Genomic DNA, 54,895 nt, shown 5'->3' on the forward strand with positions numbered 1-54,895 from the left:
GCGATCAAGGACAACCTCTGCACCAAGGGCATCCGCACGACCTGCTCCAGCCGCATGCTGGAGACCTTCGTGCCCCCCTACGAATCCACGGTGACCGACCGGCTCTGGCGGGCCGGGGCGGTGCTGCTGGGCAAGACCAATCTCGACGAGTTCGCCATGGGCAGCTCCACCGAGACCTCGGCCTTCGGCGCCAGCCGCAACCCCTGGAACCCGGATCGGGTGCCCGGCGGCAGCTCCGGCGGCAGCGCGGCTGCGGTGGCCGCTGGTGAGTGCATCGGTGCCCTGGGCTCCGACACCGGGGGGTCGATCCGCCAGCCCGCCAGCTTCTGCGGCGTGGTGGGCCTCAAGCCCACCTACGGCCGGGTCAGCCGCTGGGGCCTGGTGGCCTTCGCCTCGTCCCTCGACCAGGTGGGCCCGTTCAGCAGCACCGTGGCCGATGCCGCCGAGTTGCTGCAGGTCATCGCCGGGGAGGACCCCCGCGATGCCACCTGCCTGCGGGCGCCGGTGCCCGACTATGCCGCCGACCTGGAGACGCCCATCGCCGGGCTGCGGGTGGGCCTGATCCGCGAGTGCTTCGACCAGGAGGGCCTGGACCCTGCTGTCAAGGCGTCGGTGCTGGCGGCCGCCGCCCAGCTGGAGGCCCTGGGCTGTGAGCTGGTGGACGTGAGCTGCCCCCGGTTCAACGACGGCATCGCCACCTATTACGTGATCGCCCCCTCGGAGGCCTCCGCCAACCTGGCCCGCTACGACGGCGTCAAGTACGGCTTCCGGGCCGCTCCCGGGGAGCCCGGCAGCGACGGCCTGGCGGCGATGACGGCCCGCAGCCGGGCCGAGGGCTTCGGCGAGGAGGTGCAGCGCCGCATCCTGATCGGCACCTACGCCCTCTCCGCCGGCTACGTGGATGCCTATTACCGCAAGGCCCAGCAGGTGCGCACCCTGATCCGCCGCGATTTCGACCGCTCCTTCGAGACCGTCGACGTGCTGCTGACCCCCACCTCGCCCACCACCGCCTTCCCCAGTGGTGCCCACGCGGGCGATCCCCTGGCCATGTACCTGGCCGATCTGCTCACCATCCCCGCCAACCTGGCCGGTTTGCCGGCCATCAGCGTGCCCTGCGGCTTCGACGCCCAGGGCCTGCCGATCGGCCTGCAGCTGATCACCGGCGTGCTGGAGGAGCCGAAGCTGCTGCGGGTGGCCCACCAGTACGAACAGGCAGCCCGGGTGATGGACGCCCGGCCCAAGGCGGCCCTGGTGGCCTGAGCCCTCAGGGCAGCTCCAGCCGGTTGAGCCGCTCCAGCGGACACCGCAGGATGATCCGGGCACGCAGGAGCGTCTCCCCCAGCAGGCGTCGCCTCACGGTCCAGGGGTGAAGCGCCCGCAGCTGCTGCAGGACGCGCGCCTGGATCACCTGACGATCCGACAGCGTGCCGATCACCCCGCGCTCCCCCTGCGGGCAGGGTTTCTGAAGGATCGCGCAGGCCTCCCCCCAGAAGGCGTTCTCCGGGTAGGCATAGCTGGTGTCCCAGTGGGTTTCGATCACGTCGAGTCCGGCCTGCCTGGCCAGTGCCGCCATGCCGTCCGGGTAGAACCGCCAGCAGTCGAGCGGAAAACGGTGCACCGGGCCGGCCGAAGGCGCGATCACCATGGCCAGGCCGCCAAAGCGCAGGACCCGGGCGATCTCCCCCATCGTCCGCCAGGGCTGGTCGATGTGCTCCAGCGCCTGCCCGGAGACCACCACATCCACGGACCCATCGGCCAGTGCACTCCAGTGGTACGGATCCTCCGGCACGATGTCGACATTGGGAGCAGCTTCACGATCCAGGCCCAGGTAGGTCCATCCGGGGGTCTGGAACAGGGAGCGGTAGCTGGCCGCCTCGCCGGCCACGGCGGCGCTGCCCACATCGAGGACGACCAGGGGCAGGTGGCGGTGCCCATCGAGATAGCCCTCGCGGAAGGCCTGCATCTTGTCGAAGGAGGAGCGATGCATCAGCCCACTGCTCCCACGTGCAGCACCACCGGTGGTGAGAGGTGATGCTTGGTCAGAATCGCCAGGGCTGGGTAAAAATGCAGGCTGGCGGTGTTGCGACCAACAGTCTCGCTTTCATGGCTGAAGTCCTGCTTCCAGAACCATCCATTCAAGTCGTCCACCAGGGTCTTCAGATATTCTGCAAAGCTGCTGGATACGCCAGGACCACCATTGTACTCGTCCTTCCAGTAGGAGGAGCAGAGATCTTCACAGGCGTAGATTCCGCCGTCCTTGAGGTGGGGAAAGAGTGTCAGGAACGTCGTCCGCTGATGGGCATGGACATGGCTGCCATCGTCGATGACGATGTCAAAGGGGCCGTGCCTCAGGGCCACCTGTTCCAGAAAGGCTGCATCATCCTGACTGCCGATTTCCACACGAATCCCGGGACTGGAGTGGCGGCGGTTGTGTTCCAGGATATCGACGCCGATGATGGAGCAGGAATGGCCGAAGTACCGTCTCCAGAGCTGCAGTGATCCGCCGGAGCCAATGCCGATCTCCAGAACCGTGATCGACCGGCCACGCCAGTGGCGGAAATGCTGATCGTAGATCCGGTAATAATGTTGCCACTTAAAGAGTCTTGGCCCTCGGTGAGTGGCCACCAGCCGTTCTAGGGGTGAACGGGCTTTCAGCCATGCACGCAGACGCTGCCAACCAGATAGTTCTCGCTCAAGGACACCAATGTGCTTCATCATTTGCCATGGAATCGGCCATCATTAGAGCATAGGAATCAACTGATTCAGTCCTGCTCAAGCGATGTCGAGCCCACGCTTTTCTCCCCATCACGCTTCCTGGAGGGTCCCTGGTCGGCATCGTCCATCTGAACGCGGCTCCTGAGGGCTGTCTGTCACATGGGCCCCCAATTCGGTGAGTCGGATCCGCTTCGCCGCTCCTCTCCCGCTCCCGCTCCCGCACCCACACCCCGAACGTCATCAGCCTCGACATCCCCGGGGTGGCTGGGGCCCGAAGACCCAGCCCGGTGGCCTTCAGACCCGCGATCGGCTGCGGCGGGCCAGGAGCACGGCCTCCACCGCGGCAAGGGAGGTCTCGAGGTCATGGGCCAGGGCAGCGACCCTGGCGGCGGCACCCATCCTTGCGCGCACAGGGGCGTCGAGCAGCCGCTGCAGGCGATCCGCCAGAACGGCTTCGGCAGCGGCCGGGACGAGGAATCCCGACTGTCCGTCCTTGATCAGTTCACTGGCCCCATTGCGGCGGGTGGTGATCACCGGCAGCCCGCTGGCCATGGCTTCGATCGTCACCAGGCTGCAGGCGTCCCAGCGGCTGGGATGCACCAGGGCATCCGCCGCTGCGTGCAGCAGGGGGATGTCCTGGCCGGGCCCCAGGAACAGCACCCGGCCGTCGAGGCCGGCCCGACGCACCCGCTGCCGCCAGGTTGCGTCAGGTTCGCCTCCGGCGATGGCGAGCCGGGCCCGGGAGCCGGCGGGGAGGCGGGCGAGGGCCGCGATCGCCGTATCCGCCCCCTTGAGGAGCAGGTTGTGGGCGACGAGCAGGAACAGGGGTTCATCGCCCACCCCCAGGTGCCTGCGGGCGCTGAGCCGACGCCGCTGGCGGGCTTCGGGATGGAACACCTGCGTGTCAACGCCGTTGTGGATCACCTGGATCCGGTGAGCCGGCAGCGGCTGCAGATCCAGCAGCAGGTCCCGCACCAGCGCCGACATGGCGATGATGGAGCCGGCCTGGCGGCATTGGTGGCGTTCGAGGGAGGCCATGGCCCGATGCCGCCCCAACACCTTTGGAGAAACGCGAGCCTTCAGTCGGTGACATGGGTCGCCCGCAGCGATCACGGCGCGTTCACTGATCCGCTCCGAGCCCGTCGCCGGCTGGAAGACGTCGGCCTGGGGGGCGACGCCGCTGTCGTGCACCAGATCCGGGCCCAGGCGACCGAGGCAGGCCGCCACAGCCCGGGCCCGGGCCCACGGATCGCCGGGGTCCCTGAGCCGGTGGGCCTCGGCGGGGAGGGTGACAGGGCCAGCCTCGAACCCGACCAGATGGACGTCATGGCCCCGCCGCCCAAGATGGGCGGCGAACTGGCCGACCCAGCGGGCCAGACCGCCGGACTCCGGATCGATCCGGGGGGCCGTCAGGGCGATCCTCAGCGGGGCCGGGTCACCAGCCAAGTCCATGGACCTGGCGCAACCTGTGCATCAGCGGCAGGAGGTAGGACTCCGGCGTGACCTGGCCCCCGGTTTCCCTCGCGACTTCCGGGGCGGTGTGCAGCAGCCTGGAGACGTACCAGGCGTGGAACACCCCACCCGCGAGGGTCGGGACGCGCGGATGACCCACGGCGAAGTCGGAGGCGAAGGTGATGGGATGGCGCACGATGTCGTAACCGGCCGCCAGGACCCTGATCGTGGCTTCCTCCCCGGTGTCGGTGGTCTCCCCGCGGCACTTCCGGAGCACCACGAGTTGCTCGAAATCCGAGCGCAGAAAACCCATGAAATGGGGGTGGATGTACCAACCATGGGGATTGCCGGCATGGTTGTCGACGAAGGTGGCCCCGGCCAGCCGGGTGTTGCCGTCGAGTCGGTCGACCGTGCCCTCGAGCCATCCTGGCGCGACCGGATGGGCATCGGAGTCGATCAGGACGATCCGTTCGTGGCGGGCGGCACGGATGCCTCTGGCCGCTGCCTCGGCGTGGCCGTGGCCCCGCACGCGCCACTGGCCGAATCGGAACAGGCGCACATCGGGCTGGCTCCGCAGCCATTGGCGGGTTCCGTCGACACTGCCCCGGTCGATGACGATGATTTCGTAGTCGCGCTGACCCGCGAACTGCCGGACCTTTTCGACCAGGAGCCGCGTGAAGAACAGCCCATCCCTGGTCACCGTGACGATGCTGACGGGAGGGAGGGCCATGGAGCCATTCTGGCAGCGGGGATGGCAGCGTCTCCGAGGCCCCCTGCGGGTGGCGTGACCCCATGAGCGACAACGTCAGGATCAGCGTCCTTCTGCCCGTTCGTGACGCCGAAGCGCATCTCGTCGCAGCCCTGGAGAGCCTGATTCATCAGAGCGAGCGCCGGATCGAGATCATCGCCATCGACGATGGTTCCAGGGACGCCACCCCTCGCCTCCTTGCCGGGATGGCGGACCGGGATCCACGCCTCACCGTCGTCCGGCAGCCGCGCGACGGGCTGGTCGCCGCCCTCAACCGGGGCCTCGCCCTCGCCCGGGCTCCCCTGGTCGCCCGGATGGATGGGGACGACATCGCCCATCCGCAGCGGCTGGAGCGCCAGGCCGCTTTCCTCGCGGCCCACCCCGATGTGGCGGTCGTCGGCAGCGCCATCCGGGTGGTCGATCGCCGTGGCCAGTGGCTTCGGGATCAGGCTTACCCCACCGAGCCGGCGGCCGTGGCCCGGGCCCTCCAGGTGGCCAACTGTCTGGCCCATCCCTCCGTGATGCTGCGCAGGGAGGCGGTCCTGGCGGCAGGTGGGTACCGCGGGGCCTTCGTGATGGCCGAAGACTTCGATCTCTGGCTGCGGCTTTCGGAGCACCATTCCCTGGCCAATCTCCCCACCCCCCTGCTCGATTACCGGGACCACCCCGCCCAGGCCAGCTGGTGCCACATCGAGCAGCGGATCCTCTCCGAGCTGGCGGCCCTGGCCTGTGCCCGGGAGCGCCGGGCGGGGCGCCCCGATCCGGCTCCCCGGACCGTGGTGAGCAGTGACCACCTGCGTGCGATGGGGATGGACGGCCCCAGCGTCGCCAGGGAAACGGCGCTCCGGGCGATCGGCGCCGTCCGTGAGGCCATGGCCTCTGGACACCGGGAGGCCGGAGCTGCCGCACTTCAGCTCTGTTGGCGCCAGAGGGGCCTGCCCTGGCGCCTGGGGCTCCGCCGTCTGGAGGTCACCGGCCGCTTCCGCTGCTGGACGCAGCGGGGTTCGTCTCCATGAGCCTGGCTTCAATCCAGGGATTGGCCGGCCGCCACCATCTCCCGGGCCACCTCCGCCCAGTCCCGGTGGCGATACCCCCGCGCCACGACCGCCTCCTGCGCCCGTCGTTCGGCGGGGTTCTCGATCCACTGGGCGATCGCCTCGGCCCACGCCATGGGATCGTCCGGTGGAAGCAGCCGGGCCAGCCCCGCCGCCGCTTCCGGCACCGCCCCGGCTCCGGAGGCCAGGACCGCCTTGCCACGGGCGAGGGCTTCGACCACCGGCAGGCCGAAGCCCTCGTAGGCCGACGGATAGAGACAGAACTCTGCCTTCGCGTGCAGGGTCTCCAGCGCCTCGTCGGGCAGGCAGGGGAAATGCAGCACCGTGCCGCCGAGGGATCCGGCATCCCCCAGCCGGCGGAGCACGTCCTCCACCATCCACCCCGGCCGTCCCACGAAGACCAGCCGAAAGCCGCTGCGCTGGGGCACCCCTCGGTGCAGCAGATCCTGCCAGGCGTCCAGCAGCAGGGCGTGCCCCTTGCGCGGTTCGATGGTGCTGATGAAAAGGGCGTAGCGGGCGTCGCTGAGCCCAGCCGGGAGCCGTGCGCCATCGCCGGAGGGTTTCGGGGGGCGGTCGCAGCCCAGCGGCACCACCCGCAGGGCCGGTGCAGGCAAACCCTCGGTCCGGCTGAAGCGCTCCAGATCCCCGGCGATGCAGCTGGAGTTGACGAGAATGGTGTCGGCGCTGACCAGCATGGAGCGCCAGTGCTTCCGGAAGGTGTCGATGACTCCATCCAGGAAGAACTGGGGGTGGGTCAGGGGGATGAGGTCGTAGCAGAGCACCGTCAGCCGGAATCCGGCTCTGCGTTTGAGGGTGTGGAAGCCACCGGAGTGCTTCTGGTCCCAGTCCGAACTCACGGAGATCAGCCGATCGTCCGGCCCCATGGCGACGGTCCCGCCGAGGGCAAGATCGACGGGAACGATGGCGCGTCTTTCACCGCGCCCGTTCTGGAAGACGAGGGCTCCGGGGTGGAACCGGTACAGCAGCCGCTGGGCCCTGTCCCAGCGTGCCGCTGCGCCGGCGGAGCGGCTCATCAGACGCCGCCGTTCCATGGCCAGGAAGATCTGGTACCTCCGCGGCAGGAAACGGCGCGCTCCCCGGAGGGATCCGTGGGCGGGATCGAGGGCGTCGTCCCAGTGACTCAGCCGTGCATACCAGCCCTCCCGGAGGGAGCGAAAACAGCGCCTGTCCGGGTCGAACACCACCGGCTGGGCACCCTTCTGATCGACGGCCCAGCGCACCACCTCCCTTTCGACGCGCACCATGCCGACGGCCGGGCCGCTCCATCGGGCCAGGGACGACATGTCGATGAACAGGCGTGCCACAGAACAAACGTCCCAGAGAACAACATCCCACGGAACAAACGTCCCAAAGTGGGCTCGCCATGCTTCGCTACCGAAGCGCTGGTGAATCAGCCATCGCCCCTGATGGTACTGACCCGATTCTTCCCCATGGGCAGGAGTTCTGTGATACGCGCAACCCTGCCGGATGGAGTGTCCGGCCGGATGTGGATAGCGGGTCGTCGGTAATGACGTTGTTGAGGATTGGTGTTGATGCCAGACCGCTGTGTGCACCGTTCACGGGGGTTTCCAATTACACCCTGAACCTGCTCCATGCCCTGTTGCTCCATCAACCTTCCATCCACCTCTACGGCTACCATTCCTACCGGTGGAATCCGGTCGATGAGGCGTTCCTGCGCCATCACAGCGTTGGCGCTGAAGGGGCTGCCACCGGTTCCTCGCCGATCGCAGCCGGTCTGCGGAGTGTCAAGGGTCTCCCGCTGATCAGGGGTGTGGCCCGCCTGATGCAGGGCATGGCGTTCGGGGCGCGTCCCGGCGGCCGCAACCTGTCCCTGTTCCACGCCTTTCAGTACGTGGCGCCGCGCCCCAGCGTCCTTCCCACCATTCCGGTGGTCTACGACCTGTCCTTCCTGCGCCATCCCGCCTGGCACCCGGTCTCACGACTGCTGGCCCTTCTGCCCCTGGCCGATCAGTGCCGGAGGGCACCGGTGGTGCATACGATTTCAGCCTTCAGCGCCGCCGAGATCCAGTCCCTGCTCGGGGTGGACAGCCGCCGTATCCACATCATCCCCCCCGGGGTGGGTGAAGCCTTCCTCACGGAGGGCCCTCTCCAGCCCTCCAGCCTGGCGGCCTTTGATCTGCGCGCGGATGGCTTCTTTCTCACCGTCGGCACCCTGGAGCCCCGCAAGAATCTCCGCACCCTGATCCAGGCTTACGCCAGGCTGCCAGAGTCCCTTCGTCGCCGCTGGCCCCTCTGCGTGGCCGGCCCTGAGGGCTGGGGCGACATGGCACTGCCTCCGGAGGCGGCCGGGTTGGTGGAGGGCGGCATGCTGCGCTTCCTGGGTTATCTCGCCGTCGACGTTCTGCGGGATCTCTACTGCGCCGCCCGGGTGGTGCTGTATCCCTCCCTGTACGAAGGGTTCGGGATCCCGGTGATCGAGGCGATGGCCTGCGGTGCGCCCGTGGTCTGCAGCAATGCCGCGGCCATCCCGGAAGCCGGCGGGGCTCTGGCCACCTACATCTCCCCCCTTGATGTGGACGCCTGGACCCAGGCCCTGGTGCAGGTGACCGATGCTTCGGTGTCCATGGACCCGGCCCAGCGGGAGCAGCGCCGCGCCCATGCCCTCGGTTTCCGCTGGAGTCTGGGGGCCGAGCGGGCGGTCGGGCTCTACCAGGCGGCCCTGGCGGCGCTGCGATGAAAGCTCCCCTCCTGAGGGTGCCGGCGGTGCCCCTGCCGCTGCTGCCTGTCCTGCTGCTGCCCGTGCTGGTGGCGATCGGGATGGTGGTCGGCTATCTGCACGATCCCGGAGCGCTGTGGCGGGATCCCTACCACGACCGGAACTCCCACCTCTCCTTCGGCCTGGGGCTGGCCCTGGCGCTGCGATCCGGCGACCTGGGCGGCCTGCTCCATGACCTGGCGCTGCCCTCGGTCTGGCCACCCCTGCATGGGCTTCTCCTGGGCGGCCTGCTGGCGGTGCTCGGACCGGACCACCGGTTCGCTGTGCTGCCGAGCATCGCTGGGTGGTTGCTGGCGGTGCTGGGCCTCTGGCCCCTCTGCCGCGCCGTGGGAAAGGATCCCGTTGCCGGCGACGCCGCGGGGGGGATCGCCGTGGCCCTGGCGGTGGGCAGTCCCGCCTTTCGCCTGCTGGGGTCCGACGTGATGCTGGAGGGGCTCGGCGCCGGGCTCACCGTGTGGGTGCTCTGGGCCTGCCTGCGGCGACGCTGGACCCTGCTGGCGCTCCTGCTCTCCCTTCTCTTCCTCGAGAAGTACAACTACTGGGCCATGGTGCTGGTGGCGATCGCCGCCGCCACCGTGCCCAGCGGCTGGCCGGCCGCCCTCTGGCGAGCCCTGGAGGCGCTGCCCTGGAGGCGCCCGCTCGGGGATCCGTGTCTGCTTTCCGGTGTCGCGCTGGCCACGGCGTCAGCCCTGCTGCCCCTGGATCCCCCCCGGGTGCTGGCCTGGGGTCCTTTGCGGGTCACCCTCCTCCCCTCCAGCCTGATCGCGATCGCGATGGGATTCCTCGTGCTCGCCGCGGCCAGGGCCTGGAGGGATCGAGGCCCCGGGGTCGATCTGGCGATCGGTCATGCCGGAAGGGTCCTGTGGCTCGGCCATGGGCTGCCGGTGGCTTTCTGGATGATGGTGCCGGGCAAGTTGGCGGCCCTGCTCTGGTTTCTGGGTCCGGCCAACCGCAACCCGGCGCTGGCGATGGGATGGACCGAGCGGCTCAGCTTGCAGTGGCAGGGGTTCGCCCAGGCCTTCCATGGGGGGCCGGCCGTGGCACTGCCGGTTCTTCTGCTGGCGGTGTGGGGAGCCCGCCGTTCTTCCCTGCTGGCCTGGTTCGCGGGGGTGGGAATGGCGGCCCTGCTCCTCCATCCCCAGCAGCAGATGCGATTCCAGGCGACGGTGTTGCCAGCGGTCTGGGCCTTGGCCGGCCTCGGGGCTGGAGCGCTGGTTCAGGGGATGGGGGCCCGCTGGTTGCGGCGCACCCCGCTGCTCGCCCTGCTCCTGGGCATGGCCCTGCTGGCGTCCCCAGACCCGGCCCACACCCATGGGGCAGCGATCCGGCGTCCGGACGCGCCTCGGGACCTCAGCCTGGCCGCCGCATGGGCCGACGTTGATCCGGATCCTGGCGGCGTCCTCGCCCTGACCTCGATCGGCCGCACCCAACTGGTGGAGTGGACCGTCAGGGAGTCCTGCCGGTGCCGGGTGCCGATCCTGCAGCCCAGCCTGGTCACCCTGCCGGACCGCGCCTCGGTGCTGGCCGCGATGGAGAGGACCCTGGCCGAGACTCCCGCCCGGTCCCTGCTCACCGTTCACCTGGCGGCCCCCTATCCCTTGCCAGGCCTGCTGACGAGGGACCCGGACGCGCTGGGCGCGGCGCTGGAGGGGGCCCTGGCACGCCAGAATCGCTTCGTCGGCGTCCGTTCCCTGCCACCCTCCGACCAGGGCGCCCGGGTGGAGATCTGGTCGATGGTCCCGGGAGCTCCCGTGCCGGCCCGTCCCCGCGGTCGTTTCCTGGCCGAATCGGTCACGGCCGGGCAGGGAATCCTCGCCGCCGCCCTGCTGCTGCTGCCCCGGACCAGGGGTGACGAGGAGGCCTGAGTTCGCCTGGCTCCGCCCAGCTGGAGAGCCTGCCGATCGGCCCACGGCGGTGCAGGATCTCTCTGTCGAGGCGGAAGTTGATGTGCGTGATGTCTTTGGCCTGCTCCTGTGCGGGGGGACATTGCCGGACAGACAGACAGACGTTCAGCGATACCATGCGGATGACGTTCTGTCTGCACAAGCGTGATGGGCAGTGGAACGTCGCCCATCAGCATCTCTGCAGACCCGTCGATGGAGACTGATGCAGTCCCCAATTCCCATGGAGCCACGGATGAACCGCCTCCTGGCCATTCTGCTGCTGGTCATTGCCACCACCCCTGCCCTCCGGGCTGATCAGGACAATGTTCGCTGCCTGAGATCCACCGGAGTGCAGCCTCCCCTGAGAATCCAGTTCGGCCTTCAATCTGAGAGCGATTCCAGCGCCTACGTTCTCTACCAGGGCCATCAGGCTCCCATCCCCTTGAAACTGTTGAAGGTGACGGAGCTCAGACGTGGCGAAGGGGGAAGGCCGTCGGAGTTCGAAACCCAGTGGATCGAAGTGACAGCCCAGGCGACGGCAGGACGTTACCTCTACACCAACGAAGGAGCACTGATCGATGATTTTCAGTACATCCGCGGGGATGGAAGGATCGTCAGGTTCGTCGATGATGCCGATGTCCTGGACGTCGGCCGCTGCACCTGGGCACCGCTCTAGGCCGTTGTGGCGGCACATTCGCCACGGATCTGCCGCACCGTACCGCCAACGTCGCCCTGTGGCCTGACTAGAGAGGAACATGGATAATCTCCCCAGTCAGCAGAACAGAGTTTGGCTCGCTTCGGTCTCGGCCGTTGTGCTGGTGGTGGCCGGATTTGCCGTCCTCAACAGTCAGCACCAGCAGCGGCTTCAGGCCGAGTCCCGGGTCCAGGCCGCCCAGGATCAGGCCAACCGGGAGTCGATGCAACGGATGGAGGGCGAACTGGCCCTCCAGAACGAGCTGGAGTCAGCCTCCCAGCGGGAGGCCGCCCTGCAGCAGCAGCTCAGGCAGATGGATGCGGAGGCAAGCCAGCTCCAGGCGGCCGACGGCCAGCAGGCCAGGCGCCAGCAGGCGGAACGGGAGCTTCAGGAGCTCCGGACCCAGCGCGCCAGGCTCGAGAAGCAGGTCGACTGCGAGCGGATTCAGCTGACGGTGAACCAGCTCGCAGCCAAGGGCGACACCGACCAGGCCCTCAAGCTCCAGACCCTCTGGGCCACGCCCTGCCCCAATCTCCAGGCGGTCAGATAGCTGGCTGACGCCACCCCCATCGGCGACCCGGCTCCCAGCAGCAACCGGCGACGCTGGCTGCCCGTGATCCTCGGCATCGCCCTGGCCGGAGCGGGCGGGATCACCCTCTGGCAGGCATGGCGGCCAAAGCCACTGGCGGCCGGGTTTGCCAGCAGCAACGGCCGAATCGAAGCCGTTGAAATCGATGTGACCGCCAAGTTGGCGGGTCGGCTCACGCAGGTGCTCGGTGACGAGGGGGACTTCGTGGTGCGCGGCCAGGTGCTGGCCCGCATGGACACCGATGTGCTCAACGCCCAGTTGCGCGAGGCCCAGGCGGATCTGCGCAAGGCCACCAACGCCGTTGAAACGGCCGAGAGCACCGTGGCGCAGCGGCGCAGTGAACACACGGCTGCCGAAGCCGTGGTGGTGCAGCGCAGCGCCCAACGCAAGGACGCCCTTCAGCACCGCCGCCGCCAGGAGCAGCTGTTTGTGAAAGGGGCCGTTTCGGCGGAGGATCTCGATGATGCCCGCGCCGCCTTCTTCGGCGCTGATGCGGTCGTGGCCTCGGCCCGGGCGACGGCGACCGCCAGCCGCGCCGCCATCACCACGGCCGGCTCCCAGGTGATCGAGGCGCAGTCGTCGGTGGCGGCTGCCCGGGCCCGGATCGAGGGGATCCGATCGAACATCGCCGACAGCCAGCTCAAAGCCCCCAGGGATGGGCGGGTGCAGTACCGCGTCGCCCAGCCCGGTGAGGTGCTGCCGGCCGGCGGCAAGGTGCTCAACCTGGTCGACCTTTCCGACGTTTCGATGACCTTCTTCCTGCCCACCGACCAGGCCGGCCGGGTGCGGCTCGGGGCCGACGTGCACCTGGTGCTGGACGCTGCCCCCCGGCTGGTGATCCCGGCGCGGGTCACCTTCGTGGCGGATGTGGCCCAGTTCACCCCTAAGACCGTCGAAACGGCGGTGGAGCGCCAGAAGCTGATGTTCCGGATCAAGGCCCGCATCGATCCCGCCCTGCTCAAACGCCACATCCGCAGCGTCAAGACCGGCCTGCCGGGCATGGCCTATGTGCGGCTGGATCCCCAGGCCCCCTGGCCAGCGGCCCTGTCTGTGACGGTGCCGGAGTGACCCCCCCGGTTGTCCAGCTCTCCGACGTGCGTCTGCGCTTCGGCTCCACCTGGGCCCTGGCCGGCGTCAGCCTGGAGGTGGACGGCGGCGGCATCACCGGCCTGGTGGGCCCCGACGGGGTGGGCAAATCCAGCCTGCTGGCCCTGGTGGCCGGCACCCGGGCGCTGCAGCAGGGACGGCTGCGGGTGCTTGGTGGCGACATGGCCAGCCCCCGCCACCGCCGCCAGGTGTGCCCCCGCATCGCCTACATGCCCCAGGGCCTGGGCAACAACCTCTCCCCCACCCTCACGGTGCTGGAGAACGTCGATTTCTTTGCCCGCCTGTTCGGCCAGGACCGCGACGAACGTCGCCGCCGCATCGGGGGCCTGCTGGAGCGCACCGGCCTCGGGGCCTTCCGCCATCGGCCCGCCCGCCAGCTCTCCGGTGGGATGAAGCAGAAGCTTGGTCTCTGCTGCGCCCTGATTCACGATCCCGATCTGCTGATCCTCGATGAACCCACCACCGGCGTTGATCCCCTCTCGCGCCGGCAGTTCTGGGACCTGATCGCCAGCATCCGCGCCGACCACCCCCGCATGAGTGTGCTGGCGGCCACCGCCTCGATGGACGAGGCCGCCAGCTTCGACCGGCTTGTGGCGATAGACGGCGGTCGCGTGCTCAGCAGCGGCACTCCGGCGGAGCTGCTGCAGCGCACCGGTGCCGACACACCGGAGGCCGCCTTCATCGCCTTGCTGCCGGAGGCCCGGCGACTGGAGCACCACCCGGTCGTGGTCCCACCGCGTCCGCCTGGGGATGGCCAGGTGGCGATCGAAGCCACCGACCTCTGCAAACGGTTCGGTTCGTTCCTGGCGGTGGATCGGGTCAGCCTGCGCATTGAACGGGGCGAGATCTTCGGTTTCCTCGGCTCCAACGGCTGCGGCAAGACGACCACCATGAAGGTGTTGGCGGGCCTGCTGCCGGCCACCTCCGGCCAGGTGCTCCTCTTCCAGCGGCCCCTTGACGCGGCCGACCTCGCCACCCGGCGCCGGGTGGGCTACATGTCGCAGGCGTTCTCGCTGTATGCCGAGCTGACGGTGCGCCAGAACCTGGTGCTGCACGCCCGGCTGTTCCAGGTGCCGGAGGCGGAGATCGCCGACCGCGCCGCCAGCCTGATGGGGCAGTTCGGTCTTGAGGATCTCGGCAACGCCCTGCCCGATGCCCTGCCCCTGGGCGTGCGGCAGCGGCTGTCGCTGGCGGTGGCGCTGGTGCACCGTCCCGAGCTACTGATCCTGGATGAGCCCACTTCGGGGGTGGATCCGATCGCGCGTGACAGCTTCTGGCAACAGCTGATCGATCTGTCGCGCACCGATCGGGTCACGATCTTTCTCTCCACCCACTTCATCAATGAGGCCCAGCGCTGTGATCGCCTTTCCCTGATGCATGCCGGCCGTGTGCTGGTCAGCGACACGCCCGCCGGCCTGATGGCTCGGCGCCATCAGGACAGCCTGGAGGCGGCCTTCATTGGCTATCTCGAAGAAGCGAGCGCCGCCGGCGCCATCGCCCCCCGGTCGGGCGCCATCCTGTCGGCCCCGATCGCTGCCCCCGTCGCTGCGGACGCTTCCCCGTCTCCCCAGCCGGAGCGCCTGGGCTTCAGCCTGCAGCGGCTGGGAAGCTACACCCGGCGCGAGGCGCTGGAGCTGGGCCGTGACCCGATCCGCATCACCACCGCGGTGCTGGGAAGCCTGTTCCTGATGGTGGTGATGGCCTTCGGCATGAGCATGGATGTGGAGAACTTGCCCTACGCGGTGCTCGACCGTGACGGCACCACCACGAGCCGGGACTACGTTCTCAACCTGGCCGGTTCGCGCTACTTCATCGAACATCCGCCGCTGGACGGCTACGACGCCCTGGATCGGCGCATGCGCTCCGGCGAGCTGAGCGTGGCGATAGAACTGCCACCGGGCCTGGGCCGTGATCGTGATCGCGGTGATCCGACGGCGATCGGCGCCTGGATCGACGGTTCGATGCCGATGCGGGCCGAGACGGTACGGGCCTATGTGCAGGGACTGCATGCCCAATGGCTGGCAGTCCAGGCCGGGCTTGATCAGGGCGGAGCCGGACCGGTATCGCCGGCCAGCATCGAGACCCGCTACCGCTACAACCCCGACATCAGCAGCCTGGTGGCGATGGTGCCGGCGATGATCCCGATCCTGCTGCTGCTGATCCCGGCGATCCTGGCGGCGCTCTCGGTGGTGCGCGAGAAGGAGCTGGGCACAATCGTCAACTTCTATGCCACCCCCGTCACCCGGCTGGAGTTCCTGCTGGGCAAGCAACTGCCCTACGTGGCTCTGGCGATGGTGAACTACGGGCTGCTCACCCTGCTGGCGGTGGCCCTGTTCAGGGTGCCCCTCACCGGCAGTGTCCTGGCCCAGGCCACCGGAGCCCTGCTCTACGTGATGTGTGCCACCGGCCTGGGGCTGCTGATCTCCACCCTGGTCCGCACCCAGATCGCCGCCCTGTTCGGCACCGCCGTGCTGACGATCCTGCCGGCCACCTCCTTCTGCGGCCTGCTCGATCCGGTGTCGTCCCTGCAAGGCCCCGGCGCGGTGATCGGGGCGATCTACCCCACCGCCCATGACCTCACCATCTCCACCGGCACCTTCTCCAAGGCGCTGGGTTTTGCTGATCTGCTCGGCCCCTTCGCTGCCCTGCTGCTGGCGGTGCCTGTGCTGCTGGGCCTGTCGGTCCTGTTCCTCAGGAAACAGGAGACCTGAGCCATGCGTGCCACCCATGTGCTGCATCTGGGCGTCAAGGAACTGTGGAGCCTGGGCCGCGATCCGATCATGCTGCTGCTGATCATTTTCGTGTTCTCGGTGTCGGTCTACACGGGGGCCACGGTGCTGCCCGAATCGCTGCACACGGCCCCGATCGCGATCGTCGACGAAGACCGCTCACCCCTGTCGCGGCGCATCATCGCCGCCTTCGTGCCCCCCTACTTTCAGGCGCCGAAGCTGATCGCCCAGTCACGGATGGATGGGCGCATGGATGCGGGGCTCGACACCTTCGCGCTGGTGATCCCCTCCGGCTTACAGCGCGATGTGCTGGCAGGCCGCTCACCGGCCGTCCAGCTCAACGTGGACGCGACCCGCGTCAGCCAGGCCCTCACCGGCAGTGGCTACGTGCAGGCGATCACCGTCGCGGAGGTGCAGACCTTCGTGCAGCACGACCAACCCAGTCCTTTGCCGCCGGTGGAGCTGGTGGTGCGGATGCGCTTCAACCCCGCGCTCACCAAGACCTGGTTCGGAGCGGTGAACAAGGTGATCGACAACGTCACCCTGCTCTCGATCGTGCTCACCGGTGCCGCCCTGATCCGGGAGCGCGAACGGGGCACGATCGAGCATCTGCTGGTGATGCCGGTGACGCCGTTCGAGATCATGGCCAGCAAGGTGTGGTCGATGGGGCTGGTGGTGCTGGGGGCCGGGATGCTCTCCCTGGTGTTCGTGGTTCAGGTGGCTCTGGCGGTGCCGCTGGCGGGGTCCCTGTCCCTGTTCGCGGCCGGCACGGCGCTCTACCTCTTCGCCGCCACCTCGCTGGGCATCTTCCTGGGTACCTTCGCCCGGTCGATGGCCCAGTTCGGTCTGTTGCTGATGATGGTGCTGCTGCCGCTGCAGATGCTCTCCGGCGGTGTCACCCCGCGTGAAAGCATGCCCGAGCTGGTCCGCACCGTGATGCTGGCGGCACCCAACACCCATTTCGTGATGCTCGCCCAGGGCATTCTCTTCCGTGGCGCCGGATTCGCGGTGGTCTGGCCCCAGTTCCTGGCCCTGGCGCTGATCGCCATGGTGTTCTTCGGGGTGGCCCACGCCCGCTTCCGCAGCGCCATCACGGCGATGGCCTGAACCACCAGATCTGGTGGTGCCCGGTAGGCTGGCCCCATCCTGTGGTGGCGCAGCCCTCCGACGCCGTGGCCTTCGTTCCGCTCCATAACCACAGCGACTACAGCCTGCTGGATGGCGCCTCCCAGCTGCCGGCGATGGTGCAGAGAGCGGTGGAGCTCGGCATGCCGGCCCTGGCCCTCACCGACCACGGGGTGATGTACGGCGCCATCGAGCTGCTCAAGCTCTGCACCAAGGCGGGCATCAAGCCGATCATCGGCAACGAGATGTACGTCATCAACGGCTCGATCGAGGATCCCCAGCCGAAGAAGGAGCGCCGCTACCACCTGGTGGTGCTGGCCAAGAATGCGGTCGGTTATCGCAACCTGGTCAAGCTCACGAGCATCAGCCACCTGCGCGGCATGCGCGGCCGCGGGATCTTCGCCCGGGCCTGCATCGACAAAGCCCTGCTGCGGCAGTACAGCGAAGGGCTGATGGTGGCCACCGCCTGCCTGGGCGGCGAGATCCCCCAGGCGATCCTGCGCGGCCGCCCGGAGGTGGCCCGCGAGGTGGCGAGCTGGTACCGGGAGGTGTTCGGCGACGACTTCTACCTGGAGATCCAGGACCACGGCGGCCTCGAGGACCGCATCGTCAACGTCGAGATGGCCCGGATCAGCGCCGAGCTGGGCATTCCCCTGATCGCCACCAACGACGCCCATTACCTCTCCAGCAACGACGTCGAGGCCCACGACGCCCTGCTGTGCGTGCTCACCGGCAAGCTGATCAGCGACGAGAAGCGCCTGCGCTACACGGGCACCGAATACATCAAGATCGAGGCGGAGATGGCCCGGCTCTTCGCCGACCACCTCGAGCCGGAGGTGATCGCCGAAGCCATCGCCAACACCGCCCGGGTGGCCGAGAAGGTGGAGGACTACGACATCCTGGGGCGCTACCAGATGCCCCGCTTCCCGATTCCCGAGGGCCACACCCCGGTGAGCTACCTCAGCGAAGTGGCCCATCAGGGCCTGCGGGCCCGCCTGAAGCTCACAGGCGCCGATCCGATCGAGGCGGGCTACGGCGAGCGGCTGGCCTTCGAGCTCCAGGTGATGGAGCAGATGGGCTTTCCCACCTACTTCCTGGTCGTCTGGGACTACATCCGCTTCGCCCGGGAGCAGGGAATCCCGGTGGGACCGGGCCGCGGGTCGGCCGCCGGTTCCCTGGTGGCCTATTCCCTCGGCATCACCAACATCGATCCGGTGGAGCACGGCCTGCTGTTCGAGCGCTTCCTCAACCCGGAACGCAAATCGATGCCGGACATCGACACCGATTTCTGCATCGAGCGCCGCGGCGAGGTGATCGATTACGTCACCCGCCGCTACGGCGAGGACAAGGTGGCCCAGATCATCACCTTCAACCGCATGACCTCCAAGGCGGTGCTCAAGGATGTGGCCCGGGTGCTCGACATCCCCTACGGCGAGGCCGACCGGCTGGCCAAGCTGATTCCCGTGGCGCGGGGCAAACCGGCCAAGCTCGCCGAGATGATCGGGCCCGAGTCACCGGTGCCGGAATTCCGCGAGAAGTACGAGAACGACCCCAAGGTGCGCCACTGGGTCGACCTGGCCCGCCGCATCGAAGGCACCAACAAGACCTTCGGCGTCCATGCCGCCGGGGTGGTGATCGCCGCCGAACCCCTCGACGAACTGGTGCCCCTGCAGCGCAACAACGACGGCCAGGTGATCACCCAGTACTTCATGGAGGACGTCGAGGCGATGGGCCTGCTGAAGATGGACTTCCTGGGCCTGAAGAACCTCACCATGATCGAGAAGACGATTGAACTGGTGGCCCAGGCCGAGGGGGAACGGCTCGATCCCGATGCCCTGCCGGCCAACGATCCGGGCACCTACGCCCTGCTGGCCCGGGGGGATCTGGAGGGCATCTTCCAGCTCGAATCCAGCGGCATGCGCCAGATCGTCCGCGACCTCAAGCCCTCCTCCCTGGAGGACATCTCCTCGATCCTGGCCCTGTACCGGCCGGGGCCCCTTGATGCGGGCCTGATCCCCAAGTTCATCAACCGCAAGCATGGCCGCGAAGCCATCGATGTGGCCCACGCCAAGCTGGAGCCGATCCTCAAGGAGACCTACGGGATCATGGTCTACCAGGAGCAGATCATGCGGATCGCCCAGGATCTGGCGGGCTATTCCCTTGGCGAAGCCGATCTGCTGCGGCGGGCCATGGGCAAGAAGAAGGTGTCGGAGATGCAGAAGCACCGCCACCAGTTCGTCAGCGGCGCCACCGAACGGGGCGTGGATGCCGCCATTGGCGAGGCGCTGTTCGATCAGATGGTGCTGTTCGCCGAGTACTGCTTCAACAAGAGCCACTCCACCGCCTACGGCGCCGTCACCTACCAGACCGCCTTCCTCAAGGCGCACCATCCGGTGGCCTACATGGCGGCCCTGCTCACGGTGAATGCCGGCACCACCGACAAGGTGCAGCGCTACATCGCCAACTGCCAGGCCATGGGCATCGAGGTGATGCCGCCGGACGTCAATGCCTCCGGGATCGATTTCACCCCCGTGGGCAAGAAGATCCTCTTCGGCCTCTCCGCCATCCGCAACCTCGGTGATGGCGCCATCCGCCAGCTGATCGAGGCCCGCGCCAGCGGCGGCCCCTTCCTCCACCTCGCCGATCTCTGCGACCGGATTCCCGGCCAGCAGCTCAACCGCCGGGCGATCGAGTCCCTGATCCACGGCGGTGCCCTCGATGGCCTGGAGCCTAAGGCCAACCGCGCCCAGCTGATGGCCGACCTTGATCTGGTGCTCGACTGGGCCAGCTCCCGCGCTCGTGACCGGGCCAGCGGCCAGGGCAACCTGTTCGATCTCTTCGGCGGCGGTGGTGCCGCGGGGGCATCGGAGGGCGCCGCGGCCGTGGAGGCCCCCGCGCCGCCCAGGGCCGCTCCGGTGCCCGACTACCCCCCCACCGAGAAACTGAAGCTGGAGAAGGAGCTGCTGGGCTTCTACATCTCCGACCACCCCCTGCGCCAGCTGGCCTCCCAGGTGCGACTGCTGACGCCGATCGGCCTGGCCAATCTCGAGGAGATGGCCGACAAGGCCAAAGTGAGCGTGGTGGTGATGGTGAGCGAAATCCGCCAGGTGACCACCCGCAAGGGCGATCGCATGGCCGTGCTGCAGCTGGAGGACCTCACCGGCTCCTGCGAGGCGGTGGTCTTCCCCAAGAGCTACGCCCGTCTTGCCGACCACCTGATGGTGGATGCCCGCCTGCTGCTCTGGGCCGGCGTCGACCGCCGCGACGATCGGGTGCAGCTGCTCGTGGACGACTGCCGCAGCATCGAGGACCTGCAGCTGGTGATGGTGGAGCTGGCCCCCGAGCAGGCCGGCGACATCGCCGTCCAGCACCGCCTGCGCGAATGCCTCACCCGCCACCGCCCCGGCCAGGAGGAGGCGGGGGTGAAGGTGCCGGTGGTGGCGCTGGTGAAGCACCAGGATGAAACGCGCTTCGTGCGCCTGGGGGGCCAGTTCTGCGTCGCCGATGCGCCGGCGGCCGTGCAGACGCTCGCCTCGGCCGACTTCAGGGCCTGGCTGCGCTCACCCCTGGGGGCTGCCTGAGCCGGAGCCCGAGGCGCCCTGGCGCATCGCCCGCACCGAGGCCCGCACCCGGCCGATGTTGACGCCGATCTGCTCGAGCCCCAGCAGGCTGCCCGGGGCGTCCTCCCAGCTGGCGGAGAGCACCCCGTAACTGAGGCCCAGCAGGCCGAGCAGGAAGAAGGCCCCGGACCCCACCAGGGTGAGGCCGGGAGGGATGTCGAGCACGCCGCGGCTGACCAGCAGATAGCTGGCCACAAACACCCCCATGCCCAGTGCCGTGGGGGTGCCGGTGGCGATGGCGATGCGTCGCACCATGCGGTTGGCCACCGCCTCGGGAATCACCTGCTGCCGTGGTGTCTTGGCCGGCGGCCCACTGGCAGCGGGCGCCGCGAAGGATTTCGGCTTCGGCCGACGGGCCATGGGACCTGCCTCAGCCGCGGATGCCGAGCTTCTTGATCAGTTCGGCGTAGCGGGTCTCGCTCTGGGCGCGGAGGTAGCCGAGCAGGCGCTTGCGGCGGCCGATCATCTTGAGCAGCCCCTGGCGGGAGGAGAAGTCGTGGATGTTCTTCTGCAGGTGGCCACTGAGTTGCTGGATCCGCTCGCTCAACATCGCGACCTGCACTTCCACCGAGCCGGTGTCAGTGCCGTGGGCCTGATGGGAATTGATCAGTTCCTGTTTCTGGGTGGTGGTGAGCGGCATGGGCGGATCGGGGCCCGAACGGTGCAAACCAACACCTTAACGTGCGGCCCGTTGGCCCTACCCCGGAGCCGCCTGATTCAGGCCACGGCGCGGGAGAGCCAGCGCAGACTTTCGCGGATCCAGTCGTCGGCGCCGGCGGAGGCATCGAGGCCCGCGGCGACGGCCCGCAGGGCCCGGTGGATTTCCAGGGGCTCATAGCCGAGGGCCACCAGGGTGAACTGCACCTCCTCACGGCAGGGGGCCGACGGGGCGCCATCGAGGGCCCCACCGGGCTCCCCGTCGTCCTCGAGGGAATCCACCAGGCCGTTGAAGCGCTCCTGAAGGCGCGCTCGCAGCTCCACCGCCAGCCGTTCGGCCGTGCGCTTGCCCACCCCCGGAGCCAGGCAGAGGCTGCGCAGGTCGGCGTGGACGATGGCGCGCACGAGTTCCGGCACCTCCAGCGCCCCCAGCAGGCCCAGGCCCATCTGGGGGCCCACGCCGCTCACGGCCACCAGCTCGCGGAAGAGGTCCCGCTCGCGGCGATCGGGGAAGCCGTAGAGGGTCCAGCCGTCGTCGCGGATGCTGTGGTGGATGTGCAGGCCCAGTTCACTGCCCTCCTCCGGCAGGCGGCGCCACTGCCGCAGGGTGAGCTGCACCTCGTAGCCCACCCCCTGGCAGATCAGCAACGCCCCGCAACGGTGAGCCTGCTGCCACGGTTCGGCCAGTCGCCCCTGCAGCCAGCCGATCATGGTGAGACGTGCGTCAGCCCCCATGCTGCCCCTCCTGCCAAGCCCCCCGGGTCGCGCCCCGTCGCTGCCGGCCCCGGTGCCGGCGCTGCTGCTGTCAGGGCTATTGACCCTGCTGCTGCTGCTGGGGGGCTGCGGCAGGGTCGGCCAGCCGCCCAGAAGCGTGCTGCTCGACGCCCTTTCCCTGCAGATCCAGCTCACCCAGGGGGCCATCGCCCGGGCCCTCGATCTCCAGGCGGATGGCCTGCCCGAGGTGAGCCGGGTGCGGGTTGATGGGCAGGAGCCGATCGCGATCGGGGACGACCGCGGCCTGCATCTCATGGGTCGCTTCGACTGGCGGCTGCCGGGGGATGCCATCCGGGTCGACAGCCCTTTCGATCTCTACCTGCAGCCGGGTCCCAGGGGGGAGAGCTGGAGGCTGGCCCGCCCCAGCGGCAGCAGCGATGGCAGCAGTCAGAACTGGATCACCGACCCCCTGCCCCTGCCTCGTCGCTCACGGGGCTGAGGGGGCTTCTTCGGGGAGGCGCAGCCAGCGAGCCACCCGCGGCAGGGTGAGGCCCTGCACCAGCAGGTTGATCACCACGACGCAGAAGACGATGCCGCCGGCGTTCTGCACCAGTGACGGCACCGTGGCCGGGTCGATGCCGCGCACCTTCGGGATGGCGTCGACCATCTCGAAGCTCAGGGCGAGGGGGACGGCCCCCCGCAGACCGCACCAGGACACCAGGAGCGAATCGCGCCAGGGGAAGGGAGAGAAGCGTTGCAGCAGCAGCACGCTCACCGGCCTTGCCACCAGCATCATGGCGAGGGCGACGACGATGCCTTCCGGCAGCGCCGGCAGAAGTTCCAGCGGATGGACGCTCAGACCGAAGATCAAAAAGACGGTGATTTCGGTCATGTTGTTGAACGGCAGCAGGGTCTGCTGCAGGGCCTCCGGTGTGATCCTTTCGTTGCTGTAGGTATGGTTGCGCAGCATCAGGCCCGCCACGTAGGCACTGATGAAGCCCGACCCGCCCATCAGCTCGGCCACGCCGTAGGAGATCAGGCCGATGGCGATGCCCAGGATCAGCAACTGGCTGCTTTCCCGCACCAGCCGGTTGAGGCTGAAGCGTCCCAGGTAGCTCACGCAGACCCCGATCAACAGGCCGGAGCCGATCTTCTGCAGGAAGGTCTGCAGCTGTTCCATCAACACCTGCTGACCGCCGCCGGACCCATCCAGGGTCGTCAGGCCGATCACCAGTCCCAGAAACAGGATGCCGGTGGGATCGTTGACGGAGGATTCGAACTGAACCAGGGCCGCAAGTCGCCGTGGGATCGCCCGCTCCACCAGTTGCAGCACATTCATCGTGGCCCCGGCGTCGGTCGACCCCAGACAGGCGGCGATCAGCATCGCCACGGCGACCGGCATCTGCCGGAAACCGAGTTCGATGCCGCCCGCATCAGGGGAGGCCACAAACCAGATGCTGAGTCCCAGCATCAGGCTGGAGAGGATCACGCCTCCCACCGCCAGGATGATGCCGTATTCGAGGAAGCCGCGAATCGAGCGGATATCGGTTTCCAGTCCGGCGTTGAACAGCAGGATCGACAGACTCAGAACCTGCAGTCGCAGAATCGTGTCATGGCTGAACAGGGTGACGGAGGGGTTGATCAGCAGGCCGAACAGCAGAACGCCGAGGATCGCCGGAACACCGATCTTCAGCGAAAAGCGACTGATGGCCAGCGTGCCGAGAAAGATGCCGCCGATGGTCAGCATCATCAGCGGCAGGGGGACGATGCCGGGCGCGATCGGCGGCCTGATCAACGTCGTCTCCGCTCCCTGACTGAAGCCCGCCACCACCGTGGCCAGCCAGGAATGGAGCCCAACGGGGAATGGCGGGGACAGCAGAGGAACCCAATCCGGCGGGGTCATCGTACGGGCGGCTTCCGCGCCGATGGCATCGATCCGGCCTTTCCCGGAGGCTTCCCCAGGGAGATCAATGTGGCCACCAGGATCAGGCCCGCCCCGACCGCGGTGGGGACATCAATGGGTTCCCCGAAGATCCACCAGCCCCAGAGGGCGGCGAATCCCACCTGCACGTAGCTGATCGCTGTCGCCCGGGCCGCCGGCAGCTGGGTGAGGGCCCGGGTGAGCCCCACCTGGCCCAGCTGGGTGAACACCCCCACCGCCACCAGCCAGAGCAGTTCGCTCGGCGTGGGCAGCACCGGATCCAGCAGCACCGCCGGCAGGCTGAGGGGCACCGCGACGAGCGGAAAGTAGAGGATGATCACGGCCGGATGCTCGCTCTCCGCCAGGCGCCGCACGCTCACGTACGCCACGGCCGTGAGCAGGGCACCGGCCACCGCCACCAGCACCCAGAGCGCCGGCAGGGGGGCGCTGGCCATGGGCCGGGCCACCAGCAGCACCCCCAGCCAGCCCAGCCCCATGGCCGCCAGCACGCGCCGCCCCAGCCGTTCGCCGAGCAGCAGCCAGGCCAGCAGCGCCGTGAAGGTGGGGTAGAGGTACTGGAGCACCGTGGCGGCGGCCAGGGGCAGGTGCACCACGGCCGCATAGACGCAGAACAGGGCGGCACTGCCCACCAGACCCCGCAGCACCAGCAGCCCCCGACGCTGCCCCCAGGGATCCACGCCGATCCGGCGAACCATCGCGTAGCTCAGGGCCAGGCTCACCAGGGCCCGGGCCAGCACCACTTCGGCCAGGGGGAGGCGTTCGCCCACCTGCTTGACCCCGACCACCATCAGGCTGAAGGCGAGGGCGCTCAGCACCATCCAGGCCCCGGCCGGGAGGGCACCACCACCGGCGACGGGGTTGATTCGGTTCACCCGGCGATCTCCATCGGTGGTGGCAGGCCCCAGAATGGCCCCACTCCGACCACCACCGCTGGGGGTCGAGGCCACCGTTTCTCCAGTCCTGCCCCCTCGAACCTGCTCTCTTGAGCCTGTCCTCTTGAGCCTCCACCCTTGAGCCTTCCCCGTCTCCACCCCCGCACGATCGAGGCCGTCAAGGAACGGGCCGACATCGTCGATGTGGTGGGGGAGCACGTGGTGCTCAAGAAGAAGGGCCGGGAATTCGTCGGGATCTGCCCATTCCACGACGACAAGTCGCCGTCGATGACGGTGTCGCCGGCCAAGCAGTTCTATTACTGCTTCTCCTGCGGGGCCGGCGGCAACGCCATCAAGTTCCTGATGGAGCTGCAGCGCACCAGCTTCAGCGAGGTGGTGCTGGATCTGGCGCGCAAATACCAGCTGCCGGTCGAAACGCTGGATGGCCCCCAGCAGGAGCGGTTGCGCCAACAGCTCTCCCGCCGCGACCGGCTGCACCGGGTGCTGGCCCTGGCAGCGGGCTGGTTCCAGGGCCAGCTGCGCGCGCCGGAGGGGGCGGCGGCCCTCGCCTACCTGCGCCAGAAGCGTGGCCTCAGCGAGACCACCCTCGAAGCCTTCCAGCTGGGCTATGCCCCGGCCGGCTGGGATGGGCTGCTGCAGCACCTCCAGCAGGTGGAGGGCCTGGGCCCCGACCTGCTGGAGGCGGCCGGCCTGGTGGTGGCCCGCAAGGGGGGCGGCGGCTTCTACGACCGCTTCCGCGACCGGGTGATGGTGCCGATCCGCGACCGCCAGGGCCGGGTGATCGGCTTCGGCGGCCGGGGGCTGGACGGGGCCGAGCCGAAGTACCTCAACTCCCCGGAAACGGAGGTGTTCGAGAAGGGCAAGCACCTGTTCGGGCTGGATCGGGCCGCCGATGCCATCCGCCGCGACGACCGGGCCGTGGTGGTGGAGGGCTACTTCGATGTGATCGCCCTGCACGCCGCCGGCATCACCAATGCGGTGGCGGCCCTCGGCACGGCCCTCAGCTCCAGCCAGATCACCCAGCTGTGCCGCTGCTGCGACAGCCGGCGCCTGATCCTCAACTTCGACAGTGACGGGGCGGGCATCCGCGCCGCCCAGCGGGCCATCGGCGAGGTGGAGCAGCTGGCGCTGCAGGGCCAGCTGGAGCTGCGGGTGCTGCACCTGCCCGCCGGCAAGGACCCCGATGAGTTCCTGCAGCAGCACGGCGCTGGCGAGTACCGCTCCCTGCTGGATCAGGCGCCGCTCTGGCTCGACTGGCAGATCGAGCAGGTGCTCGAAGGAAAGGATCTGGCCCGGGCCGACCAGTTCCAGCAGGCCGTCTCCGGACTGGTGCAACTGCTGGGCAAGCTGCCCCAGTCGGCCGTGCGCAGCCACTACCTGCAGCAGGTGGCCGAGCGCCTCTCGGGCGGCCAGGCCCGGCTGGCCATCCAGCTGGAGGAGGACCTGCGCCAGCAGGTCAAGGGCCAGCGCTGGCACGGCCGCTCGGCCAAATGGGAGCATCCCGGGGAGGTGGGCCACCGGGAGCGGGCCGAGGCGGAGATCCTGCGCCTCTATCTGCACTGCCCCGCCTGGCGCGGCGTCATCCGCGCCGAGCTGCGCCGCCGGGAGCTTGACGACTTCGCCCTCCAGCACCACCGCCAGCTCTGGGCTGCGATCGGCGAGCTGGAGGAGGACAACCTGGGGGCCGGCCGGCTCGAGGCCATCAACCGGGGCACTGACCCCGGCCTGGATCTGGCCGACCTCGATCTGCCCCGCTTGCTGGGCGACCGGCTGCTGGTGGAGCAGAGCGCCCTGCTCAGCCGCCTCACCCCCCTGCTGGAGCCCAGCGAGGTGCAGCGGCTGGCCCTGGCCCACCCGCCGCTGCAGCTGCGGGGGGCCACGGCGTCGCTGGAGCGCCAGCGGGTGTTGCGCCGCTGCCGCCACCTGCTCGATGCCTGGTCGAGCCAGCGCCTCCAGACCCTTGAGCAGTGCATCGCCCGGCTGCTGGAGGAGGAGCGCGATGCCCCCCCATCGGCGCCTGCCCCCCCGGCCATCGGTGCCGGCCTCGACATGGAGACCCGTATCCATGACCTTTTCGACGCGCTCAACGGCGACGCCCTGCGCTTTCAGGAGGCCTACTACGCCGAGCGCCGCTACCTCAATCAGCTGGATGACGGCCGCCGTGCCGGCTACGAGGAGACCCTCACGGCCCCGGCCGCCTGAGGCCGGGACCCGCTCGCCGCCATCCGTTCTGCCTACAGTTTCGGTGGAGGTGAGGACCGATGGCGATGGCTTCATACCCGGCCTTTCCCGTCCCCGCCGATGAGGACCAGCGGCTCCGCGACCTGGAGCGCTACGGGCTCTTCGAGGCCGACAGCGACGAGCATTTCGACCGAATCCTGGATCTCACCGCCGCCATCTTCCGGACGCCCATCGTGGCCCTGTCCCTGGTGGAGGCCGACCGGCAGTGGTTCCTGGCCAGGCGGGGCCTCGACGTGCGCGAGACCCCCCGCGAAATGGCCCTCTGCGCCCACGCCATCGTCCACGACGACGTGATGGTGGTGCCCGATGCCCGCGCCGACGAACGCTTCCGCAGCAACCCCCTGGTCTTCGCCGATCCCCACATCCGTTTCTATGCCGGTGCACCGCTGCAGACGCCGGAGGGTCACAACCTCGGCACCCTCTGCGTCATCGACCGGGAGCCCCGCGACCTCAGCGCCGAGCAGCGCGCTGTGCTGCACCGCCTGGCCCAGCTGGCCATGCGGGAGCTGGAACTGCGGCGCCTCGCCCACCTCTGCCCGGTCACCGGCCTGCCCACCCGCCACACCTTCCTGACCATCGGCGAGCGGGAGTTCGGGCGTGCCCGCCGCGATCACCATCCCCTGTCGCTGCTGCTCTTCGATGTCGACAATCTGCGGCTGATCAACAACCGCTGGGGCCATGCCGCCGGCGACCGGGTGTTGGCCGATCTGGTGCAGCTGGCCCGCACCTTCCTGCAGGAGCAGGACTTCGCCGCCCGCGTCGGGGATGGGGAGTTCGCCCTGCTGCTGGTGGGCATTGACGCGGATCAGGCCATGGCCCTCGCCGAGGCCCTCCGCACCGCCGTCACCCACCTGCCCGGCGTGCACACCCACTCCGACTTCCGCCTGCACATCAGTGGCGGCCTCACCACCCTGGCCGCCCAGGATCACGCCTTCCCCGACCTGATCCTCCGGGCCGAGAAGGCCCTCGAGCTGGCCAAGGGCAATGGCCGCGACCAGGTCGCCAGCCTCTACGCGGGCCCCTGAGGGCCTCAGGCCCGCACCACCGGCACATCGCTCAGACGGGTGGTGGCGGCCCGGGACAGGCGCGAGCGGCGCATCGTCCACCGGGGCCGCAGGCCGCAGGCGGCCCACTGCACGGTGCCGCTGCCGTAGCGGCGGTTGAGGCCGTCGACGGCGGCCATCAGGGCCTCGCGCCGCCGCTGCTGCTCCGGCGGCAGCGGCACCAGCAGGTGGTGCTGCAGCAGCCCCACCGGCTGCAGATCCTGCAGCAGCACCCCCGCCTTCTGCAGCGGCTTGTGGGGCCGGAACAGCCGCTCGGCCAGGGGCAGGGCGGCGGCGAGCAGCACGGCGGTGTCGTTGCTGGGCAGCGGCAGGGCGATGGTGGCGGCATTGGCGTAGAAGCGGGTGCCGTTGAAGGGGCTGCTGCGCACGAACACCGTGACGCTGCCCGCCCGCTGCCCCTGGCGGCGCAGCTTCTCGCAGGCCCGGCTGAGGTACGTGGCGATCGCCTGGCGCAGGCCCTCGAGGCTGGTGACCGGCTCGCTGAAGCTGCGGCTGACGCAGGTTTCCTGCTTCGCCGGCGGCACCGCCACCAGGGGCAGGCAGCTGTGGCCGCGCAGCTCCTGCTGCAGACGCACCCCCACGACGCCGCAGCGATGCCGCAGCTCGCCGCTCGGCCTGTCGCGCAGGGCCCGGGCGTTGGCGATGCCCCGCAGCCGGCACCAGCGGGACAGCTTGCGGCCGATGCCCCAGACGTCCTCGATGGCGATGGCCTCCAGCCAGGGGCCCGGATCCCCCGCCTGGCCCAGATCGAACACGCCGCCATGGGAGGGGTCGCGTTTGGCGATGCGATTGGCGATCTTGGCCAGCACCTTGGTGGGGGCGATGCCCACCGCCACCGGCAGGCCCAACTGGCGGTGCACCTGGCGGCGCAGGTCCCGCCCCCAGGCGGTGAGGTCGCCATCGCCGGGCGGGCGGTGCAGGCGACCGAAGGCCTCGTCGATGGAATAGACCTCCAGCTCCTCCACCCAGGCTTCGAGGCTGGCCATCAGCCGCTGGCTCATGTCGGCGTAGAGGCCGTAGTTGGAACTGCGCACCACCACGCCGCGGCGTTGCAGGTCGTGGCGCACCTGGAACCAGGGGGTGCCCATGGGAATGCCCATGGCGCGGGCCTCGGCGCTGCGGGAGACGATGCAGCCGTCGTTGTTGGAGAGCACCACCAGGGGCTTGCCGATCACGGCGGGATCGAGGGCCGCCTCACAGGAGGCGTAGAAGTTGTTGCCGTCGATCAGGACTACGGCCTGGGCCATCGGCCTCCCGGCAGCGAACGGATCACGTGCAGGGCCACGCCCCAGAGGCGGTCGTCGTCGCTGCCGCCGAGGGCCAGGGGCGGGTAGGCGGGGTTGGCCGCCTCCAGCCACCAGCGCGGCCCCCGGCGCACCAGGCGCTTGAGGGTGAACCCCCCCTCCAGCAGGGCCACCACGATGCGGCCGGAGCGGGGCCTGGCCTGCCGGTCCACGACGAGCAGGTCGCCGTGGCGGATGCCGGCGCCGACCATCGAGTCGCCGCAGACGCGCAGCAGCAGAGTGTGCTCGGGGTGGAGGTTCAGCTGGGTGTTGAGGTCGATCCCCGGGCCGGGATCGGGGGGGCGCTGGTCGGGGTGGAGAGGATCGGGGTGGCGAGGATCGGGCACGGCCCCCGGGCGGCAGGCCTCACTCTAGTACAGATGTACTGGTCAGTCTCCGTCCTCGAGCAGCAGCTGCTGGAAGGCGGTGTAGAGCTCCCGTTCGGTGTCGTCGGCCGGGGGGCGTCGGTTGGCCCCGGTCCGGGGGGGAGGGGTGCGACGCCGGGTGGTGGCTCCGGAGGAGGCGCCAGCGCTGTTCGGGTCACCGCTCGGGTCGCCGGCCGGGCCCGGGCGGGGGCTGCCGGCGGCGGGAGGTGTCTCCAGCTGCCGCAGGCGCTCCAGCAGATGGGGGGGCACGCTGCCGTCGGCGCTGACGTTCATCAGGGCGCGGAACAGCTTCTGGGGGTCCTGCTCGGTTTCCACCGGATGGCGACGCTCGAGCGCCGATGACCCGGGGGCCGGAGCGCCGGCGGCCGGGGTGGGAGGCGGCGGGGCAGGCAGCGGGCGGGGCAGCTGGCGGCCGAGGGCCTCCAGCCGCTCGCGGCTGCGGGCATCGAAGCTCATCGGGGCGGGCTCAGCTGCAGTTCAGTGTGTCGCGGGTGAGGCGGCCACTGACGGGATTGGTGCCGCTGGCGGCGGCACACAGGCTGGTGAGGGCATCACCGCGCAGGGGCACGTTGGTGAAGTCGGCGCCGTCGATGAGCACCCCACGGAACTTGGTGTTGAAGGCGAAGGCGTCGTCAAGGCGGGCGTTGCGCAGGTCGGTGCCCTCGAACACGGCCGAATCCAGGGTGGCGTCCCGCAGGTCGCTGCCGCTGAGGTCGGCGTCCTGGAGCTTGGCGCCGAACAGGCTGGCGCCGCGCAGGTCCGCCCCCGAGAGATCGGCGTCGCGCAGGTTGGTGAGGTTGAAGGTGACGCCGCGCAGGTCGGCGCCATGGAAATCGGCTCCGATCAGCACCTGTTTGGCATAGTCCATCGCCGCCGCCACCGGCACGGGGCGGGCCAGCAGCAGCAGTCCATCCAGAAGCAGGGCCAGCAGCAGGGCCAGGAGAAGGGTCGGGAGCCGCGGCAGGGAGAGCGGACGCGTCATCGACGATGAAGCGGAGAACGCCAGCCTAGGGAAGGGCACCACGCCGCTCCATGGAACGGGGAGGGCTGCCGATGGGGAGAGGGCGACTAGCGTGATAGAGGACCACATCCGCGGCCCGTTCGATCTCCGCATCCATTAATGACCAGGGACTTTCAGCCCAGGGGCTACCGGCGATCAGGGGCCGGCCGCAGGCTCCACACCACGGGACAGCGATGGTGAACCACGTCGCCGAGGCAGGGGAGCCAGGGGCCGGAGCGATCGAGGGCCTGCTGCAGAGGATCGAGCGGCCGGCGGCCCTGGCCGATGCACAGGGGGTGATCCTGGCGGCGAACGGGGCCTTCTGCCGGCGTTCGGGGCTGGAGCTGGCGACGCTGCGCCAGCGGTCCCTGCAGGAGCTGTCTGCCGCCGACGTGGCGCCGCTCCTGGACGGGACCGTGGCGACGCTGCGCAGTGATCTGGTCGGTGTGCCGCAGACCGAAGCGGTGATTCCCCTGTCGCTCACCCGCCTGCCCGCAACTGCCGGACCGGGGGCTGTCTGGTGCCTGCTGGAGCTGCTCGACCAGCGGGTGAACCTGGCGGATCTGGATGGCCTGGTCACGGACCGCTATGCGGACGGTGCCGTGCTGATGCATCTGCAGGTGCTGCAGCTCGATCTGGTGCGCGGCCGACTGGGCATCGCCGCCTGCGAGGCCCTGATCGAGGAGATCGCCCACCGCCTGGAGGCGGCCCTGCCGGCCGGCGGATTCTTCTCCCGCAAGGGGGTGACCGCCTGTTGGCCCTGGTGCCGGGAGCGATGGGCATCGACGCGGTGCGCGACATGGCCGGCGGGCTGCTGGCCAGCCTGGAGAGCCCCACCACGGTGCTGGAGCACGTGATCGAGCCGTCGCTGAACGTGGGCATCAGCCGCGCTCCCGACGACGGCAGCGAGTTCCCGCTGCTGCTGGATGCCGCCACCCGGGCGCTGGAGGAAACCCACCGCCAGCCCTTCCCCAGCTGCTGCATCGCGGCGCCGGTGGAGCGGTCGGTCCAGCTGCAGGAGTTGCTGGCCCGACCGCTGGCCCTGGCGATCGAGCAGGAGCAGCTGGAGCTGGCCTTCCAGCCGATCATCGAGCTGGAATCCGGCCGGGTGATCGCCGCCGAGGTGCTCTGCCGCTGGGATGATCCGGTGCTGGGCCGCCAGTCCCCCGCCGACTTCATCGACGTGGCCGAAGCCACGGCCCAGATCTCCTCCCTGGGGCGCTGGGTGATGGAGCGGGCGTTCGAGGCCCTGCACCGCTGGGACCTGGCCGGGCTGCAGCTCGGCAGGATCTGCGTGAACGTCTCGCCGCTGCAGGTGCAGGATCCGACCTGGAGCAGCGACCTGCTGATGGCCCTGGAACGCCACCAGCTGACCCCCGACCGCATCGTCCTGGAGCTCACCGAAGGCAGCATTCTGGAGATGTCCACCCATGTCGCCGACCAGCTGCGTGATCTGAGGCGGCAGGGGTTTGCGCTGGCCATGGATGATTTCGGCACCGGCTATTCCGGCCTGCAGCGGCTCACCGAGCTGCCCTTCAGCGAGGTGAAGATCGACCGGAGCCTCATCTCCGCGATCGATTACGACCAGCTGCAGCAGGCCATGCTCAGCGCAGTGATCCGGCTCAGTGACGCCACCGGGATCATGGTGGTGGTGGAGGGAGTGGAGCGCTCCCGGCAGCGCCAGATGCTGCTCACCCTCGGCTGTCGCCACGGCCAGGGCTATCAGCTCTCGGCCCCGCTCTCCGAACGGGAGCTGGAGGCCCTGCTCCAGAGCCAGATCACGCCGGAGGCCTGAGGGGATCTCCCGGATGGCGTGGAGCGTTCTCCTGCAGCTGTCCCTCGATGGGGGGAGTGGCCCGGCCGTCGCGGGCCTCTCACGCGCGATCCAACTGTCGGTGGCCCCGGTGTTTCTGTTCACGGGCGTGACGGGGTTGCTGAGCCTGTTCACCTCCCGGCTGGCCCGGATCATCGATCGCACCCGCGTCATTCAGGAGGCCCTGGCCACCAGCCTCGGGAAGGGGGAGGGCGACCGCATCGAGGCGGAGCGGCTGGAGCAGGTGCTGGCGGTCCAGCGGCGCCGCACCTTCCTGATCAACCGGGCGATCCTGGCGGTCACCATCACCGCCCTGCTGGTGGCCGCCGTGGTGGCGGTGCTGTTCATCAGCGCTGTGGCGGCCCTCGATGTCACCGCCATCGTGGTGCCCCTGTTCGTCGGAGCCATGGGGGCCATGATTGTGGGTCTGCTCCTGTTTCTGCTGGAGGTGCAGCTGGCCATCAGTCAGAACCCGCGCCGTTATTACTGAGTTCCGGGGCCGCCGGCCCGCGGCCGCCCGCGGCTGTGGCGGCCGCGGGGAACACTGGAGAAGACGATCAGCGCCTGTGGCAGCCAGCCCTGTCAAGCCCCCTGGCCCCGCGAGGCCCCGCAGCCCCGCCCAGCGCCAGGGAGCCTGGGCCGAGCAGCGGGTGCTGCGGCTGCTGCGGCTGCGCGGCTGGGAGCTGCTGGAGCGCAACTGGCGCTGCCGCTGGGGCGAACTCGACCTCATCGTGCAGAAGCCGGGACGCCTGCTGCTGGTGGAGGTGAAAGGGCGCCGCCGCGATGGCATGGACGGCGGAGGAACGGCAGCCCTGCGCCGGCGGAAGCGCCAACGGCTGGCGCGGGCCTGGGACTGCTGGTTGGCGGCCCATCCGCGCTGGGAGCGGACGCCGGTGGAGCAGGTGGCGGCCCTGGTGCCGCTGCCGCCCTCCCGGGCGCCGGTGCGCTGGATCCGGCTGGGCGACTGATCGATCCTCCGATGCAGCACTACTGCACAGGGAAGGCGGCTCAGGGCTGGCCGGGGGCTGGGGCGGTCGTGGCTGGTGTGGCCGCCGGGCTCGGCGTCATCGTGTAGTACACGGTGCAGCGGTAGCGGGTGTTGTCCAGGCCCACCTCCAGGTCCTCGCAGACGGTGCGGGTGACCGTGGCGCCCTTGGGCACCTGGCTCCTGGCTTGCTGGCGGGTCGCCTGGCGGTCGAAGATCGATTCGGCGGTGACACTTCCGGCCCGGGCGGGACCCGCCGGCAGGGCCACGACGGCGGCCAGCGCACCGGCCAGCACACCGGCCAGAAGGCTGGCGCTGAGCAAGGGCCCCGCCAACAGGGTGCCGCCCAGCCTGCCGTCGCTCAGTCGGAAACCACGGGCCATGGCGGGGAAGGGGAAACGCTGCTCCACCTTTAGCCAGGCCTGGCGGCGCTGCAATCTGGGGAGACCTGCCGGCGCCTCCATGACCTTCAGCGGCCACCGGGCCCGCAAGCGCTTCGGGCAGCACTGGCTCACCGATCCCCGGATCCTCGATCGCATCGTGGTGGCCGCCGACCTGCGGGGCGACGACCACGTGCTGGAAGTCGGCCCGGGCCGGGGCGCCCTGACCGAACGGCTGCTGGCGTCGCCGGCGGCCTCGCTGCTGGCGGTGGAACTGGACCGGGACCTGGTGGCGGGGCTGCGGCAGCGGTTCGGGGTCGACGGGCGCTTCACCCTGATCGAGGGGGATGTGCTGGAGCTGGCGCTGCCCTTCCCCGACCGTCCCGCTCCGACCAAGGTGGTCGCCAACATCCCCTACAACATCACCGGACCACTGCTGGAGCTGCTGGTGGGGCGCCTGGGCCGGCCGGCCCCCTGCCGCTTCGAGAAGCTGGTGCTGCTGGTGCAGCAGGAGGTGGGCCAGCGGATCCGGGCCCGACCGGGCTCCAGCGCCTTTTCGGCCCTCAGCGTGCGCCTGCAGCTGCTGGCCCGCTGCAGCAGCGTCTGCCCGGTGCCGCCCCGCTGCTTCTCTCCGCCGCCGAAGGTCACCTCGGAGGTGATCGTGATCGAGCCCGTCCCGCCGGAGTCCCTGCCGCCGCTGGCCCAGGCCCTGGCGGTGGAGCGGCTGCTGACGCGCTGCTTCGCCGGCCGGCGCAAGATGCTGCGCACCACCCTGGCGGGCCTGCTGCCGGCGCCGGACCTGCTGGAGGTGGCCGCCGCCGCCGGCGTCGATCTGCAGCAGCGGCCCCAGGAGCTTGGCCCCGACCGCTGGCTGGCGCTCGCCACCGGCTTGAATCGGGCATCGAGCGCCGATCCCGGCGGAGCGTGATCCCGATGGCTGATGTGACGGTGCGGGCCCCCGCCAAGATCAACCTGCACCTGGAGGTGCTGGGTCTGCGGCCGGACGGCTACCACGAGCTGGCGATGGTGATGCAGAGCATCGACCTGGCCGACACCCTGGTGCTGCGCTCCACCGCCGACGCCACGATCCGGCTGCGCAGCGACAGTCCGGAGCTGCCCAGCGATGGCACCAACCTGATCGTCAGGGCAGCGGAGCTGCTGCGCTCCCGGGTGGGCCTGCCGGAACTGGGTGTGGACATCACGCTGCACAAGCGCATTCCCATCGGCGCCGGCCTGGCGGGGGGCTCGAGCGATGGGGCCGCCGCCCTGGTGGGTCTCGATGCCCTCTGGGGCCTGTCCCTGGGCACGGCGCGGCTGCACGGGCTGGCGGCCGCGCTGGGATCCGACATGCCGTTTTGCCTGGAGGGCGGCACCCAGCTCTGCTTCGGCCGCGGTGAGCGGCTCGAGCCCGTGACGGCCGCCGGGGCGCCTGGCCAGGCGGTGTTGCTGATCAAGCATCCGGAGGCCAGCGTCTCCACCCCCTGGGCCTACGGCCGCTGCCGGGACCTGCGCGGTGATTTCTATCTCGACGCCGAGGAGGACTTCGAGCAGCGGCGCCAGGCCCTGCGCCGGGGCCCCCTGGTGGCGGCCCTGGCCGGCCAGGGGCCGCTGCCCCACCTGCGCAACGACCTGCAGGCGGTGGTGGAGCCGGAGGTGGAGAGCATCCGCGCCGGCCTCGACCTGCTGCGCCGCGGTCCGGGGGTCCTGGCCGTCGCGATGAGCGGGTCCGGGCCGAGTCTCTTCGCGCTCCACCCGGACCTGGCCACGGCTGAGGCGGCCCGGGCCGCCCTGGCGGAGCCGCTGGCAGCGCTGGGCTTCGTCGCCTGGTGCTGCCGCTGCGGCGGATCCGGTGTCAGCCTGGTGACGGATGGATCCGCGCCATGACCGACGAACGCCCCGCCCCGCCGCCGCGCAAGGGACCCCTCAGTTTCCTCTCCGGAGCCCTCACCAGCGGTCTGCTGGCCTGGCTGAGCCTGGGGGTGAGCCAGCGGGTGGTGGGCTGGTACGTGACCCATCCGCCCCACTTCGACTCGGCCTTCGCCCAGAGCATCGCCACCGCCATGAAGACCCTGATGGTGGGCATGTGCTTCCTGGCCACCTTCACCTTTGCCTTCATCGGCCTGGGGCTGTTCCTGGTGTTCATCCGCAGCCTTTGGCCGGCCAAGGCGGAATCCCCTTCCTAAGCTTCGGCCGACCTGCCCCTTTCCCCGATGACACCCCACGATCTGGGTCTGCTGGTGGTCCTGCTGCTGCCGGGCATGCTCCTGTCGGTCCTGCTGCTCAGCACCTTCGCCGCCGGCGGCTGAGATAGGTTGGCCGCGCACAGGCCCCTGCTCCGTGGCTGAAACTCTTCTGTTCAACGCCCTGCGCGAAGCCATCGACGAGGAGATGGCCCGCGACCCCCATGTCTGTGTCATGGGAGAGGACGTGGGCCATTACGGCGGCTCCTACAAGGTCACCAAGGACTTGTTCGAGAAGTACGGCGAACTGCGGGTGCTGGACACCCCCATCGCCGAGAACAGCTTCACCGGCATGGCCGTCGGCGCCGCCATGACCGGCCTGCGGCCGATCGTGGAAGGCATGAACATGGGCTTTCTGCTGCTGGCCTTCAACCAGATCTCCAACAACATGGGGATGCTGCGTTACACCAGCGGCGGCAACTACACGATCCCGGCGGTGGTGCGCGGACCCGGCGGTGTCGGCCGCCAGCTCGGTGCCGAGCACAGCCAGCGCCTCGAGGCCTACTTCCATGCCGTGCCGGGCATCAAGATCGTGGCGGTGAGCACCCCCACCAATGCCAAGGGCCTGATGAAGGCCGCCATCCGCGACAACAATCCGGTGCTCTTCTTCGAGCACGTTCTTCTCTACAACCTCAGCGAGGAGATCCCCGAGGGCGATTACATCTGTGCTCTCGACCAGGCCGAGGTCGTCCGTGAAGGCAAGGACGTCACGATGCTCACCTATTCGCGCATGCGCCACCACTGCCTCAAGGCGGTGGAGCAGCTGGAGGCGGAAGGGGTCGATGTCGAGCTGATCGACCTGATCAGCCTCAAACCCTTCGACATGGAGACCATCGCCCGCTCGATCCGCAAGACCCACAAGGTGGTGGTGGTGGAGGAGTGCATGAAGACCGGCGGCATCGGTGCCGAACTGATCGCCCTGATCACCGAGCACTGCTTCGACGACCTCGATGCCCGGCCGGTGCGCCTCTCCTCCCAGGACATCCCCACCCCCTACAACGGCAATCTGGAGAACCTCACGATCATCCAGCCCCACCAGATCGTCGCCGCGGCGCACGATCTGAAGGCGGGTCGACGCTGAGATGGGACGCCAACAGGGCTGGTTCGCCCTCATCCTCGCCCTCACCATCGCCTCCGGGGCCCTGCTGGCCAACTACGGCCTGCAGCTCGGCCTCGATCTCCGCGGCGGCAGCCAGCTCACCCTCCAGGTGATGCCAGCCGGCGCCATCACCCGGGTCGATGCCGAGCAGCTGGAGGCCGTCAAGGACGTGCTCGAGCGCCGCATCAACGGCCTGGGCGTGGCCGAGTCCACCCTCCAGGCCGTGGGCAGCGACCAGCTGGTGCTGCAGCTTCCGGGCGAGCAGGATCCCAGCCAGGCGGCCCGGGTGCTCGGCAGCACGGCCCTGCTCGAGTTCCGGGCCCAGAAGCCCGGCACCGAGGAGGAGATGCGCGGCCTCCTGGGCCTCAAGCGCCAGGCAGAGTCGGTGCTGCGGTCCAAGCGGCCCCCCTCCGCCAGCGACGACCCCACCGCAACGGCTCCGCCGGCGCCGGCCTCCCTTTCGTCGGAGGATCTGGCCAAGGCGCTCACCTCCCTCGGGATCCAGGTTCCCGCCGGCAGCAGCGAGGTCGACCAGCTGGAGCTGCTCCTCCGGGAGACCAACCGCCGCATCCTTGCCCTCTACGGGCCCCCGCTGATCACCGGCAAGGACCTCACCAGCGCCGGCCGCCAGCAGCAGGCCACCGGAACCGGCTGGGAGGTGACCCTGGGCTTCAATCGTGAAGGGGGCGAGAAGTTCGCCGCCCTCACGCAATCGATCGCCGGCACCAACCGGGTGCTCGGCATTGTTCTCGATGGCCGCTCGATCAGCGAGGCCAGCGTCGGTGAGCAGTTCAAGGTGGCCGGCATCACCGGCGGCTCCGCGTCGATCACCGGCAACTTCAGCGCCGAGGAGGCCCGCGACCTGGAGGTCCAGCTGCGGGGGGGCTCCTTGCCGCTGCCGGTGAAGATCGTCGAGGTGCGCACCGTCGGCCCGTCCCTGGGGGCTGAGAACATCCGTTCCAGCCTGGTGGCGGGCCTCTCGGGCCTGGCCCTGGTGGCCGTCTTCATGGTGGTCGTCTACCGACTGCCCGGGATGGTGGCGGTGGTCGCCCTCAGCCTCTATGCCCTGTTCAACCTGGCCATCTACGCCCTGTTGCCGGTCACCCTCACCCTTCCCGGGATCGCTGGCTTCATTCTCTCGGTGGGCATCGCCGTCGATGCCAACGTTCTGATCTTCGAGCGGATCAAGGAGGAGCTCCGGGCCGGCAACACCCTGATCCGCTCCATCGACACAGGCTTCTCCTTGGCCTTCTCCTCGATCGTCGACGGCCACGTCACCGGCCTGATCAGCTGTGCCGCCCTGTTCTTCCTGGGGACCGGTCTGGTCAAGGGCTTCGCCGTCACCCTGGCGATCGGCCTGCTGCTCAGCCTGTTCACCGCCCTCACCTGCACCCGCACCCTGCTGCGGCTGCTGATGAGCTACCCCGCCCTGCGGCGCCCCACCTACTTCCTTCCCGCCCGCCAGCTGCCTCCCGTCCGCTCCGGTGCGGCCCCGGCAGGGGCGGCCTGAATGACCGCCATGACCTCCGTCCCCTCCCCTCGCTTCCGCATCAACCGCCACCGGCGGCTGGCCTGGCTGGGCTCGGGGCTAGCCTGCGGCCTCAGCCTGCTGGGGCTGGCTCTCTGCTGGCTGAACCCGGCCATCGGCGCCCCCCTGCGGCCCGGCCTTGATTTCACCGGCGGCACCCAGGTGCAGGTGGAGCGGGACTGCGCCCCCTGCAGGCCTGTCACCCCCGAGCAGGTGCGCCAGGGACTGGCCAACCTCACCCTGCCCGCCCCGGAAGGGGAGCGCCCCCCCAGCCTGGGCAGCGCTTCGGTTCAGGTGCTCGACGGCGGCCGCTCCCTGCTGCTGCGCCTGCCCGCTCTCGAGGCCGAGCAGAGCACGGCGCTGGTCGATGACCTGGCCACCCGGTACGGCCCGCTGCGCTCGACCGGCACCTCGGTGAACACGATCGGACCAACCCTCGGCTCGCGGCTCCTGCGGGGCAGCCTGATTTCCCTGCTGGTCAGCTTCGTGGGAATCTCCGTGTTCATCTCTTTCCGCTACAGCGGCATCTTTGCTGTGCTGGCCCTGCTGTGCCTGGCCCACGACGTGCTGATCACCTGTGGGCTCTTCGCCTGGCTGGGCCTCCTCCAAGGCATCGAGGTCGATTCCCTGTTCGCCGTTTCCCTGATCACGATCGCCGGCTACTCGGTCAACGACACGGTGGTGGTCTACGACCGGATCCGGGAGCAGCGCCGCACCCTCGGTGAGCTCCCCTTGGCTGATCAGGTGGATGTGGCCGTGGATGCCACGCTCACCCGCTCCCTCTACACCTCCTTCACCACCCTGTTGCCCCTGGTGGCCCTGATCTTCTTCGGCGGCAGCACCCTGTTCTGGTTCGCCGTGGCGCTCACGGTGGGCATCGCCGTCGGCAGCTGGTCGAGCATCGGCCTGGCCCCCACCCTGCTGCCGGTGTTCTCGAAGCGATGAGCGGCCCATACCGTCCCGAGGCGTCCCGTCGCGGCTGGCCCCTGCTGCCGCTGGTGCTCCTGGTGCTGGCCCTGATCGATCTGCGGGTGGAGCTGATCCTGCTCTGGGACCACCTCACCCTCACCTCCCTCACCGCCGCTGTCCGCTCCCACCTCCTGGCCGTCACGGTGCTGGTGGCCCAGCCCTCCCTCTGGCACCACTACCGCCGGGTCCGCTGCTGAGGCGATCAGGCCCCCAAGGGTGGATCCCGATGATCAGGCCCGATCCCAGCGGTCCATCACGTCCCGGACGAGCACTTCCTCGCAGGCCACCTGCAGCACCACCACCAGCGGCAGGGCCAGCAGCAGACCCGGCAGCCCCAGCAGGGCCCCCAGGCTCAGCTGGGCCATCAGCGCCACCGTCGGCAGCAGGTTGACGGTGCGGCTGAGCAGCAGCGGGGTGAGCAGGAAGGCTTCGCCGTTCTGGAGCAGCAGCCGCAGCACCAGCACCTGGAGCACCTTGGCCGGCGAGATCAGCAGGGCGACCGCCAGCGGCAGCAGGGTGGCGGCGGTGGGACCGATGGTGGGCACGAAGGTGAGCAGGCCGCAGACCAGGCCGCTGAGCAGGGCCAGCGGCACCTGCAGCAGGGCCAGGCCCGCCCAGGTGGTGACGAACACCACCGTGCCCGAGATGGTCATGCCCGCCAGCCAGCCTCCGAGGGCCTCGCGGCATTCCCCCAGGAGCTGCTGCATGCGGGGGCGGTAGAACCGCGGCGTGGCGGCGATCAGCAGCCGCTGGTGGCTGGCCGGATCGAGTGCCATCAGGATCGCCAGCAGCAGCATCAGCAGCAGCTGGATGGTGCTGTTGGCCGCGCCCCCGGCCACCCCCAGCAGCTGGCCGCCCAGGGGCTGCAGCCGGTCCCACAGGGTTCCTTCGGCCAGCTGCCGCTCCAGGTCCCGCAGTAGGGGGGTGCTGGGCACCACCTTGCCGAGCCGCTGGATCAGTTCGGGCACCAGCTGGCTGAACTGGCGCACCTGGTCGATCAGTTCCGGCAGCAGCAGATTGGCGAGCGCCCAGCCAATCACCAGCAGGACCAGCAGCACCAGCGACAGGGCCGCCCCCCGGTTCAGCGGGGTCAGCCGCCGCAGCAGGCTGGTGGGCACATCGAGGGCCACCGCCAGCACCACGGCGCCGAAGAGGATCAGCAGCACCCAGCGCAGTTCCCAGAGCAGCAGGAACAGCGCCACCAGGGCCAGGGCCCCGAGCAGGGTGCGAGCCTTCATGTCTGCCGCCGTTCCCGCTTCCAGGGATCGAGGATGTCATGGATCAGCACATCCCGCAGCAGCACCTGGAGGCACACCGCCAGGGGCAGGGCCAGCAGCAGGCCGAGGGGACCGAACAGCAGGGTGAACAGCAGCTGGGCGGTGAGGGTCAGGCCGGGCAGCAGCTGCAGCTGGTGGTGCATCACCGAGGGGGTGATGACGTAGCTCTCCAGGTTCTGAATGATCACGTAGGTCACCAGCACGGCCAGCGCCTTCCAGGGGGCATCCAGCAGGGCCACCGACATCGGAAAGACCGTGCTCAGGGTGGGTCCCACGTTGGGGATGATGTTGAGCAGCCCCGCCAGCAGGGCGTTAGCCGCCACCAGCTTCACCCCCAGCAGGGACAGGCCGATGGCCGCCAGCAGGCCCACACAGACCGAGCTGATCAGCACCCCCACCATCCAGCTGCTCAGGGCGGTGCCGCAGGCCACCAGCACCTGCCGCAGCCGGCGCCGGTAGAAGGAGGGGGCCAGCAGCAGCAGGGCCTCCCGGTAGCCGGTGGGCTGGGAGGCCACCATCAGGGAGACGGCCACCACGAACAGGGTCTGGAGCAGACCGGCGCCGAGGTTGCCGGCCACCCCCACCAGGCCGATCGCGCCGCCGCCGAGCCGGCCCAGCAGGTCGGGGGGGAGGGTGGCGGGAATCGACAGGGTCGATTTCAGCCAGTCCAGGCTGCCGTCCCGGCGGCCGTAGACCATCTGGGAGGCCCCCTCGAGGGCCTGGCGCAGCAGCTTCAGCAGCTCGGCCCAGGCGCGCGGCACCTGCAGCAACAGTTCGCGGAACTCGGCGATGAAGGGTGGGATCACCACCGTGGCGACCACCAGCACCACCAGGCTGACCAGCAGCAGGGCCAGCAGCAGGGCGATGGGCCGGGCGACGCCGATCCGCTCCCGGATGGCGCCCACCAGGGTGCAGAGGGCCATGGCGAGCACCACGGCGGCGAACAGCAGGATCAGGGCGTCACGCAGGCTCCACAGCAGAACGAGCGCCGCCAGTAGGGCGATCAGGCCCAGCCACTGGCCGAATTTCAAACCTCCTCCTGAGCCTCCTCGGCCGACTCATCGCCCTGGCCGGCAAAGCCCAGGCCATGGCCCTCGGCGTAACGCTGGGCGAAGCGCATGAAGCGCTCGAAGTCGGCGGTGCTCTTCCAGGTGTAGGTGGCTTCCAGGGCGCTGGCCTTGCCGTTGACGAAGCGGGCCTTCACCTCCCGGGTCACCATCTCCCCTTCCTCATCGAGCATGAACATGCCGGTGATGTCCCCCACCGACTGGGGGGCGAGGGCTTCGGGCTCCTCGAACACGAAGGTGGCCTGGCCGGTGCGGCCATCCCGGGAGCGGGTCAGGCGGATGTCGGGCACGACCGTCTCGTCCACTCCGCGGAAGAACTGAATGGCGGCGGCCATGGCACTCGCTCAAAAGGTGACTTTAGGCAGAGCCCGTCCTGGCCCTTTGCGGGGCTTCATGGCCGGACCCCGGACCCCAGGCCAGTGCCCATTGCTCCTGACATAGTGGGACCCACCCTGCTGCCTTTCCGGCCGCTCGTCTCCCCCATGCTCTCCGGTCCTCCGGTTTCCAGCACCGTCGATGCCGATCAGCTGCTGGAGCGTTTCCTCACGGGCTCGGTCCGTCAGCGTCGCAGCCTGCTGGCCACCCTCGGCCAGGCCGGCACGGCCCTGCTGGATCTGATCCCGGACCGTCTCGACCACCTCGACGCCACCGGAGACGACTGGGCCGCCGGCCACCTGATCCAGCTGGTGCTGGCCTCCGGAGACACGGCCCGCCAGGAGGCCCTGCAGGCCCGCCATCCGCAGGGCTGGCTCGCCGTCACCAGCGTCGCCGGGCTCGACTACGCGCCGCTGCAACTGCACCTGATGCGGCAGGCGTTCGAGGAGGCCGACCGACTCACCAGCGAGCACCTGAGGCAGCTGGCCGGCGCGGGGGCCGTGCGCCGCGGCTACGTCTATTACAGCGAGGTGGCGACCATGCCCGTCACCGATCTCACCAGCCTCGACCGCCTCTGGACCTGCTACTCCCAGGGGCGCTTCGGCTTCTCGGCCCAGGCCCGGCTGCTGCTGGCCTGCCAAGGGCAGTGGGAGCGACTCTGGCCCCGGCTGGGCTGGAAGACCGACGGCACCTGGACCCGCTACCCCGGCGCCTTCCGGTGGTCGATCGACGCCCCCGAAGGCCACATGCCCCTGATCAACCAGCTCCGGGGCGTGCGCCTGATGGATGCCCTTCTGCAACATCCCGCCATCCAGGCGCGTCTGGAGGAGGCAGCGGCGGGGCGCCCGCGTTAGGTTCCGGTGAGGCGAATGGGAATTCCTGCTTCATGCAGCTCCGCTGGGCCGACTACATCACCCCCTCCACCCTGCAGCTGGCCCCGCTGGTGGAGTTGCTTCTCGAACCCATCGGCTGCGCCCTGCGCCAGGCGGAGCTGCAGCTCGGACTCCAGGAGGCCCTGGTCAATGCGGTGCGCCACGGCAACGGCTGCGATCCGGGCAAGTGCCTGAGGATCCGGCGGATTGTCACGCCGCGCTGGGTGGTCTGGCAGGTGCAGGACGAAGGCCCCGGACTTCCCGTCCATGCCCGCCACGCCTGCCTGCCCTGCCAGGAGGATGCTCCCTCCGGCCGGGGACTGTTCCTCATCCACCACTGTTTCGACGACGTGCGCTGGAGTGGTCGCGGCAACCGCCTGCAGCTGGCGGCCCGCCGGGCGGCGGTCAGCGCCCGTGCGCCGGACAGCCCGGATCGCTGATCTCGGCCTTGAGCCAGGCCTGGGCGTTCTCCAGCAGGGCGATGGCGCGCAGACGGCCGTCGGTGGACGCGGTGGCGCCGGGATCGTCGGCGGCGAGCAGCTGCACCAGCGCCGCCGCCACCTGTTCGGCGGCCCGCCGGGGCCGCTGACGCTTCAGGGCGTGCCACTCCCGATCGCCGATGCTGAGCTGGCGGTGCAGGCGCTCGGCCAGGGGCAGGGCGTCGGCGGGCCAGGAGCGGTTCGCCGGGACGGCGGCGGTGGCCGTTGCGGGCGATCCGGCTGGAGCGGCGGGGGCTTCCACTGGACGATCGAACCGAAGTGGATCCATCCTGTCGCTCCAGGCCACGCCCTGTCGATCGCGCCCCCATGAGACGTCCCCAGCGCCCACGCCGTCCCCCGTCCCCGGGAGTGCTCCACCACCTGGCGGCGGTGCTGAGCCTGGCCGGGCGCTCCGGAGCGGTGGCCACCAGCGGTGTCAGCCTGCGCCGCCGCCGCCAGCGGTTGGAGCTGGCCCAGCGGCTGCTGGACCCGCTCCCGGAGGCGCTTCTGCCACGGGGGCGCCACGGTGATCGCTTCTGGACGGCCCTGCGCTGGGGGGGGCTGGGGCTGCTGCTGGCCTGGCTGCTGCGGCCCTGACTCAGGCGTTGGCTTCGCCGACGAACTCGAGCGGATGGGGCCGCTGCTCCAGTGCCTGCAGCTCCCGGCGCTTCAGGGCGATCCAGTCCTCGAGCAGCCCCCGGCCGAAGACATCACCGGCCAGCAGGTAGTCCTGGTCGTCGGCCAGGGCCGTCAGGGCGGCGCCGAGGTCGGTGGGCAGGGCGGCAGGCTCGGCGCCCTGCCGATCAGCAGGGCCGGGAGTGGCCACCCCCGCGGCGTGCTCCCGATCGGCGGGGGGACCGGGATCGATCTGGTACCGCACCCCGTCGAGGCCAGCCAGGAGCATGGCGCTGAAGGCCAGGTAGGGATTGGCCAGCCCGTCGGCCTGGCGCAGCACCAGTCGGCGGCGGCCGGGGTCCCCGTCGGGCTCGGGAATGGCGACCACGGTGGCGGAGTCGTGGCGGGCATAGGCCAGCCGAGTCGGCGCCTGGGGCCCGCTTCCCAGCCGCCGGTAGCTGTTGGTGCCCGGGTTGGTGAAGGCGGCCAGCGACGGGCCGTGGCGCAGCAGCCCCCCCAGGTACCAGCGGGCGGTCTGGGACAGCTCGCCGTAGGTCCCTTCCCCAGCGAACAGGGGATGGCCGGTCCTCCACAGGCTCTGGTGCACCACCAGGCCCGCGCAGGTGGCGTCGAGGCTGGGCCGGGGCAGGAAGGTGGCGCTCCAGCCGTGGCGGCGGGCCACGTTCCGCACCACGTAGCGGCTCACCATCAGGGCGTCGGCGGCCCGCAGCGGATCGTCGCTCGCCAGCGTGAGGTGCTGCAGGGGACCTGCCGCAGGCTGGAGCGGCAGGCGGGCGCGGATCCCCAGGGCCGCCAGGGTCAGCCCCAGCTCGCTGTGGATCGCCTCCGGGATGGCGCTGCCGAGGGCGACCCGACAACCGCAGCCGAGGTCGTCGGCGTCGGAGGCGAGCTCCTGGAACAGGAAGAAGCCGGCTTCGATGCCGAAGCGGGCGGCATCGGCCAGTCCGCTGCCCGCCAGCAGGGTGAGGGCACGGGCCGCCAGGCTGCGCGGGCAGTGGCGCCGCGGCCGATCGCCGTCGGGCGGCCCCTCGACCGCGGCGATCAGGCTGAGGCTCCGGGGGGAGAGGAAGGGGTCGATCCAGGCGGTGGCCGGGTCGGGGTGGAACACCCGGCCGTCGAGGGTCACGCCGTGCTGGAAGGCCCCCTCCCCGAAGCGATGCGCCTCCAGGCCGATCGACAGCCAGCGCCCCTCCAGGTCCGTCACCTTGAGGTCGATGCGCTCGATGCCGTCGTCTCCGAGGCGGCGCAGGACGTCCTGGGCGGAGGTGACCATGGCGGGAGGCGGATGGGAAGGCTGCCGCCACGATGGTGCCCCCCCGATCGGCCGGTGGCCGCGTAACCGTTTCTGTCAGATTCCCCAGAACCAGCCGCAGGACAGGAATCTGGCGGATTGCGAGTGCTACCTTCCGCTTCAGGTGCGTCGATCCGTTTCGTCCATGCGAGATGCCATCACCGGTCTGATCGGTCGCTACGACCAGCTGGGCCGCTACTTCGATCGCTCGGCGATCGATCGGATCGATTCCTATTTCGCTCAGGCAGAGGTGCGGCTGGCCGCCGTCGAGCTGATCAACCGGGAAGCCGCCACCATCGTGCGGGAGGCGGCCCAGCGCCTCTGGCTGGAGGACCCTGAACTGCTGCTCCCCGGCGGCAACGCCTACACCACCCGGCGTCTGGCGGCCTGTCTGCGCGACATGGATTATTTCCTGCGCTATGCCAGCTACGCCCTGGTGGCCGACGACTTCACCATCCTCGACGAGCGTGTGCTCAACGGTCTCGACGACACCTACAAGAGCCTGGGGGTGCCCACCGGCCCCACCGTTCGCAGCATCGCCCTCCTCGGTGAGGTGATCGCCGAGATGCTGGCCGATGCCGGCATGGCCGACACCGCCCTCGTGCGGGCCCCCTTCGAGCACCTCTGCCGCGGCCTCTCCTCCAGCAACGTCCGGGCCCGCTGAGGCGACCGTTCCCTAATCTCAGTCCACTTCTGCCGCCTCACCAGGTCTTGCCTCCTCTCCCAGTGCCTCCCTCCGTCAACAGCGCCCACCGGCTTGCCCTGGACCCCATCGCCACCCCCGAGCGCCTGCTGCTGGGTCCAGGTCCCTCCAACGCCCACCCCACGGTGCTGCAGGCTCTGGCCAGGATGCCGATCGGCCACCTGGATCCCCTCTACATCGATTTGATGGGTGAGGTGCAGGAACTGCTCCGCTACGCCTGGCAGACCGACAACCGGCTCACCATCCCGATGAGCGGCACCGGCAGCGCCGCCATGGAGGCGACCCTGGCCAACACCATCGAACCGGGCGACAAGGTGCTGGTGGCGGTGATGGGCTACTTCGGCCAGCGCCTGGTCGACATGGCCGGTCGCTACCGGGCCGAGGTGGTCACGATCGAGCGGCCCTGGGGAGAGGCCTTCGACCTGGCCGAGATCGAGGCGGCCCTGATCGCCCACAAGCCCGCCATCCTGGCGATGGTGCACGCCGAGACCTCCACCGGCGTCTGCCAGCCGATGGAGGGCATCGGTGACCTCTGCCGCCAGCACGACTGCCTGCTGCTGCTGGATACGGTCACCTCCCTGGGGGCGGTGCCGCTGCACATCGACGCCTGGAAGGTGGATCTGGCCTACAGCTGCAGCCAGAAGGGCCTCAGCTGCCCCCCCGGACTGGGCCCTTTCACGATGGGGCCCCGGGCCGAGGCCAAGCTGGCCGCCCGCTCCGGCAAGGTGCCCAACTGGTACCTCGATGTCTCCCTGCTCAACAAGTACTGGGGCAGCGACCGGGTGTACCACCACACCGCCCCGGTGAACATGAATTTCGGCATGCGGGAAGCCCTGCGGCTTCTGGCCGAAGAGGGGCTGGAGGCCGCCTGGGCCCGCCACCGCGGCAATGCTGAGCGCCTCTGGGCCGGCCTGGAGCGGCTGGGCCTCGAGTTGCACGTCAGCGAGCCCCTGCGGCTGGCCACCCTCACCACCGTCCGGATCCCCGAGGGGGTCGACGGCAAGGCCTTCAGCCGCCACCTGCTCGACCGCTTCGGCATCGAGGTGGGTGGCGGGCTCGGCGATCTGGCCGGCAAGGTGTGGCGCATCGGCCTGATGGGTTACAACAGCACCCCAGAGAACGTCGACCGCCTGCTCGCCATCGTCGAGAGCGAGCTGCCCGCCTTCCGGCCGTCGCCGGCGGCGGTTGCGGCCGGGGTCGCCTGAGTCAGGCCGGGCCCTGCCCCGCAGCCCGTAGCGCCTGCCGGGCTTGGCGCCGCTGCCGGAACCAGTCTTCCAGCTGTGCCCCGGCCCGCTCCCCCAGCACGCCCCCCCGCACCACCATGTGGTGGTGGGCGCTGGGGTGCCGCGACAGATCCAGGCTGCCGCCGAGGCCGCCCCGCTTGGGATCGGCCGCCCCGTAGATCACCGTGCCCACCCGCGCCTGGATCAGGGCGCCGGCACACATCGGACAGGGCTCGAGGGTCACCAGCAGGGTGCAGCCATTGAAGCGCCAGTCGCCCCGGGTTGCCGCCGCCCGGCGCAGGGCCAGCAACTCGGCGTGTCCCAGGGGGTCCGCCCGCCGGTGGCGCCGGTTGCTGCCCCAGCCCACACAGCGGCCGGCCTCATCCAGCAGGGCCGCCGCCACCGGGATCTCCCCCCCGGCCCCGGCCGCGTCGGCCAGGCGCAGGAGCCGGTCCATCCACAGCAGGCTGGCGGCATCATTCAACATGGACCTCTTCTAGCCATGCCTCCGGCGGGGCAAACGGCAGAATGCCGAAGCCCCCACCGTCGCCGTTGGCCAGTGTCCCCCCCGCCCAGCGGCCAGCGCCGCCCCCCAGGGAGTGCGGCTCCTTTGTGGATCCGTTCCAGGTGGACCCCGCGCTCGAGGCTTTCCTGCAGCAGGCGTCGACCCTGCTGTGCCGCTGGCTTGGCCAGGCCGGCCACGGAACCCCCCTTCCCGGACTGAGCGTGCTGCCGGTGGTGGAGCCGGAGGCCGAAGGCCTGGCCAGCGACCGGCTGCTGGCCGATCTGCAGCTGGTGATGGAGGGGGCCTACAACCCCAACCATCCCGGGGCCCTGGCCCACCTCGACCCGCCGCCCCTGTCGGCCTCGATCGTGGCTGACCTGATCTGCGCCGGACTGAACAACAACCTGCTGGCCGAAGAGCTCTCCCCCAGCCTGAGCCGCCTGGAGCGGGCCCTGTGCGCCTGGATGGCGGGACGTTTCGGCCTGCCTGAGGGCGCCGGCGGTGTGGCCGCCAGCGGCGGCAGCCTCAGCAATCTCATGGCCCTGGTCACCGCTCGCCACCATCGCGGGCTGGCGACCCGAGGCGATGCTGTCGTGCTCTGCAGCGAGGAAGCCCACGTCTCGCTGATCAAGGCCGTTGCCGTGATGGGCCTGCCGGCCGAGGCTCTCGTGCGGCTGCCGGTGAACGCTGCCGGCGGCCTGGAGCCCCTGGCGCTCGAGGAGCGCTTGGCCCGGCTCGACCGGGCCGGCATCCCCGTGATCGCTGTGGTGGCCACGTCCGGTACGACCGTGCGGGGCGCCCTCGATCCCCTGGAGCCCATCGCCGCCCTCTGCCGGCGCTACGGCCACTGGCTGCACGTCGATGGGGCGATCGGGGCGATCTTCGCCTTCAGCGAGCGACTCCGGCCCCTGCTGGGCGGCCTGGGGCTGGCCGATTCGATCACGGTCAACCCCCAGAAGCTGCTCGGCATCACCAAGACCTCCTCCCTGCTGCTGCTGGCCGACCCCCGCCACCTGCAGCGGGCCTTCGGCACCGGTCTGCCCTACATGGAGCCCAGCTGGGGCGGCGGCCACCAGGGGGAGGCGGGCCTGCAGGGCACCCGGCCGGGGGAGATCCTCAAGCTCTGGCTGGGGCTGCGCCAGCTGGGGCTTGATGGCATGGCCGCCCTGGTTGAGGCGGCGGTTCGGCGCCGCAGCGAGCTGGAGCGGCGGCTGCGGGCCGTCGGCGGCCTGAGCCTCTGCAGCGGGCCCCTGCACCTGCTCGCCTTCCGGCCGGAGGGCTGCGACGCGTCCGTTGCCGAACGCTGGAGTGCGGCCACCCGGGCGGCCCTGCTGGGCGAGCAGCTGATGCTCTCGCGGCCCGTCTACCGGGGGTTCCACCATCTCAAGGCGGTACTCGGCAACCCCCACACCGGCAGCGAGCACCTGGAGCGGCTGGCCCTGGTGGTCCAGCGGAGCCTGGCGGAGGCTTCCGATGGCTGAACCGAAGCCGGATCCGGTGCGGCCGCCGCTCCCCGCCACTGACCGCCGCGGCCGCTGGGTGGCGATCCTGACCGGCGCCCTTTCGATCCTGATCGGGGTGGCCTATCTGGTGCTGATCACCGTCCTGGATTCCCGCGGTCCTCTGCAGCCCCCGCCCCCCGAGGCCCTGGGCGTGGCGGCAGCCGCCGCGCCTGCCGCTGCTGCAGCGGTTCCACCACCCGGCTCAGGGCCGTCTCCAGGAAGCGACGCAGCATCCCCTCCCGCTGGTTGAGGTCGTATTCGCGCTGCAGCACCTCCTGCAGCCCGCCATCCCCCCAGTCCTGGTTCTGGCGGAAGTAGGTGATGAAGCTGCGGCCCGCCACCCGTGTGAGCCAGGCGGCGCTGACCGCCTGCACCGCCCGGCTGACCACCAGCGCGGGAAGGTTGAGACTCAGGGCCGAGGTGATCAGACCGACTCCCCCCTTGACCAGGCCGAGGCCCGCCAGGGTGCGGCCCACCGACAGGGCCAGATCCTGGGCGCTCTCGCGGCTGAGGCTGACGCCGTAGACACGGCCGATCTCCACCACCATCTGGGCGTTGACCGCGGCGGTGGCCAGCAGGTCGATCCCCGGCAGCGGCGTCACCATCACCACCCCGGCGCCGATCCACATGTACCGGTCGACGATCGTGCCGGCATCGCTGCGGCGCTGGCGGTCGAGCAGATCCTGGCTGGCCTGGCTGAGGCGCCGGCACTGCAGCAGCAGGTTGTCGGCGATCAGTTCCTCGCCGTCGGCATGGAGGACAGCGGCGATGCGGCGCAGCAGGGCCTCCACCTCCGGCTCCGGCTGCAGCGGCCGGCCGCCGGGCATGGGCACGCTCTGGGGGGCGGCGCTGGCGGGGATCACATCCTCGGGACCGAGGCGGGCGGCGCAGCGCTGCCGCAGCAGCCCCAGCAGGCGCCGCTCCTCCTCCTCGCCGCGCAGGTCGCATTTGTTGAGCACCACCAGCAGCCGCTTACCCAGCCCCGCCAGGGCCTCGAACACCTCCAGCTCACTGGCCCGCAGGTCCCCGTCCAGCACCAGCAGCAGCAGGTCGGCCCGGGCGGCCAGCTCCCGGGCCAGGCGCTCCCGCTCCCGCCCCTGGCGGCCTGCTTCGAGAATGCCAGGGGTGTCCTCGAGGATCACGGCCCGACTCAGATCCCGCAGCCGCAGCCGGTAGCGGCTGGCGGCGGTGGTCGAGCCCATCGGCGCCCCCACCTCCCCCACCAGTTCCTGCAGCAGGGCGCGGATCAGGGAGGTCTTGCCGGTCGAGCCGGTGCCGAACACGACGATCACCAGGTCGCCCCGCTCCAGCTCCGCCTCCATCCGCTGCCGTTCCTGGCGCAGGGCCTCCCGCTCGACCGCGTCGCGCACCTGAGCCAGGGTGCGGTCGATGGCACCCAGGTTCCGCTGGGCCGCCTCCCGGCGGCTGGAGGGGACTGCCGCCGGGGCGGCCTTGCCGGGCCCCTTCGCTGCGCCCTGCCGCAGGCGGCGCAGCCAGGGCCAGCCCACCTGGGCCAGGGCCACCACCAGGGCCGCCAGCAGGATCAGCATCAACGGCCCCACCATCCAGTAGGGCAGCCAGGTGCTCAGGGTCCACTGCAGCTGCTGGATTGCCTGCAGCACCATGCCCAGCACCACCAGCACCAGCACCCCCAGAAAGACCCAGATCCAGAGCCGCGGCGGCAGCTTCACGGGCCCGGCGGTGCGGACCGCACGATCTCGCCGAACAGGGAGGCCGCCAGGGCGCTGCTGGCGGCGCTGGGGCTGTTGTCATCGTTGCCCAGCCAGATGCCGATCACCCACTGGCGTTTGGGGGCATAGCCCACGAACAGCAGGTCCCGGCCCTCGTTGGTGGTGCCGGTCTTGCCCCAGCTGCCGGCGCCCACGTAGGCGGCGCTGCCGGTGCCGCCGCTGACCACCGCCTCCAGCAGGGTCCGCATCGCCTTGGCGGTGGCGGGGCTCATCACCCGTCGCCCCGGGCTGGCGACGGCCCTGGCGCTGCCGGCGGTGGCCCGGCAATCGGCCCCCGCCGGTACTGCCCCCGCCTGGGAGGCGGCGCAGGCCTCGGCATCGGTGAGCCGCCGGATCGTGGTCGGGGCCCGCCAGAGCCCATCGGCGGCGACGGTGGCGTAGGCCGCCGTGAGCTCCAGCAGGGTGACCTCGCTCTGGCCCAGGGCCAGGCCCGGCACCGGGGCCAGGGGGCTGGTGAAGCCCAGGTCCCGGCCCTTGCTCACGACGGCGTCGAGGCCGTCCTTGCGGGCCAGCCGCAGGGCGGCGGTGTTGCTGCTGATCGCCATGGCCTGGCGCAGGCTGAGGCTGCCGCCGCAGCCGCTGCTGAAGTGCTGGCCGCCCCAGTCCAGCGGCCCGCAGGCGACCCGGTCCCCGGGCCGGGCGCCCCGCTCCAGGGCGACCACGTAGGGCACCAGCTTGAAGGTGCTGCCGGGCTGGCGCAGGGCCATCGAGGCCCGGTTGAACTGGCTCTGCAGGTAGTCCCGGCCGCCGGCGATGGCGCGGATCCCGCCGCTGCGGCTGTCGAGCACCACCACCGCCCCCTGGCTCACCCCCAGGGAGCGGCTGGCGTCGATGCGCTGGCGCAGCAGCAGCTCGACCCGCTCCTGCAGCAGCGGATCGAGGTGGGTGTCGATCAGGAAGTTGCCCTCGGCGGCCACCCCTTTGCCCACCTGGTTCTCCAGGTCGCGGCGCACCTGGTCGGTGTAAAAGGGCGCCCCGCGCTGCTGGGCGGAGCGGCAGGCCTCCGTGGCCAGCCGGATCGGCTGGCGCCGGGCCCGTCGGGCCTGGTCGGCGGAGATGCGGTTGGTGGCGGCCATCTTGTCGAGCACCTGGTTGCGGGAGGCGAGGGCCGCCGCGGGATCGACGCAGGGGTCGTAGCCGTTCGGGGAAGGGAGCAGGCCCACCAGCAGGGCGGCCTCCTCGAGCTTCAGCGCCGAAGCCGGACGGTTGAAGAAGCGCCGGGAGGCGTCCTCGAACCCCCAGACGGCTCCGAGATAGACCCGGTTCAGGTAGCTGAGCAGCAGCTCCTCCTTGCTGAAGCGGGCCTCCAGCTGCAGGGCCACCAGCAGCTCCCGCCACTTGCGTCCCAGGGTCTCCCCCTGCCCCACCTGCTCCGGGTAGAGGCTGCGGGCGATCTGCTGGGTGAGGGTGCTGCCGCCTTCCAGCACCCGGCCCCCCAGCAGGTTGGTGACCAGGGCCCGGGCGGTACCGATCGGGTCCACGCCCGGATGCCACCAGAAGCGGTTGTCCTCGCTGGCCAGCAGGGCATCGATCAGCACCGGCGGATAGGCCCCGAGCTCGGGAAGCTCCCGGCGCTTGCGATCGGCCACGGAGGCCACCGGTCGATCGTTGCGGTCGTAGAGGAGCAGGGGTCCCCGCACCGTCGCCAGGCTGCCGCGGGTGGGCACCTGCAGCAGGGACAGGGCCAGCAGCAGGCTGCCGCCGCCGGCCACGGCCGCCGCCACCCGGGCCCCCCAGTGCCCCAGCCGGTCGAGGCGGGTGCTGCCGTCACTCTCGAACAGAAGCGTGGGCAGATCCGCCTGATCGGCGGGTCCGAAGCGCACCCGGTCTCCCGGGCGCAGCACCAGTTCCCGCACCCGCCGGCCGTGCCACCACAGCCCGTTGGTGGAGCCGGCGTCGCTCAGCAGCCAGTGCCCGTCGTGGTTCTCCAGCAGGGCATGGTGACGGCTGACCGCCGTGTGGTCGATGACGATGGCGTTGTCGGCGGCGCGGCCGATCCGGTAGAGGCTGCCGTGCAGGGGCTGCTCCAGTTCCGGCAGGCCGGGCCGCAGCACCGTGAGCCGGGGGCCCGGGGTGCGGGGCCGCAGCCGCTGCTCCAGCCCTTCAAGGATGGCGGTCGGCATGGGGTCGCAGCAGGTCGATGAGGAAGCACGCCACGGCCAGGTTGATGGCGACGTCAGCGAGGTTGAAGATCGGGAAATGGATCGGGACGAACTCCAGGAAGTCCACCACGGCCCCGTGGCGCCAGCGGTCGATGCCGTTGCCGACGGCGCCCCCGAGCAGCAGTCCCAGGGCCAGCACGTTCCAGAGGCCGGCGGGAGGACGCCACAGGATCCAGAACACCAGGCCGAGGCTCACCAGGGCGCTCACCAGGCCCAGCTGGTTCGGCGCCCCGGCGAAGAGACTGAAGGCCGCCCCGGTGTTGCTGACGCGCTGCAGCTGCAGCAGGCCGGACAGCAGCGGCTGGACGCTGCCGCTGGCCAGGTGCTCGACGGCCCAGCGCTTGCTGAGCTGATCCAGCCCGACAGCGAGGGCCGCCAGCAGCAGGGGGACCAGTCGTTGGCGCAGGGATCGGGTCGTCACGAGGGCACCAGCAGCAGGCGGCGCAGCAGCCAGGCCAGGACACCGGCGGCGCAGCAGAGCAGCAGCTGGGGCAGCAGGGCCAGGCTGTAGCCCACCACCAGCGTCAGGGTGTCTCCGCCCCAACGACCGGCCAGACTGCCCAGGAGCAGGTTGGCGAGGCCGCAGAGATGCAGCACCACCAGGCCGATGGCGGCGGCGCCGGCGAGGGTCAGGGGATCGTCCATGCCTGGCTGTCGCGCCAGCTTGCCGGTGATCCAGGCGGACGGCAGGAAGCCCGCCAGGTAGCCGAAGCCCGGATCGAGCAGGTAGCCGACGCCGCCCCCTTCGTGGAACACCGGCAGCTGGAAAAGACCGACACTGAGATAGGCCACGGCCGCAAGGGTGGCACTGCGGGGGCCGCAGACCAGGGCCGTCAGCAGCAGGGCCGGCACCTGGAGGGTGATGCCGAGGGGTCGCACGGCCCAGCCCGCCGCCTCATGGACCGGAAAGGCCGCCGGTACCAGACCGCCGACAAGGATCAGGAGAAGGCCGGCGATCGCTCCGCTCCAGGTGGCAAGGGCCCGCAATGAACCGTCCGTGGCTGGCGCCCATCCTGCTGCAGCTAGGTTCGGCTGAGAAGGGCCCCCCCAGCCCGCCCGCCGGGCACCCGTACCGCCGGACCCCCCGTACCGCCGGATCCCTGTATCGATGCCGGATTCAACCCCCACCGACCCGCCCGCCGCGGAGGAGACGCCGCCGACGGTTCCGCCGGTGGAGATCCATCTGGGGGATGCGGTGCGGCTGCGTCAGCCGCTCCGCTACCTCAAGACCGCCGACCCGATGCCGATGCTGCGCCCGCCGGACCTGGTGGATCCCGGCGAAGTGGGGCGCGTGGTGGAGATCCGGGCTCTGGACCTGCGGGCCATCCGCTTCCGCCGCGGCACCTTCCTGATCAACGCGACGGATCTGGAACCCGCCCCGAC

Annotated in this window: 57 protein-coding genes (3 of these 57 only partly in view); 31 read left to right on the top strand and 26 right to left on the bottom strand. The window is 70.2% G+C overall.

Annotated features, from left to right (window positions below; genetic code table 11):
- Positions 1-1,260, top strand: partial view of an Asp-tRNA(Asn)/Glu-tRNA(Gln) amidotransferase subunit GatA gene (gene gatA, locus VB738_RS04160; RefSeq protein ID WP_323304554.1) — the 3' portion only. It extends 213 nt beyond the left edge of the window; the window shows 1,260 of its 1,473 coding nt (coding positions 214-1,473); its start codon lies off the left edge, out of view; its stop codon occupies positions 1,258-1,260.
- Positions 1,261-1,264: 4 nt separating this feature from the next.
- Here gatA and VB738_RS04165 read toward each other — a convergent pair whose 3' ends face one another.
- The 4 genes from VB738_RS04165 to VB738_RS04180 all read right to left on the bottom strand — a co-directional run bounded on the left by VB738_RS04165 (position 1,265) and on the right by VB738_RS04180 (position 4,897).
- Positions 1,265-1,987 (bottom strand): methyltransferase domain-containing protein, encoded by a 723-nt coding sequence (locus tag VB738_RS04165; protein WP_323304555.1) that lies wholly within the window; start codon positions 1,985-1,987, stop codon positions 1,265-1,267.
- Complete coding sequence (locus VB738_RS04170; protein WP_323304556.1) at positions 1,987-2,715, bottom strand: class I SAM-dependent methyltransferase; 729 nt, start codon at positions 2,713-2,715, stop codon at positions 1,987-1,989. Before VB738_RS04170 ends, VB738_RS04165 begins: the two co-directional genes overlap by 1 nt.
- 294 nt (positions 2,716-3,009) lie before the next feature.
- Entirely contained in the window at positions 3,010-4,167 is a 1,158-nt protein-coding gene (locus VB738_RS04175; RefSeq protein ID WP_323304557.1) for a glycosyltransferase family 4 protein, read from the bottom strand.
- Complete coding sequence (locus VB738_RS04180) at positions 4,151-4,897, bottom strand: glycosyltransferase family 2 protein (protein WP_323304558.1); 747 nt, start codon at positions 4,895-4,897, stop codon at positions 4,151-4,153. The genes VB738_RS04175 and VB738_RS04180 overlap by 17 nt, the downstream gene beginning before the upstream one ends.
- A 62-nt stretch (positions 4,898-4,959) precedes the next feature.
- Here VB738_RS04180 and VB738_RS04185 point away from each other — a divergent pair, with 62 nt between their 5' ends.
- The gene (locus tag VB738_RS04185; RefSeq protein ID WP_323304559.1) at positions 4,960-5,931 is read left to right on the top strand and encodes a glycosyltransferase; all 972 of its coding nucleotides are present in this window, start codon (positions 4,960-4,962) and stop codon (positions 5,929-5,931) included.
- Between the two features lie 8 nt (positions 5,932-5,939).
- Here VB738_RS04185 and VB738_RS04190 read toward each other — a convergent pair whose 3' ends face one another.
- A complete protein-coding gene (locus tag VB738_RS04190; RefSeq protein ID WP_323304560.1) occupies positions 5,940-7,295 on the bottom strand; it encodes a glycosyltransferase family 1 protein in 1,356 nt (451 codons plus the stop codon).
- 467 nt (positions 7,296-7,762) lie between these two features.
- Here VB738_RS04190 and VB738_RS04195 point away from each other — a divergent pair, with 467 nt between their 5' ends.
- The 8 genes from VB738_RS04195 (at position 7,763) to VB738_RS04230 (ending at position 20,436) form a co-directional block, all read left to right on the top strand.
- Positions 7,763-8,689, top strand: coding sequence for a glycosyltransferase family 1 protein (locus VB738_RS04195; RefSeq protein ID WP_323304561.1), 927 nt, complete (start codon positions 7,763-7,765; stop codon positions 8,687-8,689).
- Positions 8,686-10,593 carry a hypothetical protein gene (locus VB738_RS04200; protein WP_323304562.1) on the top strand — a complete coding sequence of 636 codons (1,908 nt, stop codon included), beginning with the start codon at positions 8,686-8,688 and terminating at the stop codon, positions 10,591-10,593. Before VB738_RS04195 ends, VB738_RS04200 begins: the two co-directional genes overlap by 4 nt.
- Before the next feature lie 271 nt (positions 10,594-10,864).
- Complete coding sequence (locus VB738_RS04205) at positions 10,865-11,287, top strand: hypothetical protein (protein WP_323304563.1); 423 nt, start codon at positions 10,865-10,867, stop codon at positions 11,285-11,287.
- A gap of 79 nt (positions 11,288-11,366) precedes the next feature.
- A complete protein-coding gene (locus VB738_RS04210) occupies positions 11,367-11,855 on the top strand; it encodes a hypothetical protein (protein WP_323304564.1) in 489 nt (162 codons plus the stop codon).
- 186 nt (positions 11,856-12,041) lie between these two features.
- Complete coding sequence (locus VB738_RS04215) at positions 12,042-12,962, top strand: HlyD family secretion protein (protein WP_323304565.1); 921 nt, start codon at positions 12,042-12,044, stop codon at positions 12,960-12,962.
- The gene (gene rbbA / locus VB738_RS04220; RefSeq protein WP_323304566.1) at positions 12,959-15,712 is read left to right on the top strand and encodes a ribosome-associated ATPase/putative transporter RbbA; all 2,754 of its coding nucleotides are present in this window, start codon (positions 12,959-12,961) and stop codon (positions 15,710-15,712) included. The genes VB738_RS04215 and rbbA overlap by 4 nt, the downstream gene beginning before the upstream one ends.
- 3 nt (positions 15,713-15,715) lie before the next feature.
- Positions 15,716-16,837 carry an ABC transporter permease gene (locus tag VB738_RS04225; protein WP_323304567.1) on the top strand — a complete coding sequence of 374 codons (1,122 nt, stop codon included), beginning with the start codon at positions 15,716-15,718 and terminating at the stop codon, positions 16,835-16,837.
- A gap of 65 nt (positions 16,838-16,902) precedes the next feature.
- Entirely contained in the window at positions 16,903-20,436 is a 3,534-nt protein-coding gene (locus tag VB738_RS04230; protein ID WP_323304898.1) for a DNA polymerase III subunit alpha, read from the top strand.
- Here VB738_RS04230 and VB738_RS04235 read toward each other — a convergent pair.
- The 3 genes from VB738_RS04235 to ruvA form a co-directional block, all read right to left on the bottom strand.
- The gene (locus VB738_RS04235; protein ID WP_323304568.1) at positions 20,416-20,835 is read right to left on the bottom strand and encodes a PAM68 family protein; all 420 of its coding nucleotides are present in this window, start codon (positions 20,833-20,835) and stop codon (positions 20,416-20,418) included. The two genes, VB738_RS04230 and VB738_RS04235, sit on opposite strands and share 21 nt — an antisense overlap.
- A gap of 10 nt (positions 20,836-20,845) precedes the next feature.
- Positions 20,846-21,115, bottom strand: a complete 270-nt coding sequence (gene rpsO, locus VB738_RS04240; protein WP_015108092.1) for a 30S ribosomal protein S15 — start codon at positions 21,113-21,115, stop codon at positions 20,846-20,848.
- Between the two features lie 77 nt (positions 21,116-21,192).
- The gene (ruvA, locus tag VB738_RS04245) at positions 21,193-21,843 is read right to left on the bottom strand and encodes a Holliday junction branch migration protein RuvA (RefSeq protein ID WP_323304899.1); all 651 of its coding nucleotides are present in this window, start codon (positions 21,841-21,843) and stop codon (positions 21,193-21,195) included.
- Between the two features lie 22 nt (positions 21,844-21,865).
- On the opposite strand from ruvA, the gene VB738_RS04250 reads away from it, so the two are divergent.
- Complete coding sequence (locus tag VB738_RS04250; protein WP_323304569.1) at positions 21,866-22,345, top strand: hypothetical protein; 480 nt, start codon at positions 21,866-21,868, stop codon at positions 22,343-22,345.
- On the opposite strand, the gene VB738_RS04255 is transcribed toward VB738_RS04250, so the two are convergent.
- On the bottom strand, positions 22,334-23,749 hold the full coding sequence (locus VB738_RS04255; protein WP_323304570.1) for a cation:proton antiporter: 1,416 nt from the start codon (positions 23,747-23,749) through the stop codon (positions 22,334-22,336). The two genes, VB738_RS04250 and VB738_RS04255, sit on opposite strands and share 12 nt — an antisense overlap.
- Positions 23,746-24,660, bottom strand: coding sequence for a DMT family transporter (locus VB738_RS04260; RefSeq protein ID WP_323304571.1), 915 nt, complete (start codon positions 24,658-24,660; stop codon positions 23,746-23,748). The genes VB738_RS04255 and VB738_RS04260 overlap by 4 nt, the downstream gene beginning before the upstream one ends.
- Before the next feature lie 138 nt (positions 24,661-24,798).
- On the opposite strand from VB738_RS04260, the gene dnaG reads away from it, so the two are divergent.
- Entirely contained in the window at positions 24,799-26,883 is a 2,085-nt protein-coding gene (gene dnaG, locus VB738_RS04265) for a DNA primase (protein ID WP_323304572.1), read from the top strand.
- Between the two features lie 65 nt (positions 26,884-26,948).
- Positions 26,949-27,947: a sensor domain-containing diguanylate cyclase gene (locus VB738_RS04270; RefSeq protein ID WP_323304573.1), complete on the top strand. Its 999-nt coding sequence runs from the start codon at positions 26,949-26,951 to the stop codon at positions 27,945-27,947.
- Between the two features lie 5 nt (positions 27,948-27,952).
- Here VB738_RS04270 and VB738_RS04275 read toward each other — a convergent pair whose 3' ends face one another.
- The 4 genes from VB738_RS04275 to VB738_RS04290 are packed head-to-tail and all read right to left on the bottom strand — an operon-like array spanning position 27,953 to position 30,637.
- Complete coding sequence (locus VB738_RS04275) at positions 27,953-29,233, bottom strand: Y-family DNA polymerase (RefSeq protein ID WP_323304574.1); 1,281 nt, start codon at positions 29,231-29,233, stop codon at positions 27,953-27,955.
- Positions 29,218-29,616 carry a S24 family peptidase gene (locus VB738_RS04280; protein ID WP_323304575.1) on the bottom strand — a complete coding sequence of 133 codons (399 nt, stop codon included), beginning with the start codon at positions 29,614-29,616 and terminating at the stop codon, positions 29,218-29,220. Before VB738_RS04280 ends, VB738_RS04275 begins: the two co-directional genes overlap by 16 nt.
- Before the next feature lie 42 nt (positions 29,617-29,658).
- Complete coding sequence (locus VB738_RS04285; RefSeq protein ID WP_323304576.1) at positions 29,659-30,111, bottom strand: hypothetical protein; 453 nt, start codon at positions 30,109-30,111, stop codon at positions 29,659-29,661.
- A gap of 10 nt (positions 30,112-30,121) precedes the next feature.
- A complete protein-coding gene (locus tag VB738_RS04290) occupies positions 30,122-30,637 on the bottom strand; it encodes a pentapeptide repeat-containing protein (RefSeq protein WP_323304577.1) in 516 nt (171 codons plus the stop codon).
- A 215-nt stretch (positions 30,638-30,852) separates the two neighbouring features.
- Between VB738_RS04290 and VB738_RS04295 the strand changes: the two genes are divergently transcribed.
- The 4 genes from VB738_RS04295 (at position 30,853) to VB738_RS04310 (ending at position 33,436) form a co-directional block, all read left to right on the top strand.
- Entirely contained in the window at positions 30,853-31,512 is a 660-nt protein-coding gene (locus VB738_RS04295) for a hypothetical protein (protein ID WP_323304578.1), read from the top strand.
- Complete coding sequence (locus VB738_RS04300; RefSeq protein WP_323304900.1) at positions 31,419-32,450, top strand: GGDEF domain-containing phosphodiesterase; 1,032 nt, start codon at positions 31,419-31,421, stop codon at positions 32,448-32,450. The genes VB738_RS04295 and VB738_RS04300 overlap by 94 nt, the downstream gene beginning before the upstream one ends.
- A gap of 13 nt (positions 32,451-32,463) precedes the next feature.
- A complete protein-coding gene (locus VB738_RS04305) occupies positions 32,464-32,958 on the top strand; it encodes a DUF2721 domain-containing protein (RefSeq protein WP_323304579.1) in 495 nt (164 codons plus the stop codon).
- A 76-nt stretch (positions 32,959-33,034) separates the two neighbouring features.
- Positions 33,035-33,436 carry a YraN family protein gene (locus VB738_RS04310; protein ID WP_323304580.1) on the top strand — a complete coding sequence of 134 codons (402 nt, stop codon included), beginning with the start codon at positions 33,035-33,037 and terminating at the stop codon, positions 33,434-33,436.
- A 40-nt stretch (positions 33,437-33,476) separates the two neighbouring features.
- Here VB738_RS04310 and VB738_RS04315 read toward each other — a convergent pair whose 3' ends face one another.
- Positions 33,477-33,917, bottom strand: a complete 441-nt coding sequence (locus VB738_RS04315; RefSeq protein WP_323304581.1) for a hypothetical protein — start codon at positions 33,915-33,917, stop codon at positions 33,477-33,479.
- Here VB738_RS04315 and rsmA point away from each other — a divergent pair.
- The 7 genes from rsmA (at position 33,916) to VB738_RS04350 (ending at position 39,866) form a co-directional block, all read left to right on the top strand.
- On the top strand, positions 33,916-34,761 hold the full coding sequence (rsmA, locus tag VB738_RS04320; RefSeq protein ID WP_323304582.1) for a 16S rRNA (adenine(1518)-N(6)/adenine(1519)-N(6))-dimethyltransferase RsmA: 846 nt from the start codon (positions 33,916-33,918) through the stop codon (positions 34,759-34,761). The genes VB738_RS04315 and rsmA overlap by 2 nt on opposite strands.
- Positions 34,762-34,766: 5 nt before the next feature.
- Positions 34,767-35,717: a 4-(cytidine 5'-diphospho)-2-C-methyl-D-erythritol kinase gene (gene ispE / locus VB738_RS04325; RefSeq protein WP_323304583.1), complete on the top strand. Its 951-nt coding sequence runs from the start codon at positions 34,767-34,769 to the stop codon at positions 35,715-35,717.
- Entirely contained in the window at positions 35,714-36,016 is a 303-nt protein-coding gene (locus VB738_RS04330; RefSeq protein WP_323304584.1) for a DUF3082 domain-containing protein, read from the top strand. The genes ispE and VB738_RS04330 overlap by 4 nt, the downstream gene beginning before the upstream one ends.
- A gap of 154 nt (positions 36,017-36,170) precedes the next feature.
- Positions 36,171-37,154, top strand: a complete 984-nt coding sequence (locus tag VB738_RS04335; RefSeq protein WP_323304585.1) for a pyruvate dehydrogenase complex E1 component subunit beta — start codon at positions 36,171-36,173, stop codon at positions 37,152-37,154.
- Position 37,155: 1 nt separating this feature from the next.
- Positions 37,156-38,682 carry a protein translocase subunit SecD gene (secD, locus tag VB738_RS04340; RefSeq protein WP_323304586.1) on the top strand — a complete coding sequence of 509 codons (1,527 nt, stop codon included), beginning with the start codon at positions 37,156-37,158 and terminating at the stop codon, positions 38,680-38,682.
- Positions 38,683-38,691: 9 nt separating this feature from the next.
- Positions 38,692-39,645: a protein translocase subunit SecF gene (gene secF, locus VB738_RS04345; protein WP_323304587.1), complete on the top strand. Its 954-nt coding sequence runs from the start codon at positions 38,692-38,694 to the stop codon at positions 39,643-39,645.
- Positions 39,642-39,866: a hypothetical protein gene (locus tag VB738_RS04350; protein WP_323304588.1), complete on the top strand. Its 225-nt coding sequence runs from the start codon at positions 39,642-39,644 to the stop codon at positions 39,864-39,866. Before secF ends, VB738_RS04350 begins: the two co-directional genes overlap by 4 nt.
- A gap of 33 nt (positions 39,867-39,899) precedes the next feature.
- Here the strand turns inward: VB738_RS04350 and VB738_RS04355 are convergent, their stop codons facing one another.
- Genes VB738_RS04355 through psb28 form a run of 3 tightly spaced genes read right to left on the bottom strand, consistent with a single transcriptional unit; the run spans position 39,900 to position 42,348 of the window.
- On the bottom strand, positions 39,900-40,907 hold the full coding sequence (locus VB738_RS04355; protein WP_323304589.1) for an AI-2E family transporter: 1,008 nt from the start codon (positions 40,905-40,907) through the stop codon (positions 39,900-39,902).
- Positions 40,904-41,977, bottom strand: coding sequence for an AI-2E family transporter (locus VB738_RS04360; protein ID WP_323304590.1), 1,074 nt, complete (start codon positions 41,975-41,977; stop codon positions 40,904-40,906). Before VB738_RS04360 ends, VB738_RS04355 begins: the two co-directional genes overlap by 4 nt.
- Positions 41,974-42,348: a photosystem II reaction center protein Psb28 gene (psb28, locus tag VB738_RS04365; RefSeq protein ID WP_323304591.1), complete on the bottom strand. Its 375-nt coding sequence runs from the start codon at positions 42,346-42,348 to the stop codon at positions 41,974-41,976. The genes VB738_RS04360 and psb28 overlap by 4 nt, the downstream gene beginning before the upstream one ends.
- Positions 42,349-42,495: 147 nt before the next feature.
- Between psb28 and VB738_RS04370 the strand changes: the two genes are divergently transcribed.
- Positions 42,496-43,242 (top strand): GUN4 domain-containing protein, encoded by a 747-nt coding sequence (locus VB738_RS04370; protein ID WP_323304592.1) that lies wholly within the window; start codon positions 42,496-42,498, stop codon positions 43,240-43,242.
- A 32-nt stretch (positions 43,243-43,274) separates the two neighbouring features.
- Positions 43,275-43,700 (top strand): ATP-binding protein, encoded by a 426-nt coding sequence (locus VB738_RS04375; protein ID WP_323304593.1) that lies wholly within the window; start codon positions 43,275-43,277, stop codon positions 43,698-43,700.
- On the opposite strand, the gene VB738_RS04380 is transcribed toward VB738_RS04375, so the two are convergent.
- Entirely contained in the window at positions 43,666-44,028 is a 363-nt protein-coding gene (locus VB738_RS04380) for a DUF6439 family protein (RefSeq protein WP_323304594.1), read from the bottom strand. The genes VB738_RS04375 and VB738_RS04380 overlap by 35 nt on opposite strands.
- Before the next feature lie 38 nt (positions 44,029-44,066).
- On the opposite strand from VB738_RS04380, the gene VB738_RS04385 reads away from it, so the two are divergent.
- Positions 44,067-44,336 (top strand): hypothetical protein, encoded by a 270-nt coding sequence (locus VB738_RS04385; protein WP_323304595.1) that lies wholly within the window; start codon positions 44,067-44,069, stop codon positions 44,334-44,336.
- A gap of 1 nt (position 44,337) precedes the next feature.
- On the opposite strand, the gene VB738_RS04390 is transcribed toward VB738_RS04385, so the two are convergent.
- Positions 44,338-45,648, bottom strand: coding sequence for a glutamine synthetase family protein (locus tag VB738_RS04390; protein WP_323304596.1), 1,311 nt, complete (start codon positions 45,646-45,648; stop codon positions 44,338-44,340).
- Positions 45,649-45,811: 163 nt separating this feature from the next.
- Here VB738_RS04390 and VB738_RS04395 point away from each other — a divergent pair, with 163 nt between their 5' ends.
- Together VB738_RS04395 and VB738_RS04400 are read left to right on the top strand one after the other, a co-directional pair.
- The gene (locus VB738_RS04395) at positions 45,812-46,330 is read left to right on the top strand and encodes an allophycocyanin subunit beta (RefSeq protein ID WP_323304597.1); all 519 of its coding nucleotides are present in this window, start codon (positions 45,812-45,814) and stop codon (positions 46,328-46,330) included.
- A 47-nt stretch (positions 46,331-46,377) separates the two neighbouring features.
- The gene (locus VB738_RS04400; RefSeq protein WP_323304598.1) at positions 46,378-47,574 is read left to right on the top strand and encodes an alanine--glyoxylate aminotransferase family protein; all 1,197 of its coding nucleotides are present in this window, start codon (positions 46,378-46,380) and stop codon (positions 47,572-47,574) included.
- A gap of 1 nt (position 47,575) precedes the next feature.
- Here VB738_RS04400 and VB738_RS04405 read toward each other — a convergent pair whose 3' ends face one another.
- Positions 47,576-48,079 carry a nucleoside deaminase gene (locus tag VB738_RS04405; RefSeq protein WP_323304599.1) on the bottom strand — a complete coding sequence of 168 codons (504 nt, stop codon included), beginning with the start codon at positions 48,077-48,079 and terminating at the stop codon, positions 47,576-47,578.
- 65 nt (positions 48,080-48,144) lie between these two features.
- Between VB738_RS04405 and VB738_RS04410 the strand changes: the two genes are divergently transcribed.
- Complete coding sequence (locus tag VB738_RS04410) at positions 48,145-49,578, top strand: pyridoxal phosphate-dependent decarboxylase family protein (protein WP_323304600.1); 1,434 nt, start codon at positions 48,145-48,147, stop codon at positions 49,576-49,578.
- A gap of 116 nt (positions 49,579-49,694) precedes the next feature.
- On the opposite strand, the gene VB738_RS04415 is transcribed toward VB738_RS04410, so the two are convergent.
- The 4 genes from VB738_RS04415 to VB738_RS04430 are packed head-to-tail and all read right to left on the bottom strand — an operon-like array spanning position 49,695 to position 54,499.
- Complete coding sequence (locus tag VB738_RS04415; RefSeq protein WP_323304601.1) at positions 49,695-51,290, bottom strand: GTP-binding protein; 1,596 nt, start codon at positions 51,288-51,290, stop codon at positions 49,695-49,697.
- On the bottom strand, positions 51,287-53,473 hold the full coding sequence (locus tag VB738_RS04420) for a transglycosylase domain-containing protein (protein WP_323304602.1): 2,187 nt from the start codon (positions 53,471-53,473) through the stop codon (positions 51,287-51,289). The genes VB738_RS04415 and VB738_RS04420 overlap by 4 nt, the downstream gene beginning before the upstream one ends.
- Positions 53,454-53,933 carry a signal peptidase II gene (lspA, locus tag VB738_RS04425; RefSeq protein ID WP_323304603.1) on the bottom strand — a complete coding sequence of 160 codons (480 nt, stop codon included), beginning with the start codon at positions 53,931-53,933 and terminating at the stop codon, positions 53,454-53,456. The genes VB738_RS04420 and lspA overlap by 20 nt, the downstream gene beginning before the upstream one ends.
- On the bottom strand, positions 53,930-54,499 hold the full coding sequence (locus tag VB738_RS04430) for a biotin transporter BioY (protein WP_323304604.1): 570 nt from the start codon (positions 54,497-54,499) through the stop codon (positions 53,930-53,932). The genes lspA and VB738_RS04430 overlap by 4 nt, the downstream gene beginning before the upstream one ends.
- A gap of 121 nt (positions 54,500-54,620) precedes the next feature.
- On the opposite strand from VB738_RS04430, the gene VB738_RS04435 reads away from it, so the two are divergent.
- Positions 54,621-54,895: the 5' portion of a DUF3148 domain-containing protein gene (locus VB738_RS04435; protein WP_323304605.1), read on the top strand. 10 nt of this gene lie beyond the right edge of the window; the window shows 275 of its 285 coding nt (coding positions 1-275); its start codon is at positions 54,621-54,623; its stop codon lies off the right edge, out of view.
- Positions 54,865-54,895 carry the end of a pitrilysin family protein gene (locus VB738_RS04440; RefSeq protein WP_323304606.1) on the bottom strand. It continues 1,310 nt past the right edge of the window, so the window shows 31 of its 1,341 coding nt (coding positions 1,311-1,341); its start codon lies off the right edge, out of view; it ends in the stop codon at positions 54,865-54,867. The two genes, VB738_RS04435 and VB738_RS04440, sit on opposite strands and share 41 nt — an antisense overlap.

Source organism: Cyanobium gracile UHCC 0139 (assembly GCF_034931325.1).
GTDB lineage: Bacteria > Cyanobacteriota > Cyanobacteriia > PCC-6307 > Cyanobiaceae > Cyanobium > Cyanobium gracile_B.

Excerpts from the sequence above, each read along its gene's own strand:
- VB738_RS04390 (WP_323304596.1), bottom strand. The coding sequence starts at position 45,648 with ATGGTCACCTCCGCCCAGGACGTCCTGCGCCGCCTCGGAGACGACGGC.
- rpsO (WP_015108092.1), bottom strand. The coding sequence starts at position 21,115 with ATGCCGCTCACCACCACCCAGAAACAGGAACTGATCAATTCCCATCAG.
- VB738_RS04275 (WP_323304574.1), bottom strand. The coding sequence starts at position 29,233 with ATGGCCCAGGCCGTAGTCCTGATCGACGGCAACAACTTCTACGCCTCC.
- VB738_RS04225 (WP_323304567.1), top strand. The coding sequence starts at position 15,716 with ATGCGTGCCACCCATGTGCTGCATCTGGGCGTCAAGGAACTGTGGAGC.
- VB738_RS04355 (WP_323304589.1), bottom strand. The coding sequence starts at position 40,907 with ATGAAGGCTCGCACCCTGCTCGGGGCCCTGGCCCTGGTGGCGCTGTTC.
- VB738_RS04185 (WP_323304559.1), top strand. The coding sequence starts at position 4,960 with ATGAGCGACAACGTCAGGATCAGCGTCCTTCTGCCCGTTCGTGACGCC.
- VB738_RS04175 (WP_323304557.1), bottom strand. The coding sequence starts at position 4,167 with ATGGACTTGGCTGGTGACCCGGCCCCGCTGAGGATCGCCCTGACGGCC.
- psb28 (WP_323304591.1), bottom strand. The coding sequence starts at position 42,348 with ATGGCCGCCGCCATTCAGTTCTTCCGCGGAGTGGACGAGACGGTCGTG.
- VB738_RS04255 (WP_323304570.1), bottom strand. The coding sequence starts at position 23,749 with ATGACCCCGCCGGATTGGGTTCCTCTGCTGTCCCCGCCATTCCCCGTT.
- VB738_RS04315 (WP_323304581.1), bottom strand. The coding sequence starts at position 33,917 with ATGGAGGCGCCGGCAGGTCTCCCCAGATTGCAGCGCCGCCAGGCCTGG.
- VB738_RS04200 (WP_323304562.1), top strand. The coding sequence starts at position 8,686 with ATGAAAGCTCCCCTCCTGAGGGTGCCGGCGGTGCCCCTGCCGCTGCTG.
- VB738_RS04235 (WP_323304568.1), bottom strand. The coding sequence starts at position 20,835 with ATGGCCCGTCGGCCGAAGCCGAAATCCTTCGCGGCGCCCGCTGCCAGT.
- VB738_RS04330 (WP_323304584.1), top strand. The coding sequence starts at position 35,714 with ATGACCGACGAACGCCCCGCCCCGCCGCCGCGCAAGGGACCCCTCAGT.
- VB738_RS04170 (WP_323304556.1), bottom strand. The coding sequence starts at position 2,715 with ATGAAGCACATTGGTGTCCTTGAGCGAGAACTATCTGGTTGGCAGCGT.
- VB738_RS04405 (WP_323304599.1), bottom strand. The coding sequence starts at position 48,079 with ATGTTGAATGATGCCGCCAGCCTGCTGTGGATGGACCGGCTCCTGCGC.
- VB738_RS04385 (WP_323304595.1), top strand. The coding sequence starts at position 44,067 with ATGAGACGTCCCCAGCGCCCACGCCGTCCCCCGTCCCCGGGAGTGCTC.
- VB738_RS04370 (WP_323304592.1), top strand. The coding sequence starts at position 42,496 with ATGCTCTCCGGTCCTCCGGTTTCCAGCACCGTCGATGCCGATCAGCTG.
- VB738_RS04420 (WP_323304602.1), bottom strand. The coding sequence starts at position 53,473 with ATGCCGACCGCCATCCTTGAAGGGCTGGAGCAGCGGCTGCGGCCCCGC.
- secF (WP_323304587.1), top strand. The coding sequence starts at position 38,692 with ATGACCTCCGTCCCCTCCCCTCGCTTCCGCATCAACCGCCACCGGCGG.
- VB738_RS04305 (WP_323304579.1), top strand. The coding sequence starts at position 32,464 with ATGGCGTGGAGCGTTCTCCTGCAGCTGTCCCTCGATGGGGGGAGTGGC.
- VB738_RS04250 (WP_323304569.1), top strand. The coding sequence starts at position 21,866 with ATGCTGCCCCTCCTGCCAAGCCCCCCGGGTCGCGCCCCGTCGCTGCCG.
- ispE (WP_323304583.1), top strand. The coding sequence starts at position 34,767 with ATGGCTGATGTGACGGTGCGGGCCCCCGCCAAGATCAACCTGCACCTG.
- VB738_RS04165 (WP_323304555.1), bottom strand. The coding sequence starts at position 1,987 with ATGCATCGCTCCTCCTTCGACAAGATGCAGGCCTTCCGCGAGGGCTAT.
- ruvA (WP_323304899.1), bottom strand. The coding sequence starts at position 21,843 with ATGATCGGCTGGCTGCAGGGGCGACTGGCCGAACCGTGGCAGCAGGCT.
- VB738_RS04350 (WP_323304588.1), top strand. The coding sequence starts at position 39,642 with ATGAGCGGCCCATACCGTCCCGAGGCGTCCCGTCGCGGCTGGCCCCTG.
- VB738_RS04285 (WP_323304576.1), bottom strand. The coding sequence starts at position 30,111 with ATGAGCTTCGATGCCCGCAGCCGCGAGCGGCTGGAGGCCCTCGGCCGC.
- secD (WP_323304586.1), top strand. The coding sequence starts at position 37,156 with ATGGGACGCCAACAGGGCTGGTTCGCCCTCATCCTCGCCCTCACCATC.
- VB738_RS04380 (WP_323304594.1), bottom strand. The coding sequence starts at position 44,028 with ATGGATCCACTTCGGTTCGATCGTCCAGTGGAAGCCCCCGCCGCTCCA.
- VB738_RS04395 (WP_323304597.1), top strand. The coding sequence starts at position 45,812 with ATGCGAGATGCCATCACCGGTCTGATCGGTCGCTACGACCAGCTGGGC.
- VB738_RS04375 (WP_323304593.1), top strand. The coding sequence starts at position 43,275 with ATGCAGCTCCGCTGGGCCGACTACATCACCCCCTCCACCCTGCAGCTG.
- rsmA (WP_323304582.1), top strand. The coding sequence starts at position 33,916 with ATGACCTTCAGCGGCCACCGGGCCCGCAAGCGCTTCGGGCAGCACTGG.
- VB738_RS04210 (WP_323304564.1), top strand. The coding sequence starts at position 11,367 with ATGGATAATCTCCCCAGTCAGCAGAACAGAGTTTGGCTCGCTTCGGTC.
- VB738_RS04290 (WP_323304577.1), bottom strand. The coding sequence starts at position 30,637 with ATGACGCGTCCGCTCTCCCTGCCGCGGCTCCCGACCCTTCTCCTGGCC.
- VB738_RS04205 (WP_323304563.1), top strand. The coding sequence starts at position 10,865 with ATGAACCGCCTCCTGGCCATTCTGCTGCTGGTCATTGCCACCACCCCT.
- VB738_RS04270 (WP_323304573.1), top strand. The coding sequence starts at position 26,949 with ATGGCTTCATACCCGGCCTTTCCCGTCCCCGCCGATGAGGACCAGCGG.
- VB738_RS04180 (WP_323304558.1), bottom strand. The coding sequence starts at position 4,897 with ATGGCCCTCCCTCCCGTCAGCATCGTCACGGTGACCAGGGATGGGCTG.